The sequence below is a fragment of the Streptomyces javensis genome (assembly GCF_039525925.1).
GTDB lineage: Bacteria > Actinomycetota > Actinomycetes > Streptomycetales > Streptomycetaceae > Streptomyces > Streptomyces asiaticus.
Genome location: NZ_BAAAIF010000019.1, coordinates 1 through 57,671, shown reverse-complemented (window position 1 = coordinate 57,671; position 57,671 = coordinate 1). Strand labels below are relative to the sequence as shown.

Here is a 57,671-nt window from a genome sequence, read left to right as displayed (position 1 = left end):
CTCGCGGCGGGCGCGGAGCTGACCGGCCGTCCGGTCATGGCCCGCGCGCTCAAGGTGTCCTCGATCGCCGCCCTGACCGGCTCCACCGCCGCCCTGATCCACGACCTCGGGCGCCCCGGGCGGTTCGCCAACATGCTGCGGGTCTTCAAGCCCACCTCGCCGATGAGCATGGGCTCATGGCTGCTGGCGGCCTACGGCCCGATGGCCGGGGCGGCCGCCGCCTCGGACCTGACCGGGCGGCTGCCGCGCACCGGCCGGGCGGCCACGGTGGGGGCGGCGCTGCTGGGTCCCGCGGTGGCCTCGTACACGGCGGTGCTGGCCGCCGACACGGCCGTCCCGGCATGGCACGACGGCCGTCGAGAGCTGCCGTATCTCTTCGTCGGCTCGGCCGCCATGGCGGCGAGCGGTATGGCCCTGCTGTCCTCGCCGGTGGCCGAGAACGCCCCGGCGCGGGGCGTGGCGCTGCTCGGCACGGCGGTGGAGACCGCCGCCGTCAAGGCCATGGAACGGCGGCTGGGGGTGGTCGCCGAGACCTACCGAGAGGGCCGGGCGGGCAGGCTGATGCGCGCCGCCGAGGCGCTTTCGGTGGCGGGCGCGCTCGGCGGCGCCCTCCCCGGCCGCCGCGGCCGCCCCGCCGCGGCCCTCAGCGGCGCCGCCCTGCTGGCGGCCTCCGCGTGCACCCGTTTCGGGGTGTTCCACGCCGGGATGCGGTCGGCGGAGGACCCGAAGTACACGGTCCTGCCCCAGCGGGAACGGCTCGAGGCGCGGCGGGAGCGGTCGGAGGACGACTGAACTATCGCTTGGCCGAAGGCGACGGCGAAGTCGCCTTCGGCGAGGTTGCCTTGGGCGAGGTTGCCTTGGGCGAGGTTGCCTTGGACGATGCCGATGGTGAGGCGGGCGCCGTGCCACCGCCGGGGTTCGGCCCGTAGGCGTCCAGGAAGCGGTCGCGGAAGGAGCTCATCTTCCACACCGGGGCCTTAGCCCCCGGCATCAGTCCGTCGTCCCAGCCCCAGTGGGAGATCCGGTCCAGCACCGCCTTGTCGTGCGCGACGATCGCCACCGGCACGTCCCGGCTGGCGTTGTCGCCGCTGACCCGGGCGAGGGGCTGGTGGTCGCCGAGGAAGACCAGCACCGTGTTCTTGTTGCCGTACTTCAGCACATAGTCGATGAGGCTGTTCACCGAGTACTGGATGGACCTTCCGTACTCGGTCTTCACCTTGTTGGGGTCGGTGAACACGTCCGCCGGCTTCTTGCCCGCCTTCTGGATGGCCTTGTAGACCGAGCCGTCGCCGACCTGGCTCCAGGGGATCGTCTTGGGGATGGGCGCCCAGGGCTGGTGGCTGGAGGTCAGGATGATCTCCGACATCAGCGGCTTGTCGCGCTTCTTGCCGTGCTCCAGGCGCTGGAACGCCTTCAGGGCGTACTGGTCGGGCATGGTCGACCAGCTGAACTTTGGTCCCTTGTAGCCGAGTTCCCGGGAGTCGTAGACGTGGTCGAGGCCGTAGAACTTGCCCTCCGGCCAAGCCTTCTGCACCCCCGGCATGATGCCGACGGTCCGCCAGGCGCCGGTGCGCTGGAAGGCGCGGGTGATGGACATGTGGTCGCCCGCGGTGACGGTGCGGTAGCGGTTCTGGTTGTCGATCCACAGACCGGTGAGGAACGTCGAGTGGCCCAGCCAGCTGCTGCCGCCGTATGTGGCCGAGGTGAGCCAGCCGCTCTTGGAGGCGAATCCCGCCTTGTTCAGCCGCTTGGTGGCGTTCTTGAGCGTCTTGTCGACGCCGGGCGCGATCGCCGGGTCCTCGATGGCCGAGCGGCCGTAGCTCTCGATGAAGGTGATCATCATGTCCTTGCCGCGCAGCCCGGTCAGCAGCTGGTCGCCGGGGGTGTCGCCATAGGTGTCCACGGCGGCCACCTTGGCGAACTCACGCTCGTCCCTGAGGGTCTTGCGCACCCGCTCCGCCCGGTCCTGCACCAGCGCGGTGGTACTCCTGGACGCGAACGGCGCCCCGGCCACCTGCACCCCGAGCGCCGCGCACATCACCCAGACGGTGCCGAGCACCAGGGTGGTGCGGGTGGCCACGGCGGTGTTCCGCGCCATGACGTTGCTGACCCGCAGGACGGCGAGCGCCATCAGGACGAGCAGGGCGACGGCGAGGACCACGACCCCGATCACGGCGATGGTGGCGGCCGTCTCGCCGACCGAGTCCTTGAGGTACGACTCGGCGTCGTCCAGCAGTATCCAGTCGAGCACCACGTTGAACCCACGGCCGAGGAACTCGTTGAAGCCGATGTCGAGGAGGTTCAGGATGGTCAGCGCCCCGAGGGCAGCCCCGGCGAGCACCGCCACCACCCGCCGCGCCACCGTCGGCAGCATGAGCAGCAGCGTGGCGCCGAAGATCCCCTCCACCGGGATGCGCAGGAAGGCGCTGGGTTCGACGAGGGTGAGTTTGGTCGGCAGGAGAAGGGCGAGGAAGACGAGGGCGAGGGACAGCCCCGTGACCGTCCACGCCACCGTCCGTGCCACGAGGGGGTACTTGACCCGCCAGCCCTTGCGGACGGGGGCCGCGTCGGGGGCGGTGCCGACCAGCGGGCCGGTCACGGTGGTCTCCTCCGGGTCCGCCGCCTCCTCCGACTCCGAGGCGCCGGACGGCCCGGGGGACTCGCCGTGTCCCACGGAGGCATCCGTTTCCGCGGAGACATCCGCGTCCGCGGAGGCGTCCCTGTCCGCGGAGGCGTCCCTGTCCGCGGAGGCGTCCCTGTCCGCGGAGGCGTCCCTGTCCGCGGAGGCGTCCCTGTCCGCGGAGGCGTCCCTGTCCGCGGGGGCGTCCGCGGAAGTGTCCGCATCCGCGGCGGTGTCCGCCGTCTGGGCGGGGACATCCTGCGTGCGCTCAGGTGGCCCCTCCGGTGACGGGCCCTCCGTCAAACCCTCCTCCGTGGTTCCCTTGTCCGTTTCCGACCGCTGACGAGAGCTCGATTGGCGCGACAACCCGAAGGTCCTTCCCTGCGAAGCCCGGTGGTGGCACGGCGGACCCGGCTCGGGTGGCCGGGCCCGTCGTTATCCGTACGGCGTGCCGCGGGCCCGCGTTCAATCACCTGGCACTTTTCCCCGGCGCCTTCCGCCCCTCGCGAGTGCGCCCGCCCCGACGTTACGCTGCATCCCTCACATGGATGTGAAGGTGAGGGGATCCGCGTATGCGCATCGGAGAGCTGTCGGAGCGCACCGGCACACCGCGTCGGCTGCTGCGCTACTACGAGGAGCAGGGGCTGATCCTGCCGGACCGGTGCGCGAACGGCTACCGCTCGTACGACGAACGGCTCGTCGACCGGGTGTTGCAGATCAGGGGTCTGCTCGACGCCGGGCTGCCCACCCGCATCATCAAGCAGATCCTGCCGTGCCTCGACAAGCCCAGGCTCATTCACTTCTCCGATGCCACACCGGAGATGATCACCACGCTGGAGGACGAACGGGATCGCATGACCCGGCGCATCGACTGTCTGACCCGCAACCGGGACGCGATCTCCGAGTATCTTGACGCCGTGATCGGTAACCACACCGCCAGCTGAGCCACCGGGGGAGCCCGCGATGACCGTCCGCCGTGTCGTACCCAACGTCCGGTCCGAAGCGATGCGGGAGAACCGGGAGTTCTACGGTCTCCTGGGGCTCGAGGAGGTGATGAACCTCGGCTGGGTCATGACCCTCGCCTCCCCCACCAACCCCACCGCCCAGATCGGCGTGATGACCGACGACAGGACCGGGCCGGTGGTCGCCGATCTGAGCATCGAGGTGGACGACGTGGACGCGGCCTACGCGGCGATGCGCGACAGCGGCGCCGAGATCGTCCACCCCCTGCGCGACGAGGAGTGGGGCGTCCGCCGCTTCTTCGTCCGCGACCCCAACGGCCGGGTGATCAATGTGCTGACCCATCTGGGGTGACCCGGTGACCGCCGCCCGCACGCCGGGCGCTGTCGCGGCGGGGCCGCGAGGGGGCGTCCTCGTCGCTGAAGAGCTCGGGGTGCTTGGCGCGGATCTTCTCCACATCGCTGAAGACCAGCCGCAGATGGGAGCGCAGCGACTCGTCGGCGCGGTCCCCATCGCCCGCCTCCAGCAGGTCGACCACCTCACGGTGCTGGCCGATGAGCAGGGACATCTGCTGGGTCATCGGCAGTGACAGCCTGCGGGCCCGGTCCAGCTGGGCCTTGGCCTGGCCGACCACCGGCCAGGCCGAGGCGTGGCCGCTGACGGCCATCAGCCGGGCGTGGAACTCCTCGTCCAGCTGGAAGAAGCCCTCCATGTCGGACTGGCGGTCGGCCTCCTCCTGCGCGGCGAGCAGCACCCGCAGCTCGGCCACGTCCCGCGCGCCGACCCTGCCGACGGCGTCCCGCAACGCGGCGCGCTCCAGGGCCTCCCGGATGAACTGGGCGGAGGCCACATCGCGCTCCCGGATGCGCGAGACGAACGTCCCCATCTGGGGGTAGATGTCCACCAGCCCCTCGTCGGCGAGCAGGATCAGCGACTCCCGGACGGGGGTGCGGCTCACCCCGAGCTCGGCCGCCAGCTCGTTCTCCGAGACGGCGGAGCCGGGCGCCAGCTCCAGGCCGACGATGCGCGAACGCAGCACCTCATGGACCAGTTGCCGGGTGTTACGCCCCCGGGAGCGTGCCGCGTGCAGCCCTTCCGCCGATGCCATCCGGCCCCTTCCGAACCCTTGACTCCGCTTGCTGACGTACTTGTATGGTAGCCGACCGACAGCCCGGACTCCACCCCGGGAGCCCGCTTCAGTGAGGAGCACGCATGGCCACGATCACGGAGGCCAAGGTCATCGTCACCTCGCCGGGTCGCAACTTCGTGACCCTGAAGGTGACCACCTCCGACGGCGTGACCGGTCTCGGTGACGCGACCCTGAACGGCCGCGAGCTCGCGGTCGCCTCCTATCTGGAGGACCACCTCATACCGCTGCTGATCGGGCGCGACCCCGCCCGCATCGAGGACACCTGGCACTACCTCTACAAGGGGGCCTACTGGCGCCGCGGCCCGGTGACCATGACCGCCATCTCGGCCGTGGACACCGCGCTGTGGGACATCAAGGGCAAGGTCGCGGGCCTCCCGGTGTACGAGCTGCTGGGCGGCAAGGCCCGTGAGGGCGCCCTGGTCTACGGCCACGCCAGCGGCGGCGACGTGCCCGAGCTGCTGGACGACGTGGCCCGCTTCGAGGAGATGGGCTACCGCGCGATCCGCGCCCAGGCCGCCGTCCCCGGCTCACCGGGCACCTACGGCATCCGCCACGGCACGGTCGCCACCGTCTACGAGCCCGCCACCGGCGCGCTGCCCGAGGAGCAGCCGTGGTCCACCGAGGCGTATCTGGACTTCGCACCCCGCTATCTGGAGGCGGTCCGCGAGCGGTTCGGCTTCGGCTTCCACCTGCTGCACGACGTCCACCACCGGCTCACCCCCACCGAGGCGGGGCGGCTCGGCCGCAGCCTGGAGGAGGTGCGGCTGTTCTGGATGGAGGACCCCACCCCCGCCGAACTCCAGGAGTCCTTCCGGCAGATCCGGCAGTCCACCACCACCCCGATCGCGGTCGGCGAGGTCTTCAACTCCATCTGGGACTGCCAGCAGCTCATCACCGAGCGGCTCATCGACTACATCCGCGCCTCGGTCGTGCACGCCGGCGGCATCACCCATCTGCGGCGGATCTTCCACCTCGCCGAGCTGTACCAGGTGCGCACCGGCTCGCACGGCGCCACCGACCTGTCCCCGGTGAGCATGTCGGCGGCCGTCCACCTCGACGTCACCGTGCCCAACTTCGGCATCCAGGAGTACATGGCGCACGACCCGCTCACCCACGAGGTGTTCCGGCCCGGCTACGAGCTGATCGACGGCGCCCTGCACCCCTCGGCCGAGCCCGGCCTCGGCATCGAACTCGACGAGGAGGCGGCCGCCCGCTTCCCGTACGACCCGAAGTACCTCCCGGTGAGCCGCCGTACCGACGGGTCGGTGCACGACTGGTGACCCCCGACTCCCCGCCGCGCCTGTCGCTGGCCACCCTGGACCGCGTCCCCGCCGAGAGCCGCCCGCGCACCGACCCGCGGGGCTCGCGCCCCCGGATCGTGCACCTGGGCATCGGCGCCTTCCACCGCGCCCACCAGGCCCTCTACACCGAAGCCGCCGAGGCCGCACACGGCGGCGGCTGGGGCATCGCCGGTGTCACCCAGCGCAGCCGGTCAGTGGTGGACGCGCTGCGACCGCAGGACGGGCTGTACTCGTTCACCGAACGGCGCCCCGAAGGACCGGCCACCCGCGTGGTCGGCACCGTGACCGAGGTGCTGCACGCCACCGACGACGGCGCCCGGCTCGGCGCGCTCCTCGCCTCCCCCGAGGTCACCGTCGTCACCCTCACCGTCACCGAGAAGGGCTACCGGCGCGACACCGCCACCGGCGGACTCGCCCTGGACGACCCGCTGATCCGGGACGACCTGGCGGGACGGCCCGCGCCCGCGAGCGTGGCCGGGCAGCTCGCCGCGGGGCTGCGCGCCCGGCTGCGGGCCGGCGGCGCCCCGGTGTCGCTGGTCTCCTGCGACAACATGGCCGACAACGGCGCGGTACTGCGGCGCCTGGTACGGGAGTTCATCGCCGCCACCGCATGGGACGACCGCGACCGCCTGCTGGACTGGATCACCGGCTCGGTCGCCTTCCCCGCCACCGTCGTCGACCGCATCGTCCCCGCCACCACCGACACCGACCGGCGGACCGCCGCCCGCGCCCTGACCGTGGACGACGCGGGCGCGGTCACCGGCGAACCGTTCACCCAGTGGGTACTCCAGGACATCTTCGCCGCCGACCGCCCGCACTGGGAGGCGGCCGGGGTGCGGTTCGTCCCCGATGTGAGCCCCTACCAGCTCGCCAAGCTCCGGCTGCTCAACGGCTCCCACTCGCTCATCGCGTATCTCGGCCTCGGACACGGATGCGAGACCGTCGCCGACGTCCTGGCCACCCCCTGGGGCGAGGAGACCGTACGCGCCTACTGCGCCGAGGCCGCGCAGAGCCTGCCGCCCACCGAGGGCCTTGACCTGCCCGCCTACATCGACAGCCTGGTGGAGCGCTTCGCCAACCCCGCGATGCACCACCGCATCCAGCAGATCGCCATGGACGGATCCCAGAAGATCCCCGAGCGGTGGCTCGCCCCGCTGCGCGAACTGCGCGCCGCCGGACGGGACACCCCGCTCCTGGCCACCGCCCTCGCCGCCTGGGCCCGCCGCACCCGCGACCACCCCCTGGACGACCCCCGGGCCGAGGAACTGCGCCGCGCCTGGGACGGCCCGCACACCGAGGCCCCGCGCCGGCTGCTGCGGCTGCTGGGCGCCGGGGACCTCGCGGACGACACCGCCCTCATCGCGTCCGTACGGGCGGAGCTGGACCCCGGCGCCCGGCCACCGCGCTGACCCCACGCACCGCCCCTTCCAAGGAGAGCCGCCTTGAAGACCCCCAGAGCCGTCCCCGCCACCGACCAGCCCTCCCCAGCCCAGGACGAGGCCACCACCGGGCCACCGCGCCCCCGCGGGCCGCGCCACAACACCCGCTGGCTGATGGTCTTCCTCTGCTTCCTGGGCATGACCGTCAACTACGTCGACCGCGCCACCATCTCCATCTCCCTGCCCTATATGACCGATGACCTGCACATCGGCCCCGAGTGGCAGGGCGTCATCCTCAGCATGTTCTTCGTGACCTACGCGCTGGGCCAACTGCCCGCCGGGGCGCTCATCGACCGCTACGGCGAGAAGCGCATGTTCGCCATCGGCGGGCTGATCTGGTCACTGGTCACCGTCGGCACCGGATTCGTCCGGGGCATCGGCAGCCTGCTCTTCGCCCGCCTCGCCCTCGGCGCGGGCGAGGCCCCCGCGTACCCCTCGTGCGCCAAGTCCGTCTCCCGCTGGTTCCCGGTCCGCGAACGAGCCCTGGCCAACAGCGTCTGGGACAACGGCGCCCGCGCCGGCACCGCCGTCGCCGCCCCCGTCGTGACCGCGCTGATCGCCTGGCAGGGCTGGCGGATGGCGTTCTGGGTCACCGGCGCCGTGGCCCTGCTGTGGGTGGCGCTGTGGCTCAAGGCGTACCGCGAACCCTCGGCGCGCGGCGGACTCAGCGCCGAGGAACGCGCCTACGTCACGGCGGGCGGCGCCCGGCTCGAGGAGAACCCCGCCGAGAAGACGACCGCGCCGGAGGAGCCCGCCGTCCGCTGGCGCGACCTGTTCCGCCACCGCACGGTCTGGGGCATGATGATCGGCTTCTTCTGCCTCAACTACGTCATCTACTTCTTCATCACCTGGTTCCCCAGCTACCTCGTCGACGCCCGCGGCTTCGACCTGCTCAAACTGGGCTTCTACGGCGCCCTGCCCGGCATCGTCGCCATCGGCGGCAGCCTCCTCGGCGGCTGGACCAGCGACACCCTGCTGCGCCGCGGCTGGTCGGTGAGCCGGGCCCGCAAGACCTGTCTGGTGTGCGGAATGCTCTTCTCCTCCGTCATCGCCTTCGCCGTGCTCGTCCCCAGCGCCATGTGGGCCCTGGCCCTGCTGTCCGTCAGCTACGCCAGCCTGGCCTTCTCCGCCGCCTCGGTGGCCAGCCTGCCCGCCGACGTCGCGCCCACCCCGCGCCATGTCGCCTCGCTCGGCGGCATCCAGAACTTCGCCTCCAACCTCGCCGGAGTGCTCGGCTCGACCACCACCGGTCTGCTGCTGGGCTTCTTCCACCACTCCTTCGTCGCCCCGCTGATGCTGTCCGGCGCCCTGTGCATCGTCGGCGCCCTCACCTACGGCCTGGTCATCAAGCGCGTCGAACCGCTGCGGCTGACCGCCGCCTGAGCCCCCTTCATGTTTTCGCGTACCAGGAGAACCACCCGATGAACGACGCCACCGCCGCGATCCTGCACGGCCCGAAGGATGTGCGCATCGAGCGGCACCCGATTTCCCGACCCGCCCCCGGCGAGGTCCTCGTGGAGATCGGCGCGGTCGGGCTGTGCGGCTCCGATCTGCACTACTACGCCCACGGCGAGAACGGCCCCAATGTGCTCCGCTCCCCCACCGCGCTCGGCCACGAGGCGGCCGGAACGGTCGTGGCGGGCGACGGGCCGCTGCCCGCGGGCACCCGGGTCGCGGTCGAGCCCGCCATCCCCTGCGGACGCTGCCGAACCTGCCGCGCGGGCCGCTACAACCAGTGCCCGCACGGCCGCTGCTTCGGCTCCCCGCCCACCCATGGCGCCCTGACCGGACACCTGGCCGTACCCGCGGAGTTCGCCCACCCCCTCCCCGACGACTTCCCCCTCACCTCCGGCGCGCTCATCGAACCCCTCGCGGTGGCGCTGCACGCGGTGCGCCGCGGCGGCGTCGCGGCCGGGGACCGGGTGCTGGTCACCGGCGCCGGGCCGATCGGCCTGCTGGTCCTCCAGGCCGCCCGCGCGGTGGGCGCGGGCGAGACCGTGGTGACCGACATCAACCCCGGCCGGCTCGCCCACGCCCACCGCCTGGGCGCCGACCGGACCCTGGACACCTCCCGCGAACCCCTCCCCCAGGAGCCGCTGTTCGACATCGCACTCGACTGCTCCGGCATCGAGGCCGCCCTGACCGCCGCCGCCCACGCCGTACGCCCCGGCGGCACCCTGGTCGCCGTCGGCAACCCGCCCCAGCCTCGGACCACACTCCCGCTGGCCTGGATGCAGCGCCAGGAGCTCAGCCTGGTCACCGCCTTCCGCTACGCCGGGGAGTTCCCGGCGGCGGTGTCCCTGGCCGCCACCGGGCGGGTCGACCTGGAGTCACTGATCACCGCCCGCTTCCCGCTGGACCGTTCGGCGGACGCGCTCCGGACGGCGCTCACCGACCCGGCGCAGCTGAAGGTCGTCATCGAGCCCTGAGCCGCTCGGGCCGCTCGGGCCGCGGGGGCCGCGGGGGCCGCGGGGGCCGCGGGGGCCGCGGGGAGGCTACGGGGTGCGGACCCTTCCCCCGCCCCCCGACTTCGACATACGGCTCCGCCGCGTGGCAGCGACTCGGCCCATGGCCCCGGGACGGAGGCCCGGCCCCGGGCCTGGGGCGGAAGCCCGGTCCCCCCGGGGCCTGGGGCGAAGTCCCGGTTTCGGGGTCTGGGGCGAAGCCCCAGGTTCGGGAAGGGGCGGGGTGGGGAACAGCCCGCCGCAGGCGCTCCACCCCACCCCTCACAATGGGGATCATGTCCCGACGCACCCGACGCCCGCGGCCGACCAGCACCACCCCGGCCACCTGCCCCTGCGGGCTGCCCGCGGCCTACGACGACTGCTGCGGCCGACTGCACCGCGGCCAGGCCCCGGCGACCACCGCCGAGCAGCTGATGCGCTCGCGCTACAGCGCCTTCGCCATCGGGGACGAGGCGTATCTACTGCGCAGTTGGCACCCCACCACCCGGCCGCCCGGTGCGGACCTCGACCCGGGGCTGCGCTGGGTGCGCCTGGAGATCCTGGGCACCACCGAGGGCAGCGCCTTCCACACCACGGGCACCGTCGAGTTCCGCGCCCACTACGCCCAAGGCGGCCGCACCGGCTCGCTCCACGAGAACAGCCGCTTCGTACGCCACGAGGGCACCTGGGTCTATCTGGACGGTCTGGCCGAAGACTGACCCCACCCCGCGTCAGCGATCACGGTCCGCACCGACTTGGTCATTTGTTTCCCGTGTCGTCGCCGACGCCTTCTGGTGCCCGGTCAACTCCGGGGCGATGCTGGGGCGCTGTGCGTGTGAACCACGCGTGTCCCCTGGCCCCATGGAGTTGCCGTGCCTCCTGTCGCGTTCGCCAGACCACTGGCGGCCCTGGCCGCGGTGTCCGCCCTCGTGCTGGGCGCCGCCGGCCAGGCCACCGCCGACAACACCCCCGCCCCGGCGCCCGAACCCGTCCCCCGGTCGTCCTCGGAGATGCTGCGCCCGGTCGCGCCCCCGGCCGCCAGCGGTGCGACCGGCACCCGGTCCGTGGCCGACGGCGACGGGGTGCAGACCGCCCGCTCCTCCCGGCCGGTCGCCCCGGGAGTGCGACTGACCTCGTACGACCGGATCGAGTCGGACAAATGGCTACGGGTCGACTCGCTGTCGGTGGACCTGGCCGGCGGCACCAAGGTCGACTACCTCCACCCCGACAAGGTCGCGAAGCGCCGGAGCGTCTCCCAACTGGCCGCCGAGCACGACCCCGGGCCGGGGCGCCGCACGGTCGCGGCCATCAACGGTGACTTCTTCGACATCAACCAGACCGGCGCCCCCGAGGGCAACGGCATCGGCGACGGCCACCTCGTCAACTCCGCCTCCGCCGCCGGGCCCGCCCGGGCCGTCGGCATCGGCCCGGCCGACGCCGGCCGCGTCCTCCAGCTCTACTTCGACGGCACCCTGACCCTCCCCAACGGCCCCCACCCGCTCGCGGCGCTCAACGCCGCCAACGTCCCGGCCACCGGGATCGGGGCGTACACCGCCCAGTGGGGCGAGGCGGACCGCGCCCAGACCGTGGACGGCGCACAGCGCACCGCCGAGGTCACGGTCGTGGACGGCAAGGTCACCCACGCGGCCGGCGCGCCCGGCAAGGGCCCGATCCCGGCCGACGCGACCGTACTGGTCGGCCGGGACGCCGGCGCCGACACGCTGTCCGAACTGGCCGTCGGCGACGCGGTGTCGATGGAGTACCGGCCCCGCACCGACGGCGGCGAACTGCCCCGCACCGCCGTCGGCGGCCGCGAGCTGCTGGTCGTGGACGGCGAGGCGGTCGGCCACGAGGGCGAGGGCAACAACGCCACCGCGCCGCGCACCGCGGTCGGCTTCTCCCGCGACGGCCACAAGATGCAGATCCTCACCGTGGACGGGCGGCAGGCCGACAGCGGCGGCGTCACCCTCACCGAGCTGGGCCTGATGATGAAGGACGCGGGCGCCTACAGCGCCCTCAACCTCGACGGCGGCGGCTCCTCCACCCTCGTCGCCCGCGAACCCGGCAGCGACACCACCCGGGTGGAGAACAGCCCGTCCGACGGCTCCGAGCGCACCGTCCCCAACGGCCTGGCCCTCACCGCCCCCGACGGCAGCGGCCGCCTCAAGGGCTTCTGGGTGGACACCGCGATGGACCGCGCGTCCGCGCCCACCGCCGATCCGGTCCGGGGCGGCCACCCCGAGCGGGTCTTCCCCGGGCTCACCCGCCGCCTCACCGCGGCCGGTTACGACGAGACATACGGACCCGCCGAGGGCGCCCCGCAGTGGCGGACGGACGACTCCCACATCGGCCGGGTCGGCGCCGACGGCACCTTCACCGCCCGCCACGGGGGCGACACCACCGTCACCGCCCGGCGCGGCGCCGCCCACGGCGGCCTCGGCCTCACCGTCCTGGACCCGCTGGACCGGATCCAGCCCACCAGCCGCCTGGTCGGCCTGGCGGACGCCGGGGCCACGGGCCGGTTCGGCATCGTCGGCCTGGACGCGCACAGCACCAGCGCCCCCATCGAACCGTCCGATGTGCGACTGTCGTACGACCACGCGCTGTTCGACATCGCCCCGGACCCCCGGACCGGCACCTTCACCGTCAAGGCGCGCCACGACCAGGCCGCGGGGCAGGTCAAGGTCGCCGTCTCCACCACCACCACGGTGCTCGCCGTCACCGTCGGCCTGACCGAGCGGCAGGAGGCGTCCTTCGACGACGCCGACAGCTGGACCTTCAGCCAGGCCCGCGCCTCAGGATCCGCCGAGGCCACGCCCGACGGCCACACCGGCACCGGGCTCAAACTGGACTACGACTTCACCCAGTCCACCGCCACCCGCGCCGCCTATGTCACCCCGCCCCAGCAGATCGTGGTGGACGGCCAGCCGCAGTCGTTCGGCCTGTGGATCAAGGGCGACGGCAAGGGGGCCTGGCCCACCCTGCACCTCAAGGACGCGGCGGGCTCCGACCAGTTGCTCCGCGGACCGTATGTCACCTGGACCGGATGGCGACATGTCGACTTCGCCGTACCGGCCGGGGTCGCCTATCCGCTGAAGGTCAACCGCTTCTACCTCGCCGAGACCTCCGCCACCCGCCAGTACACCGGCAGTGTGGTCATCGACGACCTCACGGCACGGGTGCCGCCCTCCGTCGAACTGCCCACGGAGAGCGTGCGCCCCGATCCGCTGATCTCCACCGCCGCCAAGGCCCGGGGACGCGACTGGCGGTTCGCGGTGATGTCCGACGCGCAGTTCGTGGCCCGCGATCCGAACAGCCCGATCGTCGCCCAGGCCCGCCGCACCCTGCGCGAGATCAAGGCGGCCAAGCCGGACTTCCTGGTGATCAACGGGGACTTGGTGGACGAGGGCTCCCCCGCCGATCTCTCCTTCGCCCGCACCGTGCTGAAGGAGGAGCTGGGCGATGAGCTGCCCTGGACTTACGTGCCGGGCAACCACGAGGTGATGGGCGGCTCCATCGACAACTTCACCGCCGAATTCGGGCCCGCCCACCGCACCTTCGACCACCGGGGCACCCGCTTCCTCACCCTGGACACCTCACGCCTGGGGCTGCGCGCCGGTGGCTTCGACCAGATCAAGGAGTTGCGCGCCCAGCTGGACGCGGCCGCCGCGGACCCGGACATCGGCTCGGTCATGGTGATCGAGCATGTGCCGCCGCGTGACCCCACCCCGCAGCAGGGCAGCCAGCTCGGCGACCGCAAGGAGGCCGCGCTGCTGGAGGGCTGGCTGGCCGACTTCCGCCGCACCACGGGCAAGGGCGCGGGCTTCATCGGCAGCCATGTCGGCACCTTCCACGCCTCCCGGGTGGACGGCGTCCCGTACCTGATCAACGGCAACTCGGGCAAGAACCCCGCCACCCCGCCCGGTCAGGGCGGCTTCACCGGCTGGTCGATGGTCGGCGTGGACCACGTCTCGGCGCGGGATCAGGCGGCCGCGCGCCACGCACCGTGGCGGGGCGGCCCGGACTGGGTGTCCGTACAGACCCGCGCCCATGTGGACGGGCTGACCGTCACCGCCCCGGCCGAACTGCGCACCGGCCAGGACGCCGGTGTCACCGCCACCGTCCTCCAGGGCGAGGGCACCGCTGCCCGCCGGGTGCCGGTCGGCTTCCCGCTCAGCGCGGACTGGACCGGCTCGCCCAACCTCCACATCGGCGATCCGGACGACGCCGGGCGCCGTGATGTGGCGGCGTACGACCCGGCCAGCGGCAGGCTGACCGCGCTGCGCCCGGGGACGGCCACCCTCGCGGTGAGCGTGAACGGCGCCATCGCACAGGCGCGGTTCACCGTCACCGCGGCGGCCGCGGCACCCGCGGCCTGAGCGCTCCGCTGGAAGTGTCGCGATGTGTCGTCGGCCGACCGCGGCGCCATCGTGGCTGGTCGCGCCCGCGCGGCGGAGCCGCACATCGACACAGCCCCGCGCCCCTTCGGGGCACTGCCCGAACCCTGGCGGACCTCCTCCGACCTGCTTAGCGGGGCCGGTGGGGGCGGGCCGGCCTGAGCGCCCCGCCCCCACCAGGCCCAGGCGCCCCGCCGCGCTCAGGTGTCCCAGACGCGGCGCACCTGCTCGAAGCGGGTGGGCAGCGGAGGGCGGCTACCGGCGTACCGGGCGTTCGTACGGTGCACGAACCGGCGCCAGGAGAGCACCAGACCCTGCCGGGTGATGGGCAGCCCGGCGACCACGGTCACCCCGTTGTCATGGGTGTGGTGCACCGTCAGCAGCAGCGCTTCCGGCACCGACCCCTCCAGCTCGGCGCAGAGCTCCTGACGCACCCGCAGCCAGCGGCGCAGCACCAGCACGGTGCCGCGGTCCAGTCCGTGCCGGCGCGGGACGCGGTGCTTGCCGTGCTCGATGGTCACCCATCCGGAGTCGAGGTCCAGCGCGGACAGGGTGCAGCGCAGCAGCCCGCCGTACCGGGCGCCGCTGGCCCGCGCCAGGCCCACCACCACGGCGAGCCGTACGGTCTCCGGCTTCACGCCGTCCTCCATCGCCTCCACCGACAGCCGACGCCAGATCCACTCCGCCTCGGCCGTGGTGACCACCGGCTGCGGATAGCGGTCCCGTGCCGTGTCCTTCGCCGTCCGCGCTGCCACGTCCACCCCCTGGGAACCTCCTGACTGAGCCGCTTGGCACACTATTTCTTCCGTCGATGTCCTCGTCAAGGGACGCGCGGCGGTACGGTCGTCGGTGTGCGCCTTCTGCTGATGTCCGACACCCATCTGCCCCGGCGTGCCAAGGCGCTTCCGGGGGAGCTGCTGGAACGGCTGCCGGACGCCGATGTGGTGATCCACGCGGGCGACTGGGTCGATCTCGCCACCCTCGATCTGCTCGAGGAGCGCTCGCGGCGGCTGATCGGGGTGTACGGCAACAACGACGGGCCCGAGCTGCGGGCGCGGCTGCCCGAGGTGGCCCGGGCCGAGCTGACCGGGGTGCGGCTGGGCGTGGTGCACGAGACCGGCCAGTCGAGGGGGCGGGAGCGGCGCTGCGCCGAGCGGTTCCCCGACCTTGATGTGCTGGTGTTCGGCCACAGCCACATCCCGTGGGACACCACGGCCGAGGGGCGGCTGCGGCTGCTCAACCCCGGCTCCCCCACCGACCGGCGCCGGCAGCCGTACTGTACGTTTATGACCGCCGCGATCGAGGCCGGGCGACTGACCGCCGTGGAGCTGCACCGGCTGCCGCCCCGCCGCTGACCGATCGCCTTTCCCCGGGCGTATCGCCGCTCCCCCGGCGTATCGCCGTTCCCCGGGCGTGATGGCCGCGCCCGTTTCCTTGCGAACTCGCTCGTCTCACTCTTCAGCCCCGGTATCCGACCTGTCCTTCTGGGGTGCCGAGGAGTGAGTGATGACGGCGGCAAGTGGCGGATCCGCATGGCGCTGGGCGCTGGCGGCGGTGGCCGCGACCGTGTTCTGTATCCAGCTGGACGCCTTCGCGCTGAATCTGGCCCTGCCCGGGATCGGGCGGGATCTGGGGGCGGCGGGAGGCGGCCTCCGGTGGGTGGTGAGCGGGTATCTGCTCGCGGCCGGCTCGCTGATGGCGGGTGCCGGGCGGCTGGGCGATCTGTACGGGCGCCGCCGGTTGCTGATGGCGGGCCTGGCGGTGTTCGGCGGCGCGTCGCTGGTGTGCGCGCTGGCCCCGTCGCTTCCGGTGCTGGTGGCCGCGCGGGTGGCGCAGGGCGCGGGCGGTGCGGTGGCCATGCCGGTCGGGCTCGCCCTGCTGACCAACGCCTGCCCACCCGGTTCGCGGGCGCGGGTCATGGGGCGGGCGCTGGGCATCGGGGGCGTGGCCACCGTATGCGGGCCGTACGTGGGCGGGGTGCTCGCCGAGGCGGTGTCCTGGCGGGCGGTGTTCTGGCTGAACGTACCGGTGGCGCTGGCCGCCGGGGTGTGCGCGGCACGGGCCGGGGAGTCGCGGGACACCACCGCGCCGCCGTCCGTGGATGTGGCGGGGCTGGTCACGGCCACGGGCGCGCTCGCGGCGCTCGCGGCCCTGGTCGACCGGGGGCCGCTGTGGGACTGGGCGTCGGGCCGCTCGGTGGCGGCGTCGGCGTTGGCCGTCGCGCTCGGGGTGGTGTTCGTACGGCATGAGCGGGCGGCGACGAATCCGCTGGTGGATCTCGCCCTGTTCGGCAACCGGCCGTTCGTGGCCCTCACGGCGGCCGGGGCGGCGGCCAATGCCGCGACCGTGGTCGTGCTGTTCGTCGTGCCTCTGGCGCTCCAGGGGCCGTGGGGGCTGTCGGCGATGGGCGCCGGGGCGGCCTTCCTGGCCCCGGCGGCGGCGCTGGCGCTGGCCGGACCGGTGGCGGGGCGGATCAGCGCGGCGAACGCGGTGCGGGCCGTGGCCGCGGCCCTGGGGCTGGGTGCGGTGTCGCTGGGCACCGCCGCCATGGCGACGAACCCGCCGGTCTTCCTCCTGGCGATCACGGGGTGCGGGGCGGCGCTCGGGGTCGCGGGCGCCCTGACGCTCATCGCCACCCAGGCGGTGGTGCGGCCCGAGCGCGCCGGGGAGGCGTCGGGGGTGACCAAGGCGGTCATCACCACCGCGGCGGGGCTGGGGGTGGCCCTGTCCGGGGATGCCGCCGAGGCGGAGAGCGGCGCTGCCGTCGACGCGGCCCTGATGGCGGCCGGGGGCTGCTGCCTGGCCGGGGCCGCGCTCCTGGTCATCACGGTGCCGACACGGATACGGCCCGGTGGATCCGACGAAGGCCGGTCCGCCGCCGACGGGCGTCCGGATTGAACCCGGCACCCTGGTGGAATAAAGAGTACTTAAGGTGCATATCGGATATCGGCTCGGCGATCGGTGCCGAGCCCGACCAGACGAGGGCGCCATGTCTTATTCCCCCTACGACAACGGTCCGGAGCACGTGCCGGAGAACGGCTCCGCACCCGCCCCGCGCTCGCCCAGGTCCGCGGCGCACGTACTCCTCGCCCATGACGTCGGGCTGCTGGTCATCCGGCTCGGCGTCGGGCTGGTCGTCGCCGGGCGCGGCGCACAGCACCTCTTCGGCTGGTGGGGTGGCCTGGGCATCGACAAGACGGCGGTGGCGTTCGCGCAGTTCGGCTATCCGGCGCCCAAGGCCATGGCCGTGATCGCCGGGATCGCCGAGACCTTCGGGGGTCTGGGCCTCGCCGTGGGGCTGCTCACCCCGCTCGCGGGTGCGGCCGTCGCGGGCACGATGGCCAACGCGGTCGCCGCCTCCACGCCGCTCGGCTATTTCGGCGGCATGGAATTCCCGGTGCTCATCGGCGTCGGCGCGGCCGGGCTCGCGCTGTCCGGCGCCGGCCGGATCTCCCTCGACGCGTTCCTCCCGGTCCTGCGGTCACATCGGCTGATCTACGGCATCGCCCTGCTGGTATTGGCGGCGATCCTGGCGACGGTGACGATCCTGCTCAGCAAGAACTGACGGCCCTCCGGCGGTCGAGTGAACACGCGGGGCCGGTTCTCCGTATGGCTCTGTGCGCGTCCTGCCCACTGGGTCGCGCGTCGCCCGCACAGGCCGATACCGAGACCGGAGGCCCCGTTCCATGAATGACCGGTTCATCCCTCCCATCCAGGCGCTGCCGGATGGCGACGCCGAAGTCCGCCTGGTGCTCCATCTGCCCTGGGACGTGGTCGCCGCCCTGGGCCAGGAGGCCGGCCGGCTGGCGGCCCAGACACAGCGGCCGGTGAGCCTCGACGAGGCGGTCAGCCACCGCCTGCGCCACGGGACGGCCCAGACCCAGACCATCGGCGTCCACGCCAAACCGGAGCGGGAGCGGAACCAGCCCGCGCCCACCGCGTCCCACACCTCGCCCCCGCTGGCGGCCCGCTCCCCCGGTGAGCAGGCCCGGCAGGCGATCGAGAAGATCAACGGCGGCTCGGCGCATCCGCACAACGGCGCCGCGAACGGCTCCGCCGAGTCCACCGGCCCCCAGCACACCACCAGCGCACCGGATCCGGCACCGCCCGATGCCCGGGGCATCCTGGAACGCCCGACGCGTGCCACCGGAACGGTGAACGGCACGGCGACGGAGATGCCGAGATAACACCGGGTCCCGGTATCGGGAAACGGCTGGAAAGGCCGCGGATACGAGGGTGCCGTCCCCATCCGGACGGCACCCTCGTATGCGCGGCGCCCCTCGAATCCGGTGCCGTAGCGGGCTTTTCCTCGACCATGTCCTCCGCACGAACGCGCTCCGGCAGCGCGCCGAGGCGAGCCACCTTCGCGTGGAACCCGACAGCGACGATCACGCGATCAGGGTCGGACCCGTGTCTCCCTCCTGACCCCCCCGCCACGCCAAGCGACGCTCCGGGCCGAAGGCTCCGTAACAGCGGTAGCTCCCCGGACCGCCGGACCCGGCGCGTGCATGCCGGGAAGGCATCAGGACGCTCCGATTCGGCATTGGCGGCACGCCCTCCGTCTGCTCGACCATCGGTGTGCGGATGTCCGGTCCCTCCGGACACCTGCGGTCGTATCAAGTTGAGCCAGTGAGGAAACACATGAACGAACAGACCCCGCCCTCCTGGGTGGCGAGCTATGTCGAAGCCTGCAACAGGCATGACTCGCAGGCAGTCGTCGACATGATGAGCGAGGACATCCAGGTCGTCGACACCGCCTTCGGTGGCCTCTTCGGGGGCAGGAAAGCGGTCAAGGCGTTGATCGACAGTATGGAGACGAATCTCTCGAGCGATTACGTCTTCACTCTGGGCAAGGTCGTGGAGTCGGGCGACTCCTACTCATTCGAGTGGGTCCTCTCCGGCACGCATGACCGCTCCAACTCCCACCTCGGGATACCGGCCACCGGCGAGAAGTTCGAGTGCCCCGGCGTCACCGTCGGCGTGCGGACCAACGGACTCATCACCGAGAACCGCGACTACTGGAACCTCGCGGGCCTCCTCATGCAGACCGGCCTCATGCCCTTACCGGGCTGAGCCGCCGGGCACACTCGACGAATAGCGAGAGCTGCGGATCGTGAGGTCCAAAGCCGATCCAGCGGCGGTGACGGCCATGGCCGTCACCGCCGCGTCCGTAGTGTGTGCACGACGACCGTCAGGGTCACCCTCCTGCTGGACACTCCGCCCCCGGGCGGCCGACGCCGGAGGTCAGTCCGGGCCCGGGCCGAGCATGCGGCGGGAGAGTTCGGCGAACTGGCTCAGCTCGGGCATGGTCCGGTGCTTGCTGTAGGCCAGGGCGACCATGCGGGGCGCGACGCCCTCCAGCGTCAGGTAGGCGACATCGTCACGGCGGTAGAAGCCGGCCATGCCCGCCGGCATGACGTAACATCCGGCACCGGAGGCAACACCTTCCAGGCACTCCTCGATCGTCACCGGATACCGCCCGGCGTCCATCTGCGGCGCGAGGGGTTCGCGCGGCAGGCGCCCGCGCCATTCCGGGACATCCCCCGGGTCCTGCAACAGGGTCATGTCCCGCAGGTCCTCGACATGCACCGCCTTGAGCTCCGCGAGCGGATGCGCGCTCGGCAGCGCCACCACACGGGGCTCCGGGAAGAGCGGGACCACCTCGAACATGCCCTCCGGCAGCGGCAGTCGGACGTAGCAGACGTCGACGCGACCATCGATCAAGAAGTCGACCTGGTCGGTGATCGAGGTGTGCACGACCTCGATGTCGAGTTGCGGCGCCATCGCGGCGAACTCGCGCACGATGGGAGTGACGACGATGCCCGGCATGAAGCCGATGGCGAAGTGGTTCACGTCCCGGTTCGCCATCCGCACCCGCTGCTGCACCGCCTGTGACATCGCCAGCAGCGGCCGGGCGTCCTCCAGCAACTGGTGTCCAGCCCGCGTCAGTACAGTGCCCTGCCGGTCCCGCAGGAAGAGGACCACGCTCAGATCCTCCTCCAACGCCCGGATCTGGCGGCTGAGCGCCGGCTGGGTCATGTAAAGACGGCTCGCCGCTCGCACGAAGCTGCACTCCTCGGCCACGGCCACGAAGTAGCGCACCCGGCGCATATCGAGGTCCATGAGGCTCATGGTAGCCGCGCAAGCGATGGCATATGCCAAAAACGCCTCGTCGTGACGTCCTGAGGCCCGTCTCGACGCCGATGCCGTCGTGCGGCGCATGGAACCCGAAGCTCAACGAGCGACGTCCCGGTTGCGCCAGCTGAGCGAATAGGCTGCCTGGCGAGCGCGCATCAGTTCTCCGAGGGGCCGATGCTCCGTTGCCGCGATCCAAGGGTTGAAGCTGCTCTTCTCGACGGTCTCGGCCAATGCCTCGTCCGGTGCTTGCCGAGGCACGCGCAGTCGCCCCACGGTGAGCCACGGCGCGTCCCAGCGGACCGACGGGTCTTCTATCGGCGTACGACTCTCATCCTCGAAGAACTGGGCTTGGAAAGGGAACTCCAGGTCGTCGTCCGCGAGTCGCGTATGGATATCGACGGCCAGATCCTTGCGGGCTTCTTTGTTGACCTTCGTCGAGGCGGCGCACAGTTTCAACCGGGCCGCGTAGTCGCCGAACGTGATGGGCATGATGCTGTAGAAGTCATGCGTGGCGAATCCGCTGAACGGCTTCACCATGTCCCGGACGTTCGCGACAGCACGGCGTGTCAGCCGTGGCTTCGTGGCGACCTTACGGAGGGCCGCTCCGGGCGCGCTCGTGGAGAGGTCGACGATTCCGACGACGTCCGCGCTACCGCCGACCTTCAGAGTCTCCTGGCTGACGAGGGTGAAGTTCTGCTCGACATCGGCGGACGACGGCGTCGAGGCCCCGAGCACCTTGATGGCGAAACCGCGGATGTCAGGAGCCCGGTCGGTGGAGAAGTTTCCGTTGGACAGCCGAACCTGTGCCTCGTAGACGGAGGGAACGGCAAAAATCCCCTGCCTCGCATGTTCGGGAAGCCCCTCCTCCACCACGAGAGCCGCCCTCAGCGCGGCCACTTGCTTACGGTGCAGCGCCCTGCCGTGGCCATGTTTCTTCAGGCGTTGACGTTGCAGCTCACTGAAAACGTGCGCCTGTTCCGCATGCTGGGTGCTTTCACCGTGCAGGAATACTTCGCGCCACTGAGTGCTCGGCATATTCTGGGACCTCTTCAATGTACAGACCCTCCGTCAGACGGAAGGGTTCTGATTTCCTTCTCCCGCAGAGCATCGCGGCCCGAGGACACCTCACGCCAATGCCGATTGCCCGAACCGTCATGCCGATCGGGCATGAAGCAGCACGGCGGGGGACGTGACCGCGCACCCGGGCGTGGTCCTCGAGCGCAGCCACGACCGGAGGCAGGGACACCAGCCACCCGTCCACCACGCACCTTATGGACATCCCACAATCCGGCACACCGCCCGGACGCGAGCGAAATGACACGCCCCGGAGTCATTCCTCGGACACTCATCCGCCGTCGCGCACATCGTGCAACTATGGCCGGGCGAAACCCGGCCGGTCGAGGGGGAAGATCCCCGCTCCCCTCGGCGTTGCTGCCTCGCATAAGGATTCGATGCGCGTGACAGGAGTGGAACACCGTATGCCCAGCCCTTCCACCGCCCAGCCGACCGCCCAGATCGGCGTCACCGGGCTCGCCGTCATGGGGAGCAACCTCGCCCGCAACTTCGCCCGGCACGGGCACACCGTCGCCCTCCACAACCGCACGTTCGCCAAGACCAAGGCGCTGATGGAGGAGCACGGTCACGAGGGGAACTTCGTGCCGGCGGAGAGTGCGGAGGAGTTCGTCGCCTCGCTCCAGCGGCCCCGGCGGCTGATCATCATGGTCAAGGCGGGTGCGCCCACCGACGCCGTCATCGAGGAGTTCGCACCGCTCCTCGAAGAGGGCGACGTGATCATCGACGGGGGCAACGCCCACTTCGAGGACACCCGGCGCCGGGAGAAGTCCCTGCGCGAGCGCGGGCTGCACTTCGTGGGCACCGGCATCTCCGGCGGCGAGGAGGGCGCCCTCAACGGGCCCAGCATCATGCCCGGCGGATCGGTGGAATCCTACAAGTCGCTCGGCCCGCTGCTGGAATCCATCTCCGCCAAGGTGGACGGCACCCCGTGCTGCACCCACATCGGCCCGGACGGTGCCGGCCACTTCGTGAAGATGGTGCACAACGGCATCGAGTACGCGGACATGCAGCTCATCGCCGAGTCGTACGACCTGCTGCGGCGGGCGCTCGGCATGTCGCCGGGTGAGATCGCCGAGGTGTTCCGCACCTGGAACGGCGGCCGCCTGGAGTCGTACCTGATCGAGATCACCGCCGAGGTGCTCGGGCACACCGACGCCGCCACCGGCAAGCCGTTCGTGGACGTGGTGCAGGACCAGGCCGAGCAGAAGGGCACCGGCCGCTGGACCGTGCAGACCGCGCTGGACCTGGGCGTGCCGGTGAGCGGGATCGCCGAGGCGGTGTTCGCCCGCTCGCTGTCCGGCCACGCGGAACTGCGGGACGCCTCGCAGGGGCTGCCGGGGCCGTCCGGCAAGGGGCTCTCGGGGGCCGCCGCGGAGCGGTTCGCCGACGATGTCGAGCAGGCGCTGTACGCCTCGAAGATCGTGGCGTACGCGCAGGGCATCCACCAGATCGAGGCGGGCAGCCAGGAGTACGGCTGGGACATCGACCCCGGGGCGGTCGCGCGGATCTGGCGCGGTGGCTGCATCATCCGGGCGCGGTTCCTGAACCGGATCACCGAGGCGTACGCCAAGGAGCGCAAGCCCGTCACGCTGCTGACCGACGACCACTTCGCCGAGGCGCTGGGCGCGGCACAGGACGCCTGGCGGCGGGTGGTGGCCACCTCGGTCGAGCTGGGCGTGCCGGCCCCGGGCTTCTCGGCGGCGCTGGCGTACTACGACGCGCTGCGCTCGGAGCGGCTGCCCGCCGCGCTGGTCCAGGGGCAGCGGGACTTCTTCGGCGCGCACACCTACCGGCGGGTGGACCGCGAGGGTTCGTTCCACACGCTGTGGGGCGGCGACCGCGACGAGCGTACGGCCTGAGCGCCGCGCGTACCGCCTGAGCGCCGCGACGGCCGTGCCCCCGCCCCGGGTTCTTGAGTTCCGGCGGGGGCACGGCCGTCGCGCTGTGGTGCCGTCGTGCCGCGGCCGTGTCGTCAGGGCGTGTAGCGGCGGAAGGCGGGCACCGCGACGGCGAGCCCGAGTGTGCTGACGGCCACCAGCAGCCCGCCCGCGGCGACCGCCGCGCGGGCCCCGAGGAGCGAGCCCGCGGTGCCGTGCAGCAGATCGGCGATGCGCGGGCCGCCCGCCACCACCACGGTGAACACACCCTGCATCCGGCCGCGCATGTCGTCGGTGGCGGCGGCCTGGAGGATCGTCCCGCGGAAGACCATCGAGACCATGTCGGCCACGCCCGCGAGGGCGAGGAAGGCCACCGCCCACCACAGGTTGAGGCTGAGCCCGAATCCGGTGATGGCCACGCCCCAGGCCACCACGGCGGCGATGACCATCAGGCCCTGGCGGCGGGCCCGGGAGAAGGTGCCGGACAGCAGACCGCCCGCCACCGCGCCGAGCGGGATCGCCGCGAAGAGCAGGCCGAGCGCGAACCCCTCGCCCCAGGGTGCGTAGGTGTGCGAGGCGAGTTGGGGGAAGAGCGCGCGGGGCATGCCGAAGACCATGGCGATGATGTCGGCGAGGAAGGACATCAGCAGGATGCGGTGGGCGGCGATGTACCGGAAGCCGTCGGCCACATCGCGCCATCCGCCCCGCCGTGCGCCGCCCGTGGCGCCCTCGGTGAGGGGCGGCAGGGCGGGCAGCCGCCAGACCGCCCACAGGGTGACGCACAGCGCCACGGCGTCGATGAGGTAGAGCGCGGGCAGGCCGAGGACGGGGATCAGGGCGCCCGCGAGCAGCGGGCCGAGGATCATGCCCGTCTGGGCGACGGTGGACTGGAGGGCGCCCGCGGCGGGCAGTTCGTCGGCGGGGACGAGACGGGCGACGGAGGCGCTGCGGGCCGGGGAGTTCATGCCGAAGAAGCCCTGCTGGGCGGCGAGCAGCACCATGAGCAGCGCCACCGAGTCCAGACCGGCGAAGGACTGCGCCCAGAACAGCACCGAGGTGACGGCGATGCCCACGTTGGTGACGAGCATCAGGGTGCGCCGGTCCATCCGGTCGGCGACCACCCCGCCCCACAGCGCGAAGACCACCAGCGGGAGGAGTCCGGCGAAGCTGGCGTAGCCGACCCACGCCGATGAGCCGGTGATGTCGTAGATCTGCTTGGGCACGGCGACGGCGGTCAGCTGGCTGCCGATGGCGGTGACGGTGGTGGAGCTCCACAGCCGGCGGAAGGGGCGGTGGCGCAGCGGCCGGGTGTCCATCACCCAGCGGCGCCAGCCGGGTCTCGGCGGCGGGGCGGGGGCGGTGTCCCCGGCGCCGAGTGGCGCGTCATCGTCGGCGGCGGTGGGTTCTATGTCGTCGTCGCTGCTTCGAGCGGTCTCCACGGCTGGTTCGATTCCTCCTACATCCATTCGGGCCGGGAACCATTGTGACGATCCCCGGCCCGGGCCCGTGGGCCCGTCTCAGCCTCCGGCCGCGGGCCGCATCGGCTCCTGACCGTGGATGCTGCCGCTGAGGGAGGTCAGCCGGGTGCCGCTGCCGCCCCAGCGGTCGGCGATGATCTCGGCCGCGATGCTGACGGCGGTCTCCTCCGGGGTACGGGCGCCGAGGTCCAGGCCGATCGGCGAGGCGAGCCTGGCCAGCGCCTCCTCGCCGAGACCGGTGGCGCGCAGCCGGCGGAGCCGGTCGTCGTGGGTGCGGCGGGAGCCCATGGCGCCCACGTAGGCCAGCGGCAGGCGCAGGGCGACGTCCAGCAGCGGCACATCGAACTTGGGGTCGTGGGTGAGCACGCAGACCACCGTGCGTTCGTCGATCCGGCCCGCCTCGGCCTCGGTGCGCAGATAGCGGTGCGGCCAGTCGGTCACCACCTCGTGTGCCTCGGGAAAGCGGCGCGGGGTGGCGAAGACGGGCCGGGCGTCGCACACGGTGACGTGGTAGCCGAGGTAGGCGCCGATCCGGGCCATGGCCGCCGCGAAGTCCACGGCGCCGAAGACCAGCATCCGCGGCGGGGTGGCGTGGACCGAGACGAACAGGGTGAGTTCCTCGTCCATGCGGACGCCGTCGTAGCCGTAGGCCAGGGTCTCGGTGCGCCCGCCGGCCAGCAGTCCGCGCGCGTCCTCGGCGACGGCCGCGTCCAGCCGTCCGGAGCCGAGGGAGCCGGAGGTGGACTCGGGCCGTACGACCAGCCGGCGGCCCAGCCGTCCCTCCGGGTCGGGCCCGTCGACGGCCACGCAGATCACCTCGGCCACCGGCTCCCCGGCGGCCACCGCCCCGGCCACCTCGCCCAGTTCGGGGAAGCCCGCGGGGTCGATCCGCTCCACATAGACGTCGATGATCCCGCCGCAGGTCAGCCCCACCGCGAAGGCGTCGTCGTCGCTGACGCCATAGCGCTCCAGCACGGGCCTGCCGCTGTCGGTCACCTCCTGTGCCAGTTCATAGACGGCGCCCTCGACACAGCCGCCGGAGACGCTGCCGATCGCCGCGCCATCGGGGCCGACCAGCATGGACGTCCCGGGCGGCAGCGGCGAGGAATGCCAGGTCGCCACCACCGTGGCCCGGGCGAACGGCTCGCCCTCGCCCCACCATCGGTGCATCTGCGCTACGACGTCCCGCATGGAATTCATATCTCCTCGCCACGGATGTAAGAGGTTGATACATTCAATGTATGAGCCTCTCACATCACTCACCGAGCAGCGACATCATCCTGCGGATCAACGGCACCTCCCACTCCCTGACGATCGACAACCGAACGACCCTGCTCGATGTGTTGCGCGAGCGGCTGGGGCTCACCGGCACCAAGAAGGGCTGTGACCACGGTCAGTGCGGGGCGTGCACGGTACTGGTGGACGGTGAGCGGGTGAACAGCTGCCTGATGTTCGCGGTGACCGCCGAGGAGCGCGAGATCGTCTCCATCGAGGGAGTGGCGGCGCTGCCGGACGGCGGCGGGGAGCTGCACCCGGTGCAGCGCGCCTTCCTCGACCACGACGGGCTCCAGTGCGGCTATTGCACCCCGGGCCAGATCTGCTCCGCCATCGGGGCGCTGGGCGAGGCCGGGCGCGGCTGGCCCAGCCATGTCACCGAGGACACCGCCGCCGGGGTGGCCGACGCCTCCGCGCTGGACGCGCGGGAGGTGCGCGAGCGGATGAGCGGCAACCTGTGCCGCTGCGGCGCGTACAACGGGATCGTCGAGGCCGTGCTGGAGGCCGCGGGTGCCCAGGGCGCCCAGGACACGGCCACCGTCGGGGGCGCCCGATGAAGGAGTTCGCCTACGCCCGCGCGGGCGACGCCGCCGAGGCGGCCGAGCTGATCGCCCAGCGCCCCGATGCCACCTATCTCGGCGGCGGCACCAATCTGGTGGACCTGATGAAGCTCGGCGTCACCGACCCGGGTCTGCTCATCGACGTCTCCCGGCTGCCGTACGACCGGATCGAGCACCGCGAGGACGGCTCCGTGCTCATCGGCGCCACCGTGCGCAATGGCGCGCTGGCGGGCGATCCGGGCATCCGTGAGCGCTTCCCGCTGCTGTCCCAGGCGCTGCTGGCGGGGGCCTCCGGGCAGCTGCGCACGGTCGCCACGGTGGGCGGCAATCTGCTCCAGCGCACCCGCTGCGGGTACTTCCAGGACGTGACCAAGCCGTGCAACAAGCGCGAGCCGGGCACCGGGTGTCCGGCGATCCAGGGCGCGCACCGCGATCTGGCCGTGCTGGGCACCTCCGACCACTGCGTGGCCTCCCACCCGTCCGACATGGCGGTGGCGCTGGTGGCGCTCGACGCGGTGGCGCACGTGCGGTCGGTGGACGGCGGCTCGCGCACCGTTCCGGTGGCAGAGCTGTATCTGCCGCCCGGTGACACACCGCACCGGGAGACCGTCCTGGACCACGGCGACCTGATCACCGCCGTGGAGCTGCCCCCGCCGCCGCACGGTGCCCGGATGCGCTACCGCAAGGTGCGCGACCGCTGGTCGTACGCCTTCGCGCTGGTGAGCGTCGCCACCGCGGTGTCCGTGGCCGAGGACGGCTCGCTGCGGGACGTGCGGATAGCGCTCGGCGGGGTGGCGCCGCGGCCGTGGCGGGCCCGGATCGCCGAGGAGCGGCTGCGCGGCGTCCGGCCGGACGAGGAGGCGCTGCGCGAGGCGGCGCGGGCCGAGCTGGCCGAGGCGCGGCCGCTGCCCGACAACGCCTTCAAGGTCGACCTGGCCACTGATCTGATCGTCGCGGGTGTCCGCGACCTCGCTGCGAGGAGGGATCGCGCATGACCACCGTCGAGCGGAGTGTCGGCGCCCCGGTGACCCGGGTCGACGGCCTGGCCAAGGTGACCGGCACGGCGCGCTACGCCTATGAGTTCCCCACCCGGGACGTCAGTTACGTATGGCCGGTGCAGGCCACCGTCGCCCGCGGCCGGGTGGCGGAGGTGGACCCCGCCCCGGCGCTGGCCCTGCCCGGTGTGCTGGCGGTGCTCGACCACACCAACGCCCCGCGGCTGAACGCCGAGGCGCAGGCGAGCGCGGACCTCTTCGTGTTGCAGTCCCCTCAGGTGGCGTACCACGGTCAGATCGTGGCCGCCGTGGTGGCCACCTCGCTGGAGGCGGCGCGCGAGGGCGCGGCGGCCGTCCGGGTGGGCTATGAGCGGGAGCCGCACGATGTGGTGCTGCGCGCCGACGACGAGCGGCTGGAGATCGCCGAGACGGTGACCGACGGCAGCCCCGGCCTGGTGGAGCGCGGTGACGCCGATGGTGCCTGGGCGACCGCCCCGGTGCGGGTGGACGCCACGTACACCACTCCGGTGGAGCATCCGAGCCCGATGGAGCCGCATGCCACCATCGCGGTGTGGGACGAGGACCGGCTGACGCTGTTCAACTCCGACCAGGGTCCCTATATGAGCGCGCAGCTGATCTCCGCGCTGTTCGGGATCGAGCTGGGCGCGGTGGAGGTCGTGGCCGAGTACATCGGCGGGGGCTTCGGCTCCAAGGGCATTCCGCGCTCGCCCACGGTGCTGGCGGCGCTCGCCGCGCGGGCGGTCGAACGGCCGGTGAAGATCGCCCTGACCCGGCAGCAGATGTTCCAGCTGATCCCCTACCGCTCCCCCACGATCCAGCGGGTGCGGCTGGGCGCCGAGCGCGACGGCCGGCTGACGGTGATCCAGCACGAGTCGGTGCAGCAGCGCTCGACCCAGGTGCCGTTCGCCGACCAGACGGTGTCCTCGACGCGGATGATGTACGCGGCGCCGCACGCCCGTACGACGGTGAAGGTGGCGCCGCTCGATGTGATGACGCCCGCCTGGTTCCGGGCCCCCGGCCACACCCCGGGGATGTTCGCGCTGGAGTCGGCCGTCGACGAGCTGGCCGGGGCGCTGGGCATGGACCCGGTCGAGCTGCGGATCCGCAACGAGCCGGAGACCGACCCGGAGAGTGGCAAGCCGTTCAGCAGCCGCAATCTGGTGGCCTGTCTGCGCGAGGGCGCGGCGCGCTTCGGCTGGGAGCGCCGCGATCCGGCGCCGGGGATCCGGCGCGAGGGGCGCTGGCTGCTGGGCACCGGTGTGGCCGCCTCGCACCACCCGGACTACACCTTTCCCTCCACCGCGGTGGCGCGCGCCGAGGAGGACGGGACGTACCGGGTGCGCATCGGCGCGGCCGACCTGGGCACGGGCGCCCGTACCGCCCTCACCCAGGTGGCGGCGGACGCGCTCGGCATTCCGCTGTCGCGGCTGCGGCTGGAGATCGGCCGTGCCTCGCTGGGCATGGCGCCGTTCGCGGGCGGTTCGCTCGGCACCGCCTCATGGGGCTGGGCGGTGGACAAGGCGTGCCGCGCGCTGCGGAAGGAGCTGGACACCTACGCGGGTGTGGTCCCGGACGGCGGTCTGGAGGTGGTGGCCGACACCGCCGAGGATCTGGAGCGGCGGGCGGATCTGTCGCGGCACACCTTCGGGGCGCAGTTCGCCCAGGTGCGGGTGGACGGCGACACCGGTGAGATCCGGGTGGACCGGATGCTGGGCGTGTTCGCCGCCGGGCGGATCGTCAATCCGCACACCGCGCGCTCCCAGTTCCTCGGGGCCATGACGATGGGTCTGTCGATGGCGCTGCTGGAGGTCGGCGAGGTCGATCCGGCCTTCGGTGACTTCGCCAACCATGACTTCGCGGGCTATCACATCGCCGCCCACGCCGATGTTCCGCGACTGGACGTGGTGCTGATGGAGGAGGACGACAACACCACCAACCCGGTGGGCGCCAAGGGCATCGGCGAACTGGGCATCGTGGGCGCGGCGGCGGCCATCGGCAACGCCTTCCACCATGCCACCGGAGAGCGGGTGCGGGATCTTCCGATCCGCATCGAGCGCTCGCGGGACGCGCTGCGTACCGCCCGGGCCGCCGAAAGGCGCAGGCCAGGGGCGGGTGAGCCGGAACCACGGGTCGGGTAGGGTCACCCGAATGGCACCCACCCCGAAGGGACGCGCCACCTACCACCACGGCGACCTGGCCGCCGCGCTGGTGCAGACGACCCTGGAGATCATCGACGAGGTGGGAATGCGCGGCTTCTCCGTGGCGGAGGCCGCGCGCCGCACCTGTGTGAGCCCCGGTGCGCCGTACCGCCACTTCGCCGACCGTGACGCGCTGCTCGCGGCCGCCGCCCTGGAGGTCTCGCGGCGGCTGCGGGCCATCTACCTGGAGACGGTGGCCGACGTCGGCTCCGCGCAGGAGCGGCTGGCGACGGTGGCGGGCACGTTCGTGCGCGCGGCGGCCCGCTACCGCGGCGGTCTTGACATCCTCTTCGCGCCGGGGCTGCGGGCCACTCATCCGGAGCTACGGGACAGCAGCAGGGAGTTCGTGGATCTGCTGCTGCCGAGCGCCTTCGAGGTGGTCGCCCCTGGCGAGGCCGCGGTGACGGCCGTGGCGTTGCTCGACGCCCTGCACGCGCTCGCCCGTGGCTATGTCGCCCAATTGCTGGAAGGGAAGTTCGGCGATCCGGATGACGTGGTCGAGGAGGTCGCCATCCGGGCGACCCGGGCCGCGAGGGCACTGGTGGCGGGCTACGGCGTGCCGTCCGGACCGTTCGGCGAGGAGGGCGGAGGCCGCTGACGGAGGGACAGAATTTCCCGTTCCGCTTCACGTTCTTCGTTCGGCGCGCATACCGTCGATGCGGAACGGATCGGAGGAACAGATGTCCCTGAAATCCGGTAAAGGCGCCCACCGGGCGCCTTCGCGTCTGCGCTCGCCCTACGCCATCGGCGGACTGGGAGTGGCGATCACCGCCGCCGTCCTCGCCACCCTGGTACCGGCCACCGCCTCGACGACCGACCCCGACCACGACGCCGGCACCGACCCGGCCCCCGCGGCGTCCGTACCGCACCCCGAGCGGGACTGGATGGGCTCGACCATCGCCCGCCATGAGAAGACCGCCCCCGGCGCCACGCCCCGGGCCACCAGAGCGGCCTCGGTGGAGGGCGTGGACGTCAGCGACCACCAGGGTTCGGTCGACTGGGCGGCCCTGTGGGACGACGACGTCCGATTCGCCTATGTGAAGGCCACCGAGAGCACGACCTACAAGAACCCCTCGTTCACCGCGCAGTACAACGGCTCCTTCCAGCAGGGCATGATCCGCGGCGCCTACCACTTCGCCCTGCCGGACCGTTCCAGTGGCACCCGCCAGGCGGACTTCTTCGTCACCAATGGCGGCGACTGGTCGGACGACGGCAAAACGCTGCCACCCGTCCTGGACCTCGAGTACAACCCGTACGGAGCAACCTGCTACGGCCTGACCGCCGCCCAGATCGTGAACTGGATCGGCGACTTCACCGCGCGGGTCAAGGAGCGCACCGGTCGCCAGCCGGTGATCTACACGACCACCGGCTGGTGGCAGACGTGCACCGGCGACAGCGCGGCCTTCGCCGACCGGAACCCGCTGTGGCTGGCGCGGTACGCCGCCACCCCCGGGCCACTGCCGGCCGGCTGGAAGACCCACACCCTGTGGCAGTACACCTCCAGCGGGCCGCTGGTGGGTGACCACAACCGGTTCAACGGAAGCCTGGCGGGCCTCAAGGCGCTGGCCACGGGGTGAGGCGGCGGTACTCAGCCGCCGAGCACACCGCCGACCCCGCCGAGCACACCGTCCAGGGTGTCGCCGACACCGTCGACCAGTCCGCCCACCAGGCCCTTGCCGTGGTGGCCGCCCTGACCGGGGGTCTGCGACGGCTGGCTGGGCTGCTGCGACGGGGTGGTCGGGTCGGCGCTCGGGGTGGTCTCGCTCGGTGACGAGGGCGACGAGGGCACCTGGTCGTTCCGCTGCGCGGGGGCGGTGGGCGCCATGGTGGGCGCGGCCTTGGAGGGGGCCGCGTCCGGGGTGGCCGGCGCGGCGTGCCGCGGTGTGCCGGCGCCGCGGTCCGAACCGCCGCCATCGGGGGTGGCGGCGTCGGTGTGGTCGGAGATCAGCTTCGGCTTCGAGGACTCGCTGGGCGAGACGTGGCTCTGCGAGGGCGAGTGATCCGCGGTGGGCTCGACCTCGTCCGGCACCTGCGCCTGCTGTGCGTTCACATCGGAGCGGGCCTCGACGGACTTGTCGCCGCCGAGCGTCGAGTGGAGGCCGAGGGCTATGGTTCCGGCCACTCCGAGGGCGGTGGCCGCCTTGAGCGTCGTGGTACGCGCCTGCTGTGCGGCGGTCGGTCGGCTGTGTCGACCCATTTCGCTGGTCTCCCCGTTATGGCATGGGTTGGGTGGAGTGCCCCGGAAGCCCGATCCCGAACGGAACTGATGTCCGACGCACACGTGTTAGACAGTAAAGAACCAGCCAGATGATAACCACCGTCCCCCGGTGTACGGCCACCCGTACACCGGGGAACGTGTGTTCCTGGCTAGCGCGCGGCCTCAAGGATAGAAGTCGCGCGAACGGCCCTTGCCGTCCTTGAGCTTCCCGAGCAGGCTCGCCGGGTACTCGATGGCCCAGTAGCTCACCGTGGCCGCGGCCACGGCCACCACCAGCACGATGACCACGGCCAGCGGGAAGCCCTCCTGGCCGTCCGGCGGCAGCAGCCCCGCGTTGTACAGGCCCAGCATGATCGGCTCATGCCAGACGAAGAGGCTGTAGCTGGCGAGGCCGACACCGGTGAGCCACCGTGCCGTGAGCCATGAGTGCCACCGCCCCTGCCGCCGCACATGGATGGTGCTGTACAGCAGCAGCGTCCACAGCAGGGCGGACAGCGGATGGTAGAAGGTGGTCGGGAAGTCCTCCGCCTCCGTACCGGCGAAGGACAGCACGTACAGCCCCACCAGGGCGGCCGCCCGGAGCGGGATCGCCACCTTCGCGTCCAGCCGGCCGCGGTCGCCGAGGGCGACCATCGCCACGGCGAGGCCCATGCCCGCCGCGAACCCGCCGAAGCGGGCCTGCGGCCCGAAGTACACCGGCCATTCGGTGTGCGGGATATCCAGCCCGTAGCGGGCGACCGCGATCCAGATGAACGGCCCGATGTACAGCAGTGCACACCCCACGGCGCACACCGCCACCCGGGAGGCCCTCCGGCGCAGCGGGCGGCAGGCACGGACGGCCAGCGGGCCGAGTCCCACCAGCGCCACATAGAACATGATTTCCAGCGACAACGACCAGGTCGGGCCGATGGTGTAGAAGATCTGCTCCTGGTCGAAGACCTGGGTGAAGGTGAGATGGTGCAGCAGATCGGACCACTCGCCGGGCAGGGTGGGATTGCGGGTGGCCCAGATGAACGTCACCGCCAGGAAGTACAGCGGGACGATCCGGATGGCCCGCCGGAAGAGGAACACCCGGCCGGGGCGGGTCGAGCCCCCGTCGATCGCCGCCCGTGCGTAGGACAGCGTCAGCAGATACGCGGAGAGGACGAAGAAGAGGTCGATGACCTCCAGCGACACCAGGGCGTTGGCGTACCGGTTGGGCACCGGTGAGTGGGCGCCGTCCCGGTCGTAGACGAAGTACTGCTGCCAGACGTGGAAGACGACCGTGAGGAGCGCCGCCATTCCGCGCAGGCCCTGGATCTCCTGGTTCCGCCGGTTCCGCGTCGGTGCGCTCTTGGCGGGCGTGCCGTTGACCGCCCGGGGGGCGGTGGTGGACGCGATGGTCGTGGACATCGTGCTCATGTCCGCTTCACCGCCTTGTCACCGGGGCGCGGGGTGACCCGCCACTGGCGGTCCCGCAGCACCTCCTTGAGGAGCGACTGACGGGCCACGATGTTCTTGAAGTGGCTGTAGAAGACGGTGGACACCACCAGGTACCGCCAGAACCACGCCCTGCGGCGGCGCAGTTCGGGCACCGCGAGCCGCCAGGCGAACAGCGCCTGCACCAGCCCTGCGGACAGCGTGAACAGGGTGGCCAGCAGGCAGACCGGCACCGCCCAGTCGAGATGGTCCACTCCCCCGGCCCGCCACGCCGAGTACAGCAGTACGGGCAGGATCTGGAGGGTCAGCCACGGCTGGATCTCCCGCCACCCCAGCAGCACCAGCAGCCCCGCCTTCTGGCGGGCGGTGAAGGCCGGGGAACGCAAGCCGCGCCACAGGTACTTCAGCGACACCTGGAGCCAGCCCTGGGCCCAGCGCGACCGCTGGTTCCACAGCGCCTTGAGGGTGGTGGGCGCCAGTTCGCGCGAGATGAGCGTGCGGTCGGTGGCGATCCGGGCGCCCTCGTGCAGCGCGCGCATCGTGGAGTCGATGTCCTCGGTGAGCATCGTGCCATGCATCCGGGTCCTGGCGAGCAGATCGGTGCGCCAGAAGCCGTTGGAGCCGCCGAAGACGCCGAAGGTGTAGAGCCGGGTCCGGCCGGGGTGGCTGACCGCGTAGATGGCCTCGAACTCCACGCCCACCAGCTTGGAGACCCAGGAGCTCTCGCCGTTGCGGATCACGCAGTGGCCCTGGACCACGTCATAGCCGTTCGACAGCCAGTGCCAGGCGTGCTGGAAGGCGTCGGGCACCGGGTGGTGGTCCGCGTCGAAGATGCCGACGAACTCACCGCGCACCCGGGTCACCGCGGCATTGACGTTCTGCGCCTTGGAGGTGCTGCCCGCCACCGGCATCAGCACCAGCCGCGGGTCGCGGCGGGCCATCTCGCGCAGGGTCTCCTCCACGGGCATGGGGTGCGGCGTGTTGTACGCGAGCACGATCTCCAGCTCGTTGGGGTAGTCCAGGCGCAGGAAGGACTCGATGGTGTCGACGATGGTCGCGGCCTCATTGGGCAGATACGCGGCGATGACGGCGCTGGCCGGTGGATACGGCTGCGCCGGCCGTTCCGGCCGGGGCTTGGCGTCCAGCGAGAAGAGGCACTCCAGCACGATCAGCGCGGCCGAGAGCACCAGACCGGACACCACGACCCAGTACGCGGCCGAGCCCACGTCCCAGCCCAGTTCGTACATCTGCTGGTAGAAGACGAACGGGATGCCCACCCCGAGGAGGAGCACCAGGACGGGCGAGAGCGCCGACAGCAGGGCGCGGAGCGCGGTGGCGAGGGAGCGGCGGCCGCGCCGATGGGTGCCGCGCATCCACGCGGCGTACTTGACCGGCCGCAGATCCCGGTGGCGGATGGACTCCTCGACCGCGTTCCGGGCGTTGGCGACGGCCTGGGCGCGGTCCGCGCAGTCGGCCAGCGGGGTCCAGCCGATCGCCGGGGTCAGCCGCACGTTCTCGTCGGCCACCACGAAGCGGGTCCCGGCCACGGCGTTGGCGAAGTTCTGGAGTTCGCGGCGCGCGGTGTCCTCGTCCACGCCGGGCATCAGCATCAGCAGATGGCCCTCGTCGTCCCAGCCGAGCCGGTCGCAGACGCCGCCCAGCTTCTCGGCCACGCCCGCGAGACGTTCGGCGACCTCACGGCGCACCCGCGGCCCCAGCCGGGCCTCGAGCGCGGCGATCTCGGCCACGCCCACCATGGCGACGACGCCACCGGTGCGGCTGTCGTCGACCCGCTTGAGCTCCCGGTCGAGCTCGCCAAGGAAGTGGGGCTGGGAGTACAGGCCGGTGCGCGGGTCGAGCAGCAGGTTCTCGACGGGGACCGGCACCCGGCGCAGCTTGGCCTCGATCCGGGCGGAGAGCTCGACGGGGTCGGAGGTCTCCGCCACGCAGTCGTCGGCGCCGCCGCGCAGCATGTCGGCGACGCCGGTGGGGCCGGGGTCGGAGGTGACCATCAGCAGGGGGAGCGCCCGTCCCGCGGGGACGGCGCGGACCTCGCGTATCAGGTCCAGTCCGTCGTCGGCGTCGTCCAGGGCGACGATCGCGTCCGGCGGGGAGTGCCGCATCTGTCGGCTGACATCGCCGGGCTCCGCATGGCTCACCTCATGCCCGGTGGAGACGAGTGTCCGGGTCAGCCGCTCGAGCCTGGGGCCCGGTTCGCCGACCGCCAGCACATGCCCGCTCTGTCCCGCCACGTCGCCGCGAGCGGCGGGCACGGGTTGCTGGGGTTCGCGTGATCGTGGGTGGTGCGAAGTAAGCACCTGAGGGGTTCCTTTCGTGGGGGGTGCGTCACCGAACGGGCCGTGGGCGCGCGGACGTTCCGGCCGGGGTCATGGCGGGCCGCGTGGTCATGACAGACCACGCGGTCATGGCAGACCACGCGGCCCGCGGGCGTGCGCACAGGGGCAGCGCCTACGGGCAGGCCGGAGGACGGCGTCGCCGGGAAGGCCGGGGCGATCCGCCGTTCGGTGAGTGGTGAGAGGCGGCTACGCCGCTACCGTGGCCGATCCGCGCGGGGAGAGGTGAGATCTCCGGCGGGGTCTCGGACAGACGGGCACGACGGCGGCGGGGATCACGCGGACGTGCTCCAGCGAATTGCGCATTAGGTCCCATCCTGTTCGGATCGTGGGGGGCGGACCGAACATCACCAGTGCGGGGCGACCGATCTTTTGGGCTGACCGGTCGGAATCCCCAGTCTCATCGATCACTACGGAACCACACAACACATCGAAGTAACACTCTCATTAACCGATGAGAGAGTTCCGTTCGCCTGCCGATCGACCCCGACCATCCCCAACTTCCCTGCGACACCCGCGTGTCGGGGCCCTGCCGGCACCGCGTCGGCGGCTCGTCGGCGCGTCATCGACCCGGTGTCGGCGCCGCGTCGGTGGAGTGTCGGTGGCTCCGGCCAGTCTTTTCCGAGGCACCACATTCGGTGGTTGAATTCGGAAGGGACAACACCATGCGGAATGCACGGGTTCTGATTTCCGGGGCCAGTATCGCCGGGCCCGCGCTCGCCTACTGGCTGGATCGTTATGGTTTCCAGGTCACCGTCGTGGAGCGCGCCGCGCGCCCGCGCCCGGGCGGACAGGCGATCGACGTACGGGGCCCGGCGCTCGAGGTGTGCGAGCGGATGGGCGTGCTGGAGGAGATCCGGGCGCGCCGCACCGGGCTGCGCGGCATGTCGATGGTCGACGACGACGGCAAGGAGCTGTTCAGCACCACCGAGCGGACCGCGAGTGGCGGGGCCCTCGACAGCTCCGACGTCGAGATCCTGCGGGACGATCTGTCCTCGGTGCTGATGGCCGCGGGCGGCGACGGGATCGAATACCTCTTCAACGATTCGATCGCCTCGCTCGTCCAGGGCCCCGACGAAGTGGCGGTCACCTTCCACCGGGGCGGCGCGCGCGCCTTCGACATCGTGGTGGCGGCCGACGGGGTGCACTCCTCCACCCGGGCGCTGGTCTTCGGCCCGGAGGAGGAGTTCCTCCGCCATCTGGGGGGCTATCTGGGCGTGTGGACGGTGCCGAACTACCTGGGCCTCGACCGCTGGGAGGTCATCTACCAGATGGCCGGGGATGTCTGGGGCGGGATGATGATGAGCGTCCGCGACAACACCGAGGCCCGGGTCTACGTCGGCATCGACTCCGAGGAACCGCCCGCCACGTTCCTCGGCTCCCGGTCCGTCTCGGAGCAGAAGCGGCTGGTGGCCGAGCGGTACAAAGACGCGCGCTGGGAGATGCCGCGGCTGCTGGAGTACATGTGGGGGGCGCCGGACTTCCACTTCGACGCGGCGGCCCAGATACACATGGAGTCCTGGTCCCGCGGCCGGGTGGCCCTGGTCGGCGACGCCGGATACTGCGGCTCGCCGGCGTCCGGGCAGAGCACCAGCGTGGCCGTGGTCGGCGCCTATGTCCTGGCGGGCGAGCTGAGGGCCGCGGACGGCGACCACACCGCGGCCTTCGCCGCCTACGAGCGCGAGCTGCGCGGCTATGTGGCGGCCAACCAGCAGCTCGCGCTGGACAACATGACCCGGAAGCAGGCGCAGGACGCATCGGCCGGGCAGGGGCCCGACACCAACCCGACCAATATCGACGACGGCTTCTACGAGGTGGTCAACTCCTACACCGTCAAGGACTACTGACCCGGCCCGGCGGCCGTGGCCGGGTCAGCATCCGTGGCCGGGTCAGCGGCCGTGGCCGGGTCAGCGGCCGTGGCCGGGCTAGGACACCACGTCCTTGCGGCCGAAGCCGCGGAAGGCGAACGCGATGAGCACCAGGGCGTACGCGACGGACACCGAGACGCCCTTCACCATTCCGCCCCACTCCATGTGGGGCTGGAGTGCGTCCGCCCACGCGAACTGCCAGTGCGCGGGCAGGAAGTCGCGCCACGAGCCGAGCGCGGTGACCGCGTCCAGCACATTGCCCACGATGGTGAGCCCCACCGCACCGCCCACCGCGCCCAGCGGCGCGTCCGTGACGGTCGAGAGCCAGAACGCCAGGGCGGCCGTGACCAGTTGGGACAGGAAGATGTACAGCACCACCAGGGCCAGCCGGACGAGGGCGTCCCCGACCGGCAGCTCACCGCCCGTGGGCATGCGCAGCGGCCCCCAGCCGTACGCCACGGTGCCCACCGCGAGCGCGACCAGCGGCAGCAGCACCATGGCGGCCGCGCTGAACACCAGGGCCACCACCAGCTTGCTCACCAGCAGCCGGGCCCGGGGCACGGGCGCGGCCAGCAGATAGCGCAGCGAGGACCAGCTGGCCTCGGAGGCCACGGTGTCGCCACAGAACAGCGCGACCGGCACCACCAGCAGGAAGGCGGCCGAGACGAACAGCGCGGTGGCGGCGAGGTTGGCGCCGGAGGCGGTGGCCGTGGTCATCAGGGTGACCCGGTTCTCCCGCCCCTCGGGGGCGCCGCCGATGGCGAACGCGACCACGAGGACGAACGGCAGCAAGGCCAGCACCAGGCCCATCACCAGGGTCCGGCGACGGCGCAGCTGCCGTACGGCCTCGACCCGCAGCGGCAGGGTGTGCCGGGCCCGGTAGCCGGGCGCGACCTCGGTGGCCTGGGACAGGGAGCTCACGCGGATCCTCCTCCGATCAGCGTCAGGAAGGCGTCTTCCAGGCGCCGGTTGGGCCCGAAGCTGGTCACCGGGACCTCCAGCCGCACCAGCTCGGTGAGCAGGCGCGCCGGGGTGGTCCCGTCGAGCTGGACGAGCAGTCCGTCGGCGGTGCGGCGGGCGGAGGCGACCCCGGGCAGCGCGCCCACCTTGCCCAGCAGGGCCTCGCTCAGCTCACCGTCGTGGCCCACCAGCACACTGCCGCCGTTGCCGGTGATCTCGCCGACCGCGCCCGCCTGGATCAGCCGGCCGCGGTCCATCACGACCAGATGGGTGCAGGACTGCTCGACCTCCGCCAGGAGATGGCTGGAAACAATCACCGTGCGCCCGGCGGCGGCGTACCGGATCATCACCTCGCGCATCTCGCGGATCTGCGGCGGGTCGAGGCCGTTGGTCGGTTCGTCGAGGATCAGCAGATCGGGCAGGCCCAGCATGGCCTGGGCGATGGCCAGCCGCTGCCGCATGCCCTGGGAGTAGGTGCGTACGGCACGCTCCAGCGCGTTGCCCAGGCCCGCGATCTTCAGGGCCTCCTCGATATGGGCGTCGGCGGCGGGGCGGCCGGTGGCCCGCCAGTACAGCTCGAGGTTGGCGCTGCCGGTCAGATGCGGCAGGAAGCCCGCCCCCTCGACGAAGGCGCCGACGCGGGAGAGCACGGGCGCGCCCGGCCTGATGGCCTGGCCGAAGACCCGGATCTCGCCGGCGTCGGGGGCGATGAGCCCCATCAGCATCCGCAGCGTGGTGGTCTTGCCCGCGCCGTTGGGCCCGAGGAGCCCGAGCACCTGCCCCTTCTCGACGCGGAAGGACAGGTCGCGCACCGCGTAGCGGTCGGCGGACTTGGCGTAGCGCTTGCTCAGACCGGTGATCTCCAGGGGCACCTCGGCCAGTTCGGGGTCGGGCGGCGGAGTGGCCGTACGCCGCCTGCCGGTCAGCAGCAGCACGAGCGCCACCACGGCCGCGCCGAGCGGCAGCCCCCACACCCAGGCGGGCAGCGGGGCCGGCTGGGTGTGCACCCCGGGTGCGGTGGGCACCGTCAGACCGCCGTCCGCGAGCCCGACCGTGTAGGTGGCGGGCTCGTCCGGGGAGGCGTAGCCGAGGTCGGTGGAGGCGAGCACGAGCCGCAGCCGGTGACCCGCGATGAGCTCGTGGTCCACGGCGGGCAGCCGCACGGTGACGGTACGGCCCTGCTTCGCGCCGTCGACGCGCACCGGCGCGACCAGCTGCTCGGGCAGTACCTGCTGTCCGTCCGGCCCCACGTCGTAGACTTTGGCGAAGAGCACGGCGTCGTCCGTGTCGGCCTTGACCCGCACCTTCACCTCGGGCGATCCGGTGATCCGCAGGGGCCGGTCGAGCGGCTCCGAGTCGAACCGGGCGAACTGGCCGGGGATGTCGAGGGAGAGGCCGACGCCCAGCGAGGACGCCTGGGACAGCCCGGCGACGCCCGGCACGGTGGAGATGGAGGGCGGCCCCGCCCCGGGCGGGTTGGCGAACGACTGCTCGCGTCCGCGCAGCGCCACCGTGCGGCCGCCGTCGCCGAGGCCGGGGTAGCGGTCGCCGGTGGCGCCGCGCAGCTGGACCGCGCCGTTGGTGGTGTCGATGCCGCCGGTGCGGCTGATCCGGAAGGCGGGTCCGGTGTCGGTGCCCTTGTCGCCCTTGAGGTAGCGGTCGAACCAGGCGCCGGTGCGGGCCGCCACCCGCGAGGTCTCGCGGTCGCCGCCGTCGTGCCCGCCGGCCGTCCAGTCGACGGCGACCGGCGCGCCGTTGGCCCGGATCGCCTTCGCCATGGTGTCGGCGTGGCCGAGCGGGAAGAGGGAGTCGGCCTGCCCCTGGAGGATCAGGGTGGGGACCTTGATCCGGTCGGCGACGGCGGACGGGCTGCGGGCCTCGAGCAGCCGGCGGGCGGCGGCGTCGGGCTTTCCGGCGACCGCGACCCGCTCGTACATCTCGCACAGCTGCTTCTCGAACCGGCCACAGCCCTGGCCCTGGTCCGTCCTGGCCTCTCCCCCGCCGTTCGGACCTCCCGGGTCCGTCTGGGCTCCTTGGCCCGTCCCGCCGCCTCCGCCGCCCTGGCCGCCCTGGCCTCCCGGGCCCATCCCCCCGCCGCCCGCGCCGCCGGCGTCCTCCTGACCGCCCTGGGCGCCGCTGAGGTCGGCCAAGCCGGTGGTGAAGAACAGCCCGGCCCAGAGCTTCTTGTAGACGCCGTTCGGGAAGAGCGCGTCGGCGAGGTTCCAGTAGGTGATCTCGGGCGCGATGGCGTCCACCCGGCGGTCGTATCCGGCGGCGAGCAGGGAGATCGCACCGCCGTAGGAGGCGCCGGCGACGCCCACCCGGGGGTCGCCCTGGCGGTCGAGCCGCACCTCGGGACGTTTCGCCAGCCAGTCGATCAGCCGCCGGACATCGGCCACCTCGCCGTCCGGGTCATTGAGCCCGATCTTCCCCGTGGATCTGCCGAAGCCACGCGCCGACCAGGTCAACACCGCGTATCCGTCGCGGGCGAGTTCCTCGGCGTGGTCGCGTACGTCGTCCTTGCTGCCGCCGAAGCCGTGGCCGAGCAGGACCGCGGGCCTGCGGCCGGTGCCCGCGGTGAAGTACGAGGTGTCGATGCGCGCGCCCGGCATGTCCAGCACGCGGTCCTGGCGGTGCACGGCCGGCCGGTCGCCGGAGGCGGCCACCGCCCAGGTGCCCGCGCCCGCGATGAGGACCGCGGCGGCCACGGCGGCGACCAGGCGCCGGCCCCTCGGCCGGGTCTTTCGGAGATCCATAGGTGAAACCCTAAGAGGAGGAGGCAAACGCCGCGGCTGACACCAGACGGATTCTCGTCCACTCCCCGGGGAGTACCCGGACACCACCCGTACACCCGGCGCGGTATGCCCCGACCGTGGTGGCCGGGCTTTTGGATCAGTCGGATGATGCTCCATAAGATGCGCCGGTGATCATAAAGAAACGTCTGGCGACAGGCGCGTTGGGGCTGCTCGCGGCCCTCGCCTGCGGCCTGATATCCCCTCCCGCCGCGATGGCCGGCGAACCGGCTCCCGATTCCCCCAAGGTCGAGCTGGTGCTCGATGTCAGCGGCTCCATGCGGGCCCGCGACGTCGACGGCGACACCCGGATGGCGGCAGCGAAGCAGGCGTTCAACGAGGTGCTGGACGCCACACCCGAGGAGGTGCGGCTGGGCATCCGCACCCTCGGCGCCAATTACCCCGGCAAGGACCGCAAGGCCGGCTGCCAGGACAGCGAGCGGCTCTACCCGGTGGGCCAGGTGGACCGCACCGAGGCCAAGGCGGCCGTCGCCACACTGCGCCCGACCGGCTGGACGCCCATCGGGCTCGCGCTGCGCGGCGCGTCCAAGGACCTCTCCGGGGGCGAGGGGACCCGCCGGATCGTGCTGATCACGGACGGCGAGGACTCCTGCGGTCTGCCGGACCCGTGTGATGTGGCCCGGGAACTGGCCGCCCAGGGAACCCACCTGGTCGTCGACACGCTCGGTCTTACGCTGGACCGCAAGGTCCGCGAGCAGCTCAGCTGTATCGCCGAGGCCACCGGTGGCACGTATACCGCGATCCAGCACCGGGACCAGCTCTCCAGCCGCATCAAGCAGCTGGTCCGGCGCTCCGCCGACACGCCCGTGGAGACGCCCACGCCGGTGCGGGGCGCCGCGCGGTGCGCGAAGGCCCCGTACCTGGGCTCCGGCCTCTACAGCGACCGGGAGGGCTTCGGGGAACACCGCTGGTACCGGATGCGGGTGGCGCCCGGTCAGGAGCTGCGGGCCTCGGCGAGCGTGGCCGTGGACCGCGCGGTGGACCCGGACTACGGCGTGCTGGTACGGGCGGTGACCCCGGGCGGCCGGGAGCTGGTGCGCGGCAGCGAGGCGGGCAGCGGCCGTACGGACGTCATCTCCAGCGGACTGCGCTATCCGGTCGCGGATGTGGACGACGACGAGGACGAGACGGCGCGGACGGTGTGCGTGGAGCTGAGCCAGTCGTTCTCCGCGCCCGCCTCCGTCAAGCGCGCCCCGGGCCTTCCGGTGGAGCTCGCCGTCGACGTGGTGGACAACGACGATCCGCCCGCCGATGTGGCCGCCTTCGGCCTGGGCCGCGGCTGGGTGCTGCTGGGCGTGCTCACCGTGGGCGGGCTGCTCGTGGGGTTGCTGTGGGGCTGGCTGGCCCGCTGGCGTGTCACCGTCTGGAGGTCCAACTGATGCGAGCCCTGCGTACTCTCGGCGCCGCGCTCACCCTGTGCGCCGCCGCCTGGCTGACCGCCGCCGCACCGGCCGCCGCGGACGGTAAGGACGGCACGGACGGCAAGAGCGGCGCGGAGGCGCCCACCGAGGCGGGGACGGGCTTCCGTACCGCCACCGAGATCAAGCCCGGTCAGCAGGCCACCGCGGCGGCCTCCACCGGCGACTATCTGTACTGGGTGTTCCCGGCCGCCGCCGGGCAGGTCCCCGAGGTCGAGGCGGAGCTGAAGCTGCCCGACGCATCGAGCCGGCACGGCAGCGCCACCTGGCAGCTGGATGTCTACGACGGTCTCCGTCGCCACCAGCCGTGCGCCTCGGGCACCCCGGCGCGCCGGGCGTCCCAGCAGGACGAGACGGTCACCGTGAGCTGCACCCTGCGCCAGGTGCGGTCCTGGTCCGAGCGCTGGGCCAACGACCCTCTCCAGGGCGCGTATTACGTGCGGCTCACCGTCGTCGATCTGCCTGCCCAGGACCTCGGGCTGCCGATCGACGCCGAGGTCGAGGCGTCCGTACGGGACGGGGGCGGGGCGCACGCCGACGGCGGGGACGTGACACCGCTCAATCCGGTGCTGCGGGCCGGAACGGCCCCCGGGACGGATTCCGAGCCGCCGGACGACGACACGGCCTCGGATTCCACGGACGACAAGGGCGGGCAGGTCCCGCACGCGGTCGCCGAACCGGAGGACGGCTGGGGCTCCGGCTGGTGGTCGGACCGCTGGGTGTGGACCGTGATCGGCGCGGCGCTGGCGGCGCTCGCCGGGGTGGGCGGCTACACCCTCACCCGGGGGCCGCGCTCGCCGGGCCGTCCGCCGACCGGGCCAGGATCCGACATCTGACCCGATGTCCGGAATCGACGCGGGGCCCGCACGGCGATCGTGCGGGCCCCGCGCCGCACCGGACCCCGGCGGCCCGGCCTCTCGGGAAGCCCTTGGGAAGCCCTTGGGAAGCCCTTGGGAAGCCCTTGGGAAGCCCTCGGGAAGTCGGAGCCCGGACGCTCAGGAATAGTCCTTCCCCATGAGCTGCCCAAAGCCCTCGGGATCCGCGTCGAATCCACGAATAGCGCTCTGAATTCCCCATTCCCCCGCGTCGTCCCGGGTGAATACCGCGACCGTGGCGGAAGTGGCTTCTGAGACACCGGTGAAGTCGCTCGTCATGAGTTCGGTGTATCCGTTGAGAATCCGGACACTGGTGTTCGGAACATCCCCGAACGTCTTCCGCCCCGAGCCCTGCTGGATGGTTATCCCGACGACCACCCGCGCGTATTCGGACGACAGCCGTTCCAGCTCGAGGGTCATGGACTCGTCGGTGCCAAGGCCCTGACCGGTACGGCTGTCCCTGTTGAGGTTGATGGTGCCGTCCGGTGAGCGGCTGTCGAAGTGGACCAGGTACGCGGGCGCACCGTACGGATCGGCGGCGCGGTACGTCCCGGCCACGATGTCGAGATCATGGGGCGGCTCACCGAGGGGACTCGGATCCCACTTGAGCGCCACCTCGATTTTCTGAAGCCCCTTGTTGAGACCAGTCACCCGGACTTCCCTTCCCTCGAACCGTGCGGATTTGAATGCGCGTGACGTCAAGCCTATCGCGGGCAGGGCGAGTTGAGGATTTTTCCCCAGCCGGGTGCGGCGCCCCGCCGAGGGGTCTCTACTATGGGCCTCCGTACTAACGGCGGAAGGAAGCGTCCATGCGACGGTTGGGGGAGCTCGAGGCGGAGATCATGGACCGCCTCTGGGCTTGGCAGCGTCCCACGACGGTGCGGGAGATCGTGGACGACATCAACGAGCACCGTCCGGTCGCCTATACCACGGTGATGACCGTCGCCTCCATCCTCTACAACAAGGGCTGGCTGCTGCGCGCCAAGGAGGGCCGGGCGTGGGTGTACTCACCGGTCCGCAGCCGCGAGGAGTACACCGCGGCACTGATGGAGGACGCGCTCGGCACCAGCGAGGACCGCTCCGCCGCCCTCGCCCACTTCGTCGAGCAGATGGGCCCCGAGGAGGTCAGCGCGCTGCGCAAGGCCCTGCGGGCCGCGGGGCGGCGGACCAAGGCGTGACGGCCGCCCTCGCCCTGGCCTGCTATTCCGCCGTCGTCGGCGCAGTGGCCCCCAAGGCGCTGGCGCACAGCACCTGGCCTTATCGCGCCCCCGCCTTGGCGGTTGCCGTTTGGCATGGGTTGGTCCTGTCGTTCACCATCGCGCTGGCTCTGACCACTTATCACCTCGTCACCCCAACTTGGCATCTTCATAATGGAATGTCCGGCTTGCTCCGGTTCTGTGGATTGACGCCGGACGCCCGGATCCCGGGCACTGGCCCGATCGGCGTTCCGGCCATCGCCGTACCGGCCTCGGTGGCGCTGATCCCACTCGCGTTCTTCGGCCACGAGGTGCTGCGGGCCCGGCGCGTCCGCGCCCGCCACCGGAGCGTTCTGGACCTGGTCGGCCGGCGCTCGGCGCGGCTGCGCGCCACCGTGCTGGACCATGACACGCCCGCGGCCTACTGCCTGCCCGGCCGCAGGCCGCGGATCGTGGTGAGCGCGGGCGCGCTGCGGCTGCTCTCCCCCGTACAGCTGGAGTCCGTACTGGAGCATGAGCGCGCGCATATCGCGGGCCGCCACCATCTGGCGCTGGCCGCCACGGAGGCGTTCGCCCGGGTGTTCCGGTGGCTGCCGCTGGCGCGCGAGGCCAGGGCACAGACGGCACTGCTGCTGGAGATGGCCGCGGACGACCGCGCGCTGCGCCGCCATCCGCGCCAGGCTCTCGTCTCCGCCCTCTACACGATGGCGGCGGGCCAAGCCCCCCATGCCCCCGGCGGAGCCTTCACCGTCGGCGGACCGGGCGCCGTGGTCCGGCTGCGGCGGATGCTGGACGCCCGGCGGCGTCCGCATCCGGCACTGTGCGGCGTGGTGGCCGCGGTCGCGGCGGGCTTACCGCTGCTGCCGCCCGTCCTGGGCTGCGTCCCCGGGATGTAGCACTCCAGGGACGCCCCAGGGCCCGCCCCGGGCCATACGGAGGGACCCGCAGGACCCGGGGCGGGGTGTGACGCGACTCAGCGCCGTGACGTGCCTCAGAGCCGGTCGAGCAGCGTCCGCAAGGTGGCGACCTCGGTGGACTGGTTCTTCACGACGTCATCGGCGAGCTTCTTGGCCTTGGCGTTACGGCCGTTCTTCTTCTCGTCCTTGGCCATGGCGATCGCACCCTTGTGATGGTCGATCATCATGCTCGCGAAGGCCCGGTCGAAGGCGGACCCCTTGGCGGCCTTGAGCTTGCGCATGTCCTCCTCGGACATCATTCCGCCCATGGCGCTCTTATCGCTTGCGCCGTGGTGCATTCCGGGCATCTCGCCCGAGGATGCCTTCTCCGGCTCACCCCAGCCCTTGAGCCACGACTTCAGGGTGGTGATCTCCGGGTCCTGAGCCTTCTCGATCTGCCCCGCCAGGCTCTTGATCCGCGCGTTCGACGCGCGGTCGTCGGCCAGCCCGGCCATCTCCAGGGCCTGCTCATGATGCGGGATCATCATCTGCGCGAAGCTGACGTCCGCGTCGTTGAACGCGCCCGCGGCCGAGCTCGCGGTCGCCTCGGAGGTGGAGGTCACCTCGGAAGTGGCGGACTCCTTCGCGCTCGCATGGTCCATGCCCTTCGTGTCGCCATCGCCACCGCAGCCGGCGAGCAGCAGCCCTCCGGCGGCGACGATGCCCACGAGTGCGAGACGGCGGTGAAGCGGCCGACGCGGGACACGTGTGAATACGGTCATGTCGATATACCTCTTTTTGCCAAGTGTTGACTGTTCCATGGGGCGTACCGGCGCTTTACGCGCGGTTCGGCCTATATCCGCAGAACAGACAGGGCAGTGAGGTCGGGGCCGGGCGAGGGAGGATCGGGGCGCGCGACGACGGCCGCAGCCACGGGAAGCCTCAGCGGCGGACCACTCCGGCGGGCGAGCACGGCGTGCAGGAGCGCTCCGAGCACCCAGACGCCGAGTACCGCGACGCACAGCGAGGCCATGTCCATACCGGTCATGGGTTCGCGTGGCTTGGTCTCGGGCGCGGCCGGGGCATGTCCGTCCTCGGCGGACGGGGCGGGAGCGGCCCGCCGCGGCCCGGTGTCGGTGACGGCCGTAACGCCGCCGTACGTCGCGGGGGCGCCGTTGTGCGCCGCGGGGGCGCCGCTGTGCCCCGCGGGGCGCATCTCACCGGACGCATGGCCCGTCGAATGGGTCATGCCCGAGCCGGAGCCGCCGCCTGGGTGACCCAGGGTGTGCATGACGAAGACCCCGAGCGCGAGCACGACGACGAGCAGGATCCGCGGAAGGACTCCGTCCGCGCGCATGCTCCCGCCGGTGGTCACCGTCGCTCCTCGGGTTCGGTGTGATCTCTCTCGGAGCCACACCCTACTCCTAATGTCGTTAGTACGTGCGCGGACCCCCCGAAAGCCCCCGGAGCCGCTCAGCCCTCCCGCATCGCCAGCCTGGCCAGCATGTTCTTCGCGTCATCGGCGACCTGGGCGTCCGCGACCACGTCATAGCGCGCGGCCACGATCTGGCTGCGGGACGCGAAATCGCGCCGCCCTCCGGTCATGGCATGCCCGACGAAACCGAAGATCGCGCCGAACACCGCACCGTAGACCAGACCGCTCACCAGCAGCACGATCACGTTGTGGGCGCCCGCCGCGAACACGGACAGCAGCAGCCCGATCAGCAGCCCGAACCAGGCCCCCGTACCGGCACCCGCGAGCGCTGCCCGACCCCTGGTCAGCCGCCCGAGGACGGTCTCGACCATCCGGAGGTCCGAGCCGATGATCGCCGTGTGCTCCACCGGGAACTTGTTGTCGGACAGGAAGTCCACCGCGCGCTGGGCCCCGGCATAGGTCGGGTACGAGCCGACGACCGGGCGGTCGACCACCTCCGACGGCGGTTGCTGGGTCATCGCTGACTCCCTCCGTCAAGGAGAGCGTGCGCCCACGCCTGCCCCCTCGCAACGGGAGCGGGGCGGGGCAGCGCGGAGAGTGGCGGGGAAGCGCGGAGAGAAACCCCCCGAGGAACCGCGCAGCCGGATATCCGGAACGGCCACCACGGCTCTCCGCGGAACGTTTTCCCGGCACCTCGTCATCCCGCAATTCCGTCCGGCCCGACACCGCGCGATTCCCGGAAGAGCCTCCGGTTCCTTTCCACCGAGCGGAAAGGAACCGGAGGCGCGGCGACCTTACGGTTATCAGCCGCAGGCGGCGCGGTCGGTGTGGTGGGTGGTGTGGTCGGTGCGGATGAGGGAGCGCACCATCCGGCAGGTGGTGTCGGACGGCGGATGCACCCCGATCCGGGTGGCCGTGGACCGTATCTTGCGGTTGGATGCCTGCTCGGGGCGGTAGACACCGGAGTTGAGCAGCGCGATGGCCAGGCGCATCGCCTTCAGACGGCGGTTGTGGGACTCGTACCACTCACGCGGGCGCCCGGCCGGCATCCGCTTCTTCGGCAGGGTGGGAAAGGTCGGAAGATCCTGAAGAGGGGGTCCGGCAACGGCCATCGGCAACCTCCTGAGTCGGTCGGGAAACCTTCCCGTCAACTCCCTCCATTCTACGGCCGGGTACTGACAAAGACCCCTGGTCAGACCCCGTTCCAAGGCGCTTTCGCGGTACCGTGTGCGACATGGAGATCTGGATCAATCCGGCATGCTCGAAGTGCCGTAGCGCGCTCACCCTGCTCGACGCGGAGGGCGCCGGTTACACCGTGCGCCGCTATCTCGAGGACGTACCGAGCCAGGACGAGATCCGCGCGGCGCTCGACCGGCTCGGGCTGGAGCCGTGGGACATCACCCGCACCCAGGAGGCGGCCGCGAAGGAGCTGGGGCTGAAGGACTGGCCGCGTGATGAGAGCGCCCGGGACCGCTGGATCGCGGCGCTCGCCGAGCACCCCAAGCTCATCCAGCGGCCCATCATCACGGCGGACGACGGTTCGGCGGTGGTGGGGCGCACGGAGGAGGCGGTGCGGGAGGCGCTGTCCCGGTCCCGCGGCTGACCTCGGGGCCAGGTCACCGGGCCACGCCACGGAGCCACGCCTCAGGACCACGGAAACGCCCCGGCGCCCCGTGTGCGAACACGGAGCGCCGGGGCGTACTCGGTCCCCGGGGCGTACGCGGTCCCCGGGGCGTACGCGGTCCCCGGGGCGTACGCGGGGCCCGCTACCTCACGCCGGACGTGCTCAACGGCTCCGCGGCGCGGGCTGCTGCGGGCGCAGCAGGAACCGCTGCGTCTTACCGCTGGAGGTCTTCGGCAGCTCGGACACGAAGTGCACCTGCCGCGGATAGGCGTGCTTGGCGTACCGCTCCCTGACCAGCTGTTGCAGCTCGGCCGCGAGCGCGTCGCCCGCCTCGACCCCCGGGCGCGGCACGACGAACGCCTCGACGACCTCGCCGTACTCCTCGTCCGGTACGCCGACCACGGCGGCCTCCGCCACCGCGGCGTGCTCCAGCAGCACGGTCTCCACCTCGAAGGGGCCGATGCGGTAACCGGCCATCAGGATGATGTCGTCGCCGCGCCCGGAGAAGAACAGATGGCCCTCCTCGTCGCGGGCGGCGGTGTCACCGGTGTAGAACCAGCGCCCGTCGGGGCTGAACTTCTCGGCGGTCTGCTCGGGGGCGTCGCGGTAGCCCTTGAACCACATCAGCGGGCTTTCGGCGATGTCCACCACGACCCGGCCGGGGATGTCCACGCGGGCCAGCGCGGAGTTGGTGTCCTCGCGGAGGATCTTCATTTCCCAGCCGGGCAGCGGACGGCCCATGGAGCCGGGCTTGATCTCCTCGCGCAGGGCCGGGTGCCAGGCGTGGGCGATCACCATGCCCAGCTCGGTCGAGCCGTAGTGGTCGCGGACGGGCACACCGAGCGTCTCGAGCGCCCAGTCGACGACGTCCGGGGGCAGCGGTTCGCCCGCCGCGGAGCAGCAGCGCAGCCGCAGACCGGCGGGGGCGGGAACCCCGGAGGCGCGCAGCTTGCGGTAGACGGTGGGCCCGGCGGCGAAGTTGGTGACCCCGAAGCGGGAGAGCACCTCCCAGGTGGACTCCGCGGAGAACAGGCCGTTCAGCAGCAGTCCGCGCTGCCCGAGGGCGAGGGGCCCGATGAGCGCGTAGTACAGGCCGTACGCCCAGCCCGGGTCGGCGGCGTTCCAGAAGACGTCGGTGGGCCGGTGGTCCAGGCCGAACTGCTGGTACATGGCGAAGCTCGCGACCGCCCGCAGCGGGATCGGGACGGCCTTCGGCGTGCCCGCGGTGCCCGAGGTGAACAGCTCCACGATGAGCCCGTCGCCGCCCACGGCCGCGGACTCGCTCAGCGGGTCGTGCCCCTCGGCCAGCTCCGCGAAGGACAGATCGGCCCCGGTGACCGGCCCGGTGGTGACGATCCGCCAGGGGCGTTCGCCGGGGAAGCCCGACTCCGGGTCCAGCTTGGGGCGTTGATCGGCGTCGGTGATCACGACCTTGGTGTCATTGCCCGTGATCCGCAGCGCGATGGCCGGTGGGGCGAACGCGGTGAACAGCGGCACCTGGACGGCCCCGAGCCGCCAGATCGCAAGGCTCGCGACCAGCAGTTCGGCGGATTTGCCCATCAAGGTGGCGACGCGGTCGCCCACTCCGACTCCCTGGGCGGCCAGGGCACCGGCCATCCGCGAGGAACGGTCACGAAGCTCCCCGTACGTCATGTCATGGCCGGTCATGTCCTTGCCCACCACCGTGAACGCGACGGCGTCGTCCGGGTGCCTGTCGCACAGCAGGTACGCGGTGTTCGCCGCAGGCTCACCGAAGGTCTTGAGCAGGTCAGCCATGCGCTGTTCTGGGCTGGTCAAGAGGGCTCCTAGTGCTGGTATCCACGAATCGCGCCGGACGGGAGGGAGGGCCGGTGCCCGGCTTCGGGCGAGCGCGGACGCACCTCGGGGGCGCGAGCGCACTTCGCCTTCCGGGGTGGGCTGTTCCCGGGTCGCGCTGACGAAGTCCCAGGCGGCGGCAGCTCCCGTTGGCCGGTACACGCTATCGCGCTTTCCGACCGGCGTCCCGACGCACTCCGGCAGTCCCCATGCGCTCCGGTGCCCCGAGGCACTCTGGCGTCCCTCCTTTCCCCGTCCTACCTTTGGGCAGCGGTAGGCATACCGCTCGCACGGCTTGTCATGTCTGAGCTCCGAGACGCCCGACACGAGGTGAGCCTTGATCCTCCCCCGAAGACCCGTCGGCCGGTTGACCGTCGTCGCCACCGTCCTCGCCACCGCGGCGGCGATCGCCGCCGGACCCGCGCGGGCCACCCCCGACGGCACCCCGTCGGCCGGTCCCGCCCGGCCGTCGCTGGTGCGGCCGATCGATCCGCAGCAGTGGCGCAACCCCGACGACATGACCTGGGCCGATTACCGCGCGGTCCCCGGGACCCGCTGGGCGGACCCCGCCGTCAAGCCCACCCAGCGCACCTTCAAGGGCGCGCTGGTGCTCCTGGACTATCCGGACGAGGAGTTCACGGTCAGCCGGCCGGCCCGGTCCACTCTGTTCGGCAATCCGCAGCCGAGCGCCTCCGATGTTCCGCGCGGCCGCCTCCCGCGCTTCTACCAGGACTTCCTCAACACACCTGGGCCGCTGAACAACGGTCACACCATCAACGAGTACTGGATGGAGGACTCCGGCGGCCGCATCGGTGTCGATCTGACCGCCTTCGGTGTGTACCGCATGCCGGGCAAGTCCTATCAGTACGGCGTCGAGGACTCGATGAACCCGGGTGCCTGCCCGGCCGGGGACACCTGCGGCAAGGACATCCGGGAGGACGGCAAGGCCGCCTGGGTGGCCGATGTCGGCGCCGACAAGGCGGATTCGTTCGACTTCGTCTTCTATCTCACGGCCGGCCAGGACGAGTCGTCCACCTGGCAGGAGTTCGGCCCGATGAAGTTCCCGGGCGCACCGGACATACCCGCCGCCTGGGGGCCACCGGCCGCGGCGGGCGACAACTCCGCGCGGACCCGCTATGTGCCGTGGACGTCCTGGCAGGCCGCCGCCCGTATCTGGCCCAACGCCGCCGACGGGTCATCGGTGCAGGCCGAGAGCTCCGGTATGGCCGTGTACGCCCATGAGCTCAGCCACATCCTGGGTATCGGGGACAACTACAACAACCCGTACGGCACACCCCTCAGCCGTTCGTACACCGGTATCTGGAGCATGCTCTCCCGCGGCTCCTTCAACGGCCCCGGCGGACCGCACACCCGCTGGCGGATCCCCGCCACGGCCGGGGGCTCGATGGGCTCCCAGCATGTGCTGCGCGACAAGCTGAAGCTCGGGATCGTGGACGAGAAGAACGTGCTGCGGCTGGACCGCGACGCGCTGAAGGGCTCCGGCCTCGTCGTCGCCCGGGTCACCGCACGCTCGGCGCCACCGGGCGAGAAGGGGCTCTCCGGGGTCAACATCACCATGGGCGGCGACCTGTCGGAGCCCTGCGACAACGGCACCGACCCGCTGTGCGACGGCGGCGGCTACGACAACTACACCGTCGAGGTCGTCGACCGCATGGGGATGGACTCGTTCACCCCGGACCACGGGGTGCTGCTGGCCAAGACCAAGAACAAGGACCGGGCCCCGTTCGCCTGGGTGGTCGACGCCCACCCCGAGGACATCGACCTGGTGGACTTCCGGCGCCCCGACGGCACCGACCAGAAGATCACCATGGGCGACTACCGGCAGCTCAGCGATGCGCTCTTCCACGCCGGAGCCGACTCCGGCAGCCAGTACGAGTACGTCGACCGGGCCAACCGGCTGCACTTCTATGTGCTCGACCTCAAGCGCGACAGGTCCGGGGTGCTCTCGTACACCATCGCCGTGAAGTCCCTCGACGGCGCCGGACCGCAGCGGCGCGGCGTGGCCCTGCACCGCGGCGAGGCCAAGGGGGATCCCTCCCGCTCCCGGGCCGTGTGCACCTTCGGCCTGGACAACACCGGACGCGCCACCGGGGACCGGACGACGACTCCGGCCACATCGGTGGACTCGGATGTCTACCGGCTGTCGGCGAGGGCCTTCGGCCGCGGCTGGTCCGCCTGGCTGCCCAACCGTCTCGCCACCGCCAGGGCCGGTGGCTCGGTGGAGGTGGAGGTGGCGGTGGCCGCGAAGAAGGGTGCCGAGCGGCGGGGCGCGGTCGTCCTCACCGCCCGCTCCGAGAGCGATCCGCATCGAACCGCCAAGGCGCTGTGCCGGCTGTCGGGTCGCCGGTAGGGCGACGGGTGGCGGCCCGCCGGAACTCGGCGGGCCGTCCCCGTTCGGCGGTCCTACTCCGTCCCGTCGGCCGCGGTCTGGATCGGCACCCGGAGGGTGCCGGGCTCACAGCCCGCCGTACCTGCGATGATCCGCGCCGCCCCCTTGGTGAGCGGCACCAGGCTCTGCTCGTCCACCTTGTCCGGGGTGTCCCGCGGATCGAAGATGTACATGGGCGTGGTGATCAGCTGCACCAGCGGCACACCCGTGTAGTAGAAGTAGGCGCCGTCGGTGGCCGGGTTCGGCGCGAAGGCGGTCGGCGACAGGATCCACGAGCGGCGCAGGTCCTCCGCCGCGAGCGACTCGGCGACCAGCTGCTCCAGCTGGGGCGCCTGGGTGGTGAACCACCAGCGCACCTCGGGGTCGTCGGTGGGCACGACCTCCCCGTCGACCACCTCGGCCTGGCGTGCCGCGTGTTCCAGATGCATTTCGAGGACGACCTGGGGGAACAGCTCGGGGTGCGCCGCGATGAACGCCTGGGTGCCCGCCGCGCCCGCCATGTGGCCCGACGTCAGCACGAACAGCATGTTGTGCGGCCGCAGTTCCCGGGGCACCGACGCCCAGAATTTCGCCTGCGCCAGGACGAGCGCCACCCCGGAGGCGTCCTCCACGGCCGACGCCCAGGGACCGTCGTGGTGTGAGCCGACGATCACCCAGTGGTCGGAGGCGCCGGGCAGGGTGCCCACCACATTGTGGGTGGTCTCCTCGGTGATGGTGGCATCGGAGACGATCCGGCCCTCGCACTCCCCCGAGGCCATCAGCTCGCGGACCCGCTGCCCGTCCTTGCCACTCAGCCAGATGCCCGGGACGGAGCGCCGCTCGGCGTCATAGGGCCAGTAGAAGTCGCTGGTCTCCCAGGGCAGTCCGGTGAGCAGGCCGACATAGGCCGTGGCGCCGTCCTTGATGGCGATGTCGAAGTCCAGCACATGGGGAAGGTCGAAGGGCACGGTCTGGACGAGGTCGGGGAACACGCCCTCGGGGTCGTAGGAGGCCGTGGCGCGGGCCTGCACCTCGGTCTGCGGCAGCCGGGTGAAGCCGATCTCCTGGACCGCGATGGAGCCCCGCACCTCCCCGTCCTCCATCCGCACCAGCCGGCCCTCGGTGCCCTCGGTCGGGGTGGTGTACGGCAGGGCGAGTCCCTCAAAGCGGATGACCTCATCGGGCCGGCCGGTGGGCCAGATCTCGAAGGCGGCGGACCGCGGCCGCCAGATGGGCGTGTCCAGCGGCTCCAGCCGTACGTCCTCCAGGCCCGTCTCCCGGAACTGTTCGGCGGCCCACTCCTCGGTCCAGCCGTCCGCCGGATAGCCCGCCCGGCGAATGCCCTGGCTGACGATCAGTTCGATCCAGGCCATCATCTCCTTCGAGGTGGGCGCCCGATCGATGTACTTCTCCAGCTCCGGCCAGCCGCTCATCGTCATCCTCCTCATCGCCATGGTCGGCATTCATGGTCGGTGGGCGGGCTAAAGCTGGCCTAATGCGATGCCACGTCCCGTCCGGGAGGAGGCCAAGCCGGGCGTTAGACCCACTTTGGCGACGGCACAAATGATGGTCGCCGTATCCGGACAAGCCGCCGATCAGGTGGCTCAGCCGCAGGTCAGCGCCCGATTGACGGTTGGGAGTCGAGTGTGCGTACCGAAAGCTCGGAGCAACGGGGACGGAAACCGCGGGACACGGCCAGGCGGCGGAGGTGGACCCGGCAGGTCCCGGCCGGTGTCGTGGGCGTGGCCGCGGTGAGCCTGATCGCCCTCACCGTCTCCCCGGTGAACGCCGAGCCCGATACCAGAGCCAAACCGCCGCGCGGCGGGAATCCGCTCCCCGCTCCCCCGCAGATCCGCGACCTGGACTTTCTGCTCGGCTCCTACACCTGCGACTACACCCCGCCGCCGGGCGGAAAGCCGGCGGTGCTGAAGCTGAACACCAAGCGGGCCATGGGCGGGCATTACCTCTACACGGACGCCACGCTCGAACCCGGCAGTGTGGTCGGCCGTTCATCCTTCGGATGGAATCCCGTGGACGGGACATTCATCACCCAGTACCACGACAACTGGGGTTCCTCCGGAAACTACACCTCGTCCGGCTGGAAGGACGGCCACCTGATATTCAAGGGGCCGCTCACCCAGGTGATCACACCGAATGCCTCCGGGCAGACGACGGGCGTGAAGCTGGACCTCAAGGATGACTACCAGGTGCTCGGGCCAGGGCATTTCAAGGACACCACGAGCTTCACCTTCCCCGACGGAAGTACTTTGCAAGGCAGTTACGACTGCCACCGCCAATAGCGTTCAGCATTCCGGACCGAGGGAAATGGGGGTGGCCGACCATGGCGAGCAATGAAGAGAAGCTGCTCGACTATCTGAAGCGGGTGACGGCGGATCTCCGGCAGACGCAGCGCCGTCTGAAGGATGTCGAGTCCGCGGGGCACGAGCCGGTCGCCATCGTGGGAATGTCCTGCCGCTTCCCCGGAGGCGTACGGTCCCCCGAAGAGCTGTGGGAACTGGTCGCGACGGAGCGGGACGCCATTTCGGAACTCCCCACCGACCGCAATTGGGATCTGGAGAACCTCTTCCACCCCGACCCGGAACACCCGGGGACGAGTTATACGCGCGAGGGCGGCTTCATCGACGACCCCGCGGGATTCGACGCCGCGTTCTTCGGCATCAGCCCCCGCGAGGCCCTTGGGATGGCGCCGCAGCAGCGGCTGGCCCTGGAGGCGTCCTGGGAGGCCATCGAGCACGCCGGGGTCGACCCGGAGTCGCTGCGGGGCAGCCGGACCGGCACCTTCATCGGCTGCGATCACCTCGACTACTGCTCCGACGCCTCCCAGGTGCCCGAGGGCTCGGCCGGCTACTTCACCATCGGCAACTCCGCCAGCGTGGTGTCCGGCCGGGTGGCGTACACCCTCGGTCTCGAGGGGGCCGCGGTGACGGTGGACACCGCGTGCTCCTCCTCCCTGGTCGCCATGCATCTGGCCTGCCAGGCGATCCGGCAGGGCGAATGCGACATGGCGCTCGCCGGGGGCGTGGCCGTCATGTCCTCGACCGCACCGTTCATCGGCTTCAGCGAGCTGCGCGGGCTCGCGCCGGACGGCAGGTCCAAGGCGTTCTCGGCCAACAGCGACGGCATGACTCTGGCCGAGGGCGTGGGCGTCCTGCTGCTGGAACGGCTGTCGGACGCGCGGCGCAACGGCCACCGGGTGATGGCTGTGATCCGGGGCACGGCGGTCAACCAGGACGGCTCCAGCAACGGCCTGACCGCGCCGAACGGACCCTCGCAGCAGCGGGTGATCCGGCAGGCGCTCGCCAACGCCCGGCTGTCGGCGTCCGAGGTGGACGCGGTGGAGGCACACGGTACGGGTACGTCGCTGGGCGATCCGATCGAGGCCCAGGCGCTGCTGGCCACATACGGGCAGGAGCGGCCCGAGGGGCGCCCGCTGTGGCTGGGGTCCATCAAGTCCAACATCGGGCATGCGCAGATGGCCGCGGGCGCGGCCGGGGTCATCAAGATGGTGATGGCCATGCGCCACGAGGTGCTGCCCGCCTCACTGCACATCGACGAACCCACACCCCATGTGGACTGGAACGCGGGCGATGTCCATCTGCTGACCGAGGCCCGGGAGTGGCCGCGGGGCGAGCATCCGCGACGGGCGGGGGTCTCATCGTTCGGCATCAGCGGGACGAACGCCCATCTGATTCTGGAGCAGGCCCCGGCGGGGGCCGCTGAGACGGGGCCGGTGGAGTCGCTGAAGCCGGTGGATGAGCGTCCGGTGCCGTGGGTGGTGTCGGCGCGCGGTACGGAGGCGTTACGAGGCCAGGCGCGGGCGCTGGTGGCACGGGTGAACGCCGATCCCGAGGTGAGTGCCGCCGAGGTGGGCTGGTCCCTGCTGCGGTCCAGGACGCTCTTCGACCACCGCGCCGTGGTCATCGGCCAGGACCGCGAGGAACTGGTGGCAGGGCTTGAGGCGCTGGCCGCCGGAGAACCACATCCGGGTCTCGTGCACCCCGGCGGGGCCGCCGAGGCCACCGGTCAGACGGTGTTCCTGTTCAGCGGGCAGGGCAGCCAACGCCCCGGCATGGGCGCCGAACTCTACGACCGCTTCCCCGTCTTCGCCGAAGCCTTCGACGAGGTGTGCGGCCTGCTCGATCCACACCTGGAACACCCGCTACGGCAGGTGGTCTTCGACACCGACCAAGAGCGTAACGGGCTGCTGGACCACACCACCTACGCCCAAGCCGGGCTGTTCGCCCTGCACATCGCCCTGGCACGACTCCTCGACTCCGTCGGCGTACGCCCCGACGCCGTCATCGGACATTCCATCGGCGAGATCGCCGCCGCCCATATCGCCGGGATCTTCGACCTCCCCGACGCCTGCCACCTCGTCGCCGCCCGCGCCACCCTCATGGGAGAACTCCCCACCGACGGAGGCATGGCCACCATCGCCGCCAC

48 protein-coding genes (1 of these 48 running past the window's edge) are annotated in these 57,671 nt (G+C 71.7%); 29 read left to right on the top strand and 19 right to left on the bottom strand.

Annotated elements, in window-relative coordinates:
* Positions 1–792, top strand: partial view of an NrfD/PsrC family molybdoenzyme membrane anchor subunit gene (nrfD, locus tag ABD329_RS19335; protein ID WP_344316677.1) — the 3' portion only. It extends 258 nt beyond the left edge of the window; 792 of the gene's 1,050 nt are visible here — the last part of the coding sequence; the start codon falls outside the window, past its left edge; its stop codon occupies positions 790–792.
* 1 nt (position 793) lies between these two features.
* Here the strand turns inward: nrfD and ABD329_RS19330 are convergent, their stop codons facing one another.
* Positions 794–2,599: an alkaline phosphatase family protein gene (locus tag ABD329_RS19330; protein ID WP_309142885.1), complete on the bottom strand. Its 1,806-nt coding sequence runs from the start codon at positions 2,597–2,599 to the stop codon at positions 794–796.
* Between the two features lie 593 nt (positions 2,600–3,192).
* Here ABD329_RS19330 and ABD329_RS19325 point away from each other — a divergent pair.
* Together ABD329_RS19325 and ABD329_RS19320 are read left to right on the top strand one after the other, a co-directional pair.
* Entirely contained in the window at positions 3,193–3,564 is a 372-nt protein-coding gene (locus ABD329_RS19325; protein ID WP_198280556.1) for a MerR family transcriptional regulator, read from the top strand.
* 19 nt (positions 3,565–3,583) lie between these two features.
* Positions 3,584–3,934, top strand: a complete 351-nt coding sequence (locus ABD329_RS19320) for a VOC family protein (RefSeq protein ID WP_198280555.1) — start codon at positions 3,584–3,586, stop codon at positions 3,932–3,934.
* Here the strand turns inward: ABD329_RS19320 and ABD329_RS19315 are convergent.
* Positions 3,909–4,688 (bottom strand): GntR family transcriptional regulator, encoded by a 780-nt coding sequence (locus ABD329_RS19315; protein WP_198280554.1) that lies wholly within the window; start codon positions 4,686–4,688, stop codon positions 3,909–3,911. The two genes, ABD329_RS19320 and ABD329_RS19315, sit on opposite strands and share 26 nt — an antisense overlap.
* 104 nt (positions 4,689–4,792) lie before the next feature.
* Between ABD329_RS19315 and manD the strand changes: the two genes are divergently transcribed.
* The 6 genes from manD (at position 4,793) to ABD329_RS19285 (ending at position 14,293) form a co-directional block, all read left to right on the top strand.
* Positions 4,793–6,010: a D-mannonate dehydratase ManD gene (gene manD, locus ABD329_RS19310; protein ID WP_198280553.1), complete on the top strand. Its 1,218-nt coding sequence runs from the start codon at positions 4,793–4,795 to the stop codon at positions 6,008–6,010.
* Positions 6,007–7,440, top strand: coding sequence for a mannitol dehydrogenase family protein (locus ABD329_RS19305; protein ID WP_344316676.1), 1,434 nt, complete (start codon positions 6,007–6,009; stop codon positions 7,438–7,440). Before manD ends, ABD329_RS19305 begins: the two co-directional genes overlap by 4 nt.
* A 33-nt stretch (positions 7,441–7,473) precedes the next feature.
* Positions 7,474–8,853 (top strand): MFS transporter, encoded by a 1,380-nt coding sequence (locus tag ABD329_RS19300; protein ID WP_198282280.1) that lies wholly within the window; start codon positions 7,474–7,476, stop codon positions 8,851–8,853.
* 38 nt (positions 8,854–8,891) lie between these two features.
* Positions 8,892–9,899 carry an NAD(P)-dependent alcohol dehydrogenase gene (locus ABD329_RS19295; protein WP_344316674.1) on the top strand — a complete coding sequence of 336 codons (1,008 nt, stop codon included), beginning with the start codon at positions 8,892–8,894 and terminating at the stop codon, positions 9,897–9,899.
* 311 nt (positions 9,900–10,210) lie between these two features.
* Positions 10,211–10,633: a YchJ family protein gene (locus ABD329_RS19290; RefSeq protein ID WP_198282519.1), complete on the top strand. Its 423-nt coding sequence runs from the start codon at positions 10,211–10,213 to the stop codon at positions 10,631–10,633.
* Positions 10,634–10,786: 153 nt separating this feature from the next.
* The gene (locus tag ABD329_RS19285; RefSeq protein WP_344316673.1) at positions 10,787–14,293 is read left to right on the top strand and encodes a phosphodiester glycosidase family protein; all 3,507 of its coding nucleotides are present in this window, start codon (positions 10,787–10,789) and stop codon (positions 14,291–14,293) included.
* A gap of 218 nt (positions 14,294–14,511) precedes the next feature.
* Here the strand turns inward: ABD329_RS19285 and ABD329_RS19280 are convergent, their stop codons facing one another.
* The gene (locus ABD329_RS19280; RefSeq protein WP_309142936.1) at positions 14,512–15,072 is read right to left on the bottom strand and encodes a tyrosine-type recombinase/integrase; all 561 of its coding nucleotides are present in this window, start codon (positions 15,070–15,072) and stop codon (positions 14,512–14,514) included.
* Between the two features lie 90 nt (positions 15,073–15,162).
* On the opposite strand from ABD329_RS19280, the gene ABD329_RS19275 reads away from it, so the two are divergent.
* The 5 genes from ABD329_RS19275 to ABD329_RS19255 all read left to right on the top strand — a co-directional run bounded on the left by ABD329_RS19275 (position 15,163) and on the right by ABD329_RS19255 (position 19,384).
* The gene (locus tag ABD329_RS19275; protein WP_198281508.1) at positions 15,163–15,666 is read left to right on the top strand and encodes a metallophosphoesterase family protein; all 504 of its coding nucleotides are present in this window, start codon (positions 15,163–15,165) and stop codon (positions 15,664–15,666) included.
* A 151-nt stretch (positions 15,667–15,817) separates the two neighbouring features.
* Positions 15,818–17,209 carry an MFS transporter gene (locus ABD329_RS19270; protein ID WP_344316672.1) on the top strand — a complete coding sequence of 464 codons (1,392 nt, stop codon included), beginning with the start codon at positions 15,818–15,820 and terminating at the stop codon, positions 17,207–17,209.
* Positions 17,210–17,300: 91 nt separating this feature from the next.
* A complete protein-coding gene (locus ABD329_RS19265; protein WP_198278423.1) occupies positions 17,301–17,876 on the top strand; it encodes a DoxX family protein in 576 nt (191 codons plus the stop codon).
* Between the two features lie 121 nt (positions 17,877–17,997).
* On the top strand, positions 17,998–18,498 hold the full coding sequence (locus tag ABD329_RS19260; protein WP_198278422.1) for a hypothetical protein: 501 nt from the start codon (positions 17,998–18,000) through the stop codon (positions 18,496–18,498).
* A 454-nt stretch (positions 18,499–18,952) separates the two neighbouring features.
* Positions 18,953–19,384, top strand: coding sequence for an ester cyclase (locus ABD329_RS19255; protein WP_198278421.1), 432 nt, complete (start codon positions 18,953–18,955; stop codon positions 19,382–19,384).
* Between the two features lie 171 nt (positions 19,385–19,555).
* On the opposite strand, the gene ABD329_RS19250 is transcribed toward ABD329_RS19255, so the two are convergent.
* The gene (locus ABD329_RS19250; protein ID WP_198278420.1) at positions 19,556–20,434 is read right to left on the bottom strand and encodes a LysR family transcriptional regulator; all 879 of its coding nucleotides are present in this window, start codon (positions 20,432–20,434) and stop codon (positions 19,556–19,558) included.
* 111 nt (positions 20,435–20,545) lie between these two features.
* Positions 20,546–21,484 carry a catalase family protein gene (locus ABD329_RS19245; protein WP_198278419.1) on the bottom strand — a complete coding sequence of 313 codons (939 nt, stop codon included), beginning with the start codon at positions 21,482–21,484 and terminating at the stop codon, positions 20,546–20,548.
* A gap of 443 nt (positions 21,485–21,927) precedes the next feature.
* Here ABD329_RS19245 and gndA point away from each other — a divergent pair, with 443 nt between their 5' ends.
* Positions 21,928–23,382, top strand: a complete 1,455-nt coding sequence (gene gndA / locus ABD329_RS19240; RefSeq protein WP_198278418.1) for an NADP-dependent phosphogluconate dehydrogenase — start codon at positions 21,928–21,930, stop codon at positions 23,380–23,382.
* A 113-nt stretch (positions 23,383–23,495) separates the two neighbouring features.
* On the opposite strand, the gene ABD329_RS19235 is transcribed toward gndA, so the two are convergent.
* Both ABD329_RS19235 and ABD329_RS19230 read right to left on the bottom strand, forming a co-directional pair.
* Positions 23,496–24,839, bottom strand: coding sequence for an MFS transporter (locus ABD329_RS19235; protein ID WP_198278417.1), 1,344 nt, complete (start codon positions 24,837–24,839; stop codon positions 23,496–23,498).
* A 78-nt stretch (positions 24,840–24,917) separates the two neighbouring features.
* The gene (locus ABD329_RS19230) at positions 24,918–26,069 is read right to left on the bottom strand and encodes an XdhC family protein (RefSeq protein ID WP_198278416.1); all 1,152 of its coding nucleotides are present in this window, start codon (positions 26,067–26,069) and stop codon (positions 24,918–24,920) included.
* Between the two features lie 50 nt (positions 26,070–26,119).
* Between ABD329_RS19230 and ABD329_RS19225 the strand changes: the two genes are divergently transcribed.
* From ABD329_RS19225 to ABD329_RS19205, 5 genes are all read left to right on the top strand, one after another.
* Complete coding sequence (locus tag ABD329_RS19225; RefSeq protein ID WP_198278415.1) at positions 26,120–26,710, top strand: (2Fe-2S)-binding protein; 591 nt, start codon at positions 26,120–26,122, stop codon at positions 26,708–26,710.
* Entirely contained in the window at positions 26,707–27,708 is a 1,002-nt protein-coding gene (locus ABD329_RS19220) for an FAD binding domain-containing protein (RefSeq protein ID WP_198278414.1), read from the top strand. Before ABD329_RS19225 ends, ABD329_RS19220 begins: the two co-directional genes overlap by 4 nt.
* Positions 27,705–29,867 (top strand): xanthine dehydrogenase family protein molybdopterin-binding subunit, encoded by a 2,163-nt coding sequence (locus tag ABD329_RS19215; protein WP_198278413.1) that lies wholly within the window; start codon positions 27,705–27,707, stop codon positions 29,865–29,867. Before ABD329_RS19220 ends, ABD329_RS19215 begins: the two co-directional genes overlap by 4 nt.
* 10 nt (positions 29,868–29,877) lie before the next feature.
* Positions 29,878–30,525: a TetR/AcrR family transcriptional regulator gene (locus ABD329_RS19210; protein WP_198278412.1), complete on the top strand. Its 648-nt coding sequence runs from the start codon at positions 29,878–29,880 to the stop codon at positions 30,523–30,525.
* An 82-nt stretch (positions 30,526–30,607) separates the two neighbouring features.
* Positions 30,608–31,504, top strand: a complete 897-nt coding sequence (locus ABD329_RS19205) for a lysozyme (RefSeq protein WP_198278411.1) — start codon at positions 30,608–30,610, stop codon at positions 31,502–31,504.
* Positions 31,505–31,515: 11 nt separating this feature from the next.
* Here ABD329_RS19205 and ABD329_RS19200 read toward each other — a convergent pair whose 3' ends face one another.
* The 3 genes from ABD329_RS19200 to ABD329_RS19190 all read right to left on the bottom strand — a co-directional run bounded on the left by ABD329_RS19200 (position 31,516) and on the right by ABD329_RS19190 (position 35,837).
* Positions 31,516–32,124: an extensin gene (locus ABD329_RS19200; RefSeq protein ID WP_344316670.1), complete on the bottom strand. Its 609-nt coding sequence runs from the start codon at positions 32,122–32,124 to the stop codon at positions 31,516–31,518.
* Between the two features lie 183 nt (positions 32,125–32,307).
* Positions 32,308–33,546 carry an acyltransferase family protein gene (locus ABD329_RS19195; protein ID WP_198279955.1) on the bottom strand — a complete coding sequence of 413 codons (1,239 nt, stop codon included), beginning with the start codon at positions 33,544–33,546 and terminating at the stop codon, positions 32,308–32,310.
* Positions 33,543–35,837, bottom strand: a complete 2,295-nt coding sequence (locus ABD329_RS19190; protein ID WP_309142858.1) for a glycosyltransferase — start codon at positions 35,835–35,837, stop codon at positions 33,543–33,545. Before ABD329_RS19190 ends, ABD329_RS19195 begins: the two co-directional genes overlap by 4 nt.
* A 746-nt stretch (positions 35,838–36,583) precedes the next feature.
* Between ABD329_RS19190 and ABD329_RS19185 the strand changes: the two genes are divergently transcribed.
* On the top strand, positions 36,584–37,765 hold the full coding sequence (locus ABD329_RS19185; RefSeq protein WP_198279953.1) for an FAD-dependent monooxygenase: 1,182 nt from the start codon (positions 36,584–36,586) through the stop codon (positions 37,763–37,765).
* Positions 37,766–37,843: 78 nt separating this feature from the next.
* Here ABD329_RS19185 and ABD329_RS19180 read toward each other — a convergent pair whose 3' ends face one another.
* Positions 37,844–38,698, bottom strand: a complete 855-nt coding sequence (locus ABD329_RS19180) for an ABC transporter permease (RefSeq protein ID WP_214665374.1) — start codon at positions 38,696–38,698, stop codon at positions 37,844–37,846.
* Positions 38,699–38,703: 5 nt separating this feature from the next.
* Positions 38,704–41,502 (bottom strand): alpha/beta fold hydrolase, encoded by a 2,799-nt coding sequence (locus ABD329_RS19175; protein ID WP_344316668.1) that lies wholly within the window; start codon positions 41,500–41,502, stop codon positions 38,704–38,706.
* 167 nt (positions 41,503–41,669) lie between these two features.
* Here ABD329_RS19175 and ABD329_RS19170 point away from each other — a divergent pair, with 167 nt between their 5' ends.
* Positions 41,670–42,938 carry a VWA domain-containing protein gene (locus ABD329_RS19170; protein ID WP_198277841.1) on the top strand — a complete coding sequence of 423 codons (1,269 nt, stop codon included), beginning with the start codon at positions 41,670–41,672 and terminating at the stop codon, positions 42,936–42,938.
* A complete protein-coding gene (locus tag ABD329_RS19165) occupies positions 42,938–43,813 on the top strand; it encodes a hypothetical protein (protein ID WP_198277842.1) in 876 nt (291 codons plus the stop codon). Before ABD329_RS19170 ends, ABD329_RS19165 begins: the two co-directional genes overlap by 1 nt.
* A gap of 159 nt (positions 43,814–43,972) precedes the next feature.
* Here the strand turns inward: ABD329_RS19165 and ABD329_RS19160 are convergent, their stop codons facing one another.
* A complete protein-coding gene (locus ABD329_RS19160) occupies positions 43,973–44,554 on the bottom strand; it encodes a TerD family protein (RefSeq protein ID WP_214664993.1) in 582 nt (193 codons plus the stop codon).
* Positions 44,555–44,661: 107 nt separating this feature from the next.
* Between ABD329_RS19160 and ABD329_RS19155 the strand changes: the two genes are divergently transcribed.
* Positions 44,662–45,030, top strand: coding sequence for a BlaI/MecI/CopY family transcriptional regulator (locus ABD329_RS19155; protein WP_198277843.1), 369 nt, complete (start codon positions 44,662–44,664; stop codon positions 45,028–45,030).
* A gap of 197 nt (positions 45,031–45,227) precedes the next feature.
* The gene (locus ABD329_RS19150; protein ID WP_246618543.1) at positions 45,228–45,944 is read left to right on the top strand and encodes a M56 family metallopeptidase; all 717 of its coding nucleotides are present in this window, start codon (positions 45,228–45,230) and stop codon (positions 45,942–45,944) included.
* 95 nt (positions 45,945–46,039) lie between these two features.
* Here the strand turns inward: ABD329_RS19150 and ABD329_RS19145 are convergent, their stop codons facing one another.
* The 4 genes from ABD329_RS19145 to ABD329_RS19130 form a co-directional block, all read right to left on the bottom strand.
* Complete coding sequence (locus ABD329_RS19145) at positions 46,040–46,726, bottom strand: DUF305 domain-containing protein (RefSeq protein ID WP_198277845.1); 687 nt, start codon at positions 46,724–46,726, stop codon at positions 46,040–46,042.
* A gap of 71 nt (positions 46,727–46,797) precedes the next feature.
* Positions 46,798–47,319 (bottom strand): hypothetical protein, encoded by a 522-nt coding sequence (locus ABD329_RS19140; RefSeq protein ID WP_309142748.1) that lies wholly within the window; start codon positions 47,317–47,319, stop codon positions 46,798–46,800.
* Between the two features lie 98 nt (positions 47,320–47,417).
* Entirely contained in the window at positions 47,418–47,897 is a 480-nt protein-coding gene (locus ABD329_RS19135; RefSeq protein WP_198277846.1) for a YflT domain-containing protein, read from the bottom strand.
* Between the two features lie 285 nt (positions 47,898–48,182).
* Entirely contained in the window at positions 48,183–48,491 is a 309-nt protein-coding gene (locus ABD329_RS19130; RefSeq protein ID WP_198277847.1) for a hypothetical protein, read from the bottom strand.
* A 122-nt stretch (positions 48,492–48,613) separates the two neighbouring features.
* Here ABD329_RS19130 and ABD329_RS19125 point away from each other — a divergent pair, with 122 nt between their 5' ends.
* Positions 48,614–48,982 (top strand): arsenate reductase family protein, encoded by a 369-nt coding sequence (locus ABD329_RS19125; protein ID WP_198277848.1) that lies wholly within the window; start codon positions 48,614–48,616, stop codon positions 48,980–48,982.
* A 183-nt stretch (positions 48,983–49,165) separates the two neighbouring features.
* Here the strand turns inward: ABD329_RS19125 and ABD329_RS19120 are convergent, their stop codons facing one another.
* Positions 49,166–50,800 carry an AMP-binding protein gene (locus ABD329_RS19120; protein WP_198277849.1) on the bottom strand — a complete coding sequence of 545 codons (1,635 nt, stop codon included), beginning with the start codon at positions 50,798–50,800 and terminating at the stop codon, positions 49,166–49,168.
* Positions 50,801–51,155: 355 nt separating this feature from the next.
* On the opposite strand from ABD329_RS19120, the gene ABD329_RS19115 reads away from it, so the two are divergent.
* The gene (locus ABD329_RS19115; RefSeq protein ID WP_198277850.1) at positions 51,156–53,189 is read left to right on the top strand and encodes a M6 family metalloprotease domain-containing protein; all 2,034 of its coding nucleotides are present in this window, start codon (positions 51,156–51,158) and stop codon (positions 53,187–53,189) included.
* 53 nt (positions 53,190–53,242) lie between these two features.
* On the opposite strand, the gene ABD329_RS19110 is transcribed toward ABD329_RS19115, so the two are convergent.
* On the bottom strand, positions 53,243–54,640 hold the full coding sequence (locus tag ABD329_RS19110; RefSeq protein ID WP_198277851.1) for a M28 family peptidase: 1,398 nt from the start codon (positions 54,638–54,640) through the stop codon (positions 53,243–53,245).
* A gap of 303 nt (positions 54,641–54,943) precedes the next feature.
* On the opposite strand from ABD329_RS19110, the gene ABD329_RS19105 reads away from it, so the two are divergent.
* Both ABD329_RS19105 and ABD329_RS19100 read left to right on the top strand, forming a co-directional pair.
* Complete coding sequence (locus ABD329_RS19105) at positions 54,944–55,507, top strand: hypothetical protein (RefSeq protein WP_309142749.1); 564 nt, start codon at positions 54,944–54,946, stop codon at positions 55,505–55,507.
* 41 nt (positions 55,508–55,548) lie between these two features.
* The coding region (locus ABD329_RS19100) for a type I polyketide synthase (protein WP_344316667.1) at positions 55,549–57,671 on the top strand (2,123 nt) is incomplete at its 3' end.

Excerpts from the sequence above, each read along its gene's own strand:
- ABD329_RS19325 (WP_198280556.1), top strand. The coding sequence starts at position 3,193 with ATGCGCATCGGAGAGCTGTCGGAGCGCACCGGCACACCGCGTCGGCTG.
- ABD329_RS19320 (WP_198280555.1), top strand. The coding sequence starts at position 3,584 with ATGACCGTCCGCCGTGTCGTACCCAACGTCCGGTCCGAAGCGATGCGG.
- ABD329_RS19315 (WP_198280554.1), bottom strand. The coding sequence starts at position 4,688 with ATGGCATCGGCGGAAGGGCTGCACGCGGCACGCTCCCGGGGGCGTAAC.
- manD (WP_198280553.1), top strand. The coding sequence starts at position 4,793 with ATGGCCACGATCACGGAGGCCAAGGTCATCGTCACCTCGCCGGGTCGC.
- ABD329_RS19295 (WP_344316674.1), top strand. The coding sequence starts at position 8,892 with ATGAACGACGCCACCGCCGCGATCCTGCACGGCCCGAAGGATGTGCGC.
- ABD329_RS19290 (WP_198282519.1), top strand. The coding sequence starts at position 10,211 with ATGTCCCGACGCACCCGACGCCCGCGGCCGACCAGCACCACCCCGGCC.
- ABD329_RS19270 (WP_344316672.1), top strand. The coding sequence starts at position 15,818 with ATGACGGCGGCAAGTGGCGGATCCGCATGGCGCTGGGCGCTGGCGGCG.
- ABD329_RS19265 (WP_198278423.1), top strand. The coding sequence starts at position 17,301 with ATGTCTTATTCCCCCTACGACAACGGTCCGGAGCACGTGCCGGAGAAC.
- ABD329_RS19260 (WP_198278422.1), top strand. The coding sequence starts at position 17,998 with ATGAATGACCGGTTCATCCCTCCCATCCAGGCGCTGCCGGATGGCGAC.
- ABD329_RS19255 (WP_198278421.1), top strand. The coding sequence starts at position 18,953 with ATGAACGAACAGACCCCGCCCTCCTGGGTGGCGAGCTATGTCGAAGCC.
- ABD329_RS19250 (WP_198278420.1), bottom strand. The coding sequence starts at position 20,434 with ATGGACCTCGATATGCGCCGGGTGCGCTACTTCGTGGCCGTGGCCGAG.
- ABD329_RS19245 (WP_198278419.1), bottom strand. The coding sequence starts at position 21,484 with ATGCCGAGCACTCAGTGGCGCGAAGTATTCCTGCACGGTGAAAGCACC.
- gndA (WP_198278418.1), top strand. The coding sequence starts at position 21,928 with ATGCCCAGCCCTTCCACCGCCCAGCCGACCGCCCAGATCGGCGTCACC.
- ABD329_RS19230 (WP_198278416.1), bottom strand. The coding sequence starts at position 26,069 with ATGCGGGACGTCGTAGCGCAGATGCACCGATGGTGGGGCGAGGGCGAG.
- ABD329_RS19225 (WP_198278415.1), top strand. The coding sequence starts at position 26,120 with ATGAGCCTCTCACATCACTCACCGAGCAGCGACATCATCCTGCGGATC.
- ABD329_RS19220 (WP_198278414.1), top strand. The coding sequence starts at position 26,707 with ATGAAGGAGTTCGCCTACGCCCGCGCGGGCGACGCCGCCGAGGCGGCC.
- ABD329_RS19215 (WP_198278413.1), top strand. The coding sequence starts at position 27,705 with ATGACCACCGTCGAGCGGAGTGTCGGCGCCCCGGTGACCCGGGTCGAC.
- ABD329_RS19210 (WP_198278412.1), top strand. The coding sequence starts at position 29,878 with ATGGCACCCACCCCGAAGGGACGCGCCACCTACCACCACGGCGACCTG.
- ABD329_RS19205 (WP_198278411.1), top strand. The coding sequence starts at position 30,608 with ATGTCCCTGAAATCCGGTAAAGGCGCCCACCGGGCGCCTTCGCGTCTG.
- ABD329_RS19200 (WP_344316670.1), bottom strand. The coding sequence starts at position 32,124 with ATGGGTCGACACAGCCGACCGACCGCCGCACAGCAGGCGCGTACCACG.
- ABD329_RS19195 (WP_198279955.1), bottom strand. The coding sequence starts at position 33,546 with ATGAGCACGATGTCCACGACCATCGCGTCCACCACCGCCCCCCGGGCG.
- ABD329_RS19185 (WP_198279953.1), top strand. The coding sequence starts at position 36,584 with ATGCGGAATGCACGGGTTCTGATTTCCGGGGCCAGTATCGCCGGGCCC.
- ABD329_RS19175 (WP_344316668.1), bottom strand. The coding sequence starts at position 41,502 with ATGGATCTCCGAAAGACCCGGCCGAGGGGCCGGCGCCTGGTCGCCGCC.
- ABD329_RS19165 (WP_198277842.1), top strand. The coding sequence starts at position 42,938 with ATGCGAGCCCTGCGTACTCTCGGCGCCGCGCTCACCCTGTGCGCCGCC.
- ABD329_RS19155 (WP_198277843.1), top strand. The coding sequence starts at position 44,662 with ATGCGACGGTTGGGGGAGCTCGAGGCGGAGATCATGGACCGCCTCTGG.
- ABD329_RS19150 (WP_246618543.1), top strand. The coding sequence starts at position 45,228 with ATGTCCGGCTTGCTCCGGTTCTGTGGATTGACGCCGGACGCCCGGATC.
- ABD329_RS19145 (WP_198277845.1), bottom strand. The coding sequence starts at position 46,726 with ATGACCGTATTCACACGTGTCCCGCGTCGGCCGCTTCACCGCCGTCTC.
- ABD329_RS19135 (WP_198277846.1), bottom strand. The coding sequence starts at position 47,897 with ATGACCCAGCAACCGCCGTCGGAGGTGGTCGACCGCCCGGTCGTCGGC.
- ABD329_RS19130 (WP_198277847.1), bottom strand. The coding sequence starts at position 48,491 with ATGGCCGTTGCCGGACCCCCTCTTCAGGATCTTCCGACCTTTCCCACC.
- ABD329_RS19125 (WP_198277848.1), top strand. The coding sequence starts at position 48,614 with ATGGAGATCTGGATCAATCCGGCATGCTCGAAGTGCCGTAGCGCGCTC.
- ABD329_RS19110 (WP_198277851.1), bottom strand. The coding sequence starts at position 54,640 with ATGAGCGGCTGGCCGGAGCTGGAGAAGTACATCGATCGGGCGCCCACC.